We start from the raw sequence: 45184 nt of genomic DNA on the forward strand, positions 1-45184 counted from the left end.
TCACGCAGTCACCGACGCTCTCATCGCTCTGACCGTCGCGGAGGCGATGGACGTCGAACCGGCCGCAGCCGTGCGAAAGCTGGAGTCGGTCCAACCGGGCGCCATGCGTTCCGAGCTCAGGTCCATGGGCGAGATCGAGCTGGTGGTGGATTGCTACAACGCCAGCCCGCAGAGTCTGGAGGCGGCCCTGGACCTGCTCCATCAGCGGAGTCGAATCCGTGCCCCGCGCAGTTCGGTGGCCTTCCTGGGCACGATGCTCGAACTCGGAGCCAAGAGCCCGGCACTCCACCGAGCCGCTCTCAAGGGTGCGCTCGACCGCGGGATCGACCTCATCGTGGCCACCGGCGAGTTCGCCGACGCGGCCCGGGCTCTCGAAGCAAACAGTGGACGGGTCATCCTCGCCGACGACTGGAGCGACGCCTATCCCGCGCTTCGCGAACGCCTGCAAGGCGACGAGATCATCCTCCTCAAGGCGTCACGGGGCGTGGCGCTCGAGGGTGTGATACCGCTCCTGGCGACGGATTTCTCAGGCGCCGACGCGGAGGAAGCCGGGCCTGCCGACACGGAAGCCGGCTACAACCGCGGGGGAGGGATCTGAGATGCTCTATCACCTCTTCCCCGAGCTGGTGGAGCTGCATTCGGGCTTCAACGTGATTCGCTACATCACCTTCCGCTCGGCGGCGGCGGGCATTACGGCCCTGCTGATCACCTGGATCGTCGGGCCTGCGATCATCGGAACGCTCAGGCGCAAGAGGTGGGGGCAGGTGATCCGTCAGGTCGGTCCTCACACGCACTTTGGAAAGCAGGGCACACCGACCATGGGCGGGCTGATCATGATTTCGGCCGCCACGGTATCGACGCTGCTCTGGGCCGAACTGACCAACCCCTACGTTCTGATCGCGCTCGCGAGCTTCCTCGTCTGCGGGGCGCTAGGGTTCGTGGACGACTACCTCAAGATCTCACGCGGTAACGCCGACGGGCTGGTCGACAAGGTGAAGCTCTTCGCTCCGGCCGGAGTGGGCATGGCGGTCGGGATCTTCCTCATCGCGTCTCCGCTCTCGTCCCACGAGCCGACCGTGACGGCGCTGCCCTTCTTCTCGGATCTCCAGTTCGCCTTCGCCCCGCTCTTCTTCGTTCTCTTCACTTCCTTCGTGGTGGCCGGAAGTTCGAACGCCGTAAACCTCAGCGACGGATTGGACGGACTCGCCGCAGGCCTGGTCGCCATCGCCGCGACGACCTTCGCGTTCTACGCCTACCTGGCGGGCCGAGTCGACACCTCCGCGTACCTCGGCCTCTTCCACCTGCCCGGAGCGGGTGAACTCACCGTCTTCGTCGCCGCGCTGATCGGCACTTGCATCGGATTCCTCTGGTTCAACTCGCATCCCGCGAGCGTGTTCATGGGCGACACCGGGTCGCTTGCGCTAGGTGGTGCGTTGGGAGTGTTGGCGATCCTTGTCAAGACCGAATTCCTGCTCGTGATCGCGGGAGGCGTCTTTGTGGCCGAGGCTCTTTCCGTTATCGCCCAGAAAAGCTTCTTCAAGTTTACGCGGTGGCGCACCGGGGAGCCGAGGAGGCTGTTGCGCATGGCGCCGCTCCATCACCACTTCGAGAAGCTGGGGTGGAAGGAGTCCAAGGTGGTCGTTCGTTTCTGGGTCGCCGGATTGCTCTGCGCCATTGGGGCGCTGGCGGCGCTCAAGATACGGTGATGAACGATGAACGCCTCGAACTTCGCTCCGGATCGCTCGAAGGCGCCAGGGTCTCGGTCCTTGGTCTCGGCAGAAGCGGTATGGCCGCGGCGGAGCTCGCTCTCGCCAAGGGAGGAACGGTTTACGCCTCGGACGCGAATACCGAGGTCGCCGCTCCGGCCCGCCTTAGGGCGCTCGAGCACGAAGGTGTCCGCATCGACCTCGGAAGCCACGATCCGGCCCGGATCGCGGAGAGCGATCTCATCGTTGCCAGCCCCGGGATCCCGCCACGCGCTCCCGTGTTCCGGGAGCTCGCGGCTCGCGGCCGGCGCTGGATATCGGAGCCCGAGCTCGCCGTTCGCTTCCATGGAGGCTCGCTGATGGCCGTGACCGGAACGAACGGGAAGACGACCACCGCGATGCTCGCGGCCCGGCTGCTCGAGGAGGCCGGAACGGGCGTGGCTCTGGGGGGCAACGTGGGTGCCGGCCTGGCTCCGGCCGCGTCCCGCCTGGCTCTCGATCCCGACCCGGCCGAGTGGTGGGTCCTAGAGCTCTCCTCTTTCCAGCTCGCCGGTATAGAACGTCTCCGGCCGGACGTGGCGGTCGTCACCAACCTCGCGCCCGATCATCTGGACCGTTATCCGGACACGGCCAGCTATTACGCCGACAAGGCGCGGCTGGCGAAGAACGCGGATTCCGACACCTCTTGGGTCTTTCCGCTCAACGACGAGCAGGTGACCCGCACCTTCGCCTCGGCGGCCGGAACCCATTACCGCTTCGACGCCTCCGGTGGTGCCGCGACCGCGCGGTCGGGAGCGGTCCACGGGGTCCTGGCCGACGGATCCCTATGCGTGTCGGAAGGTGTTCTCGCGCGGGCCGGTCGGCTCTCGCGCCAAGGCCGACGCGGCGGCGTCGGAGACGACCGCGCCGGCGACGCGTGGGTGAGGATCCTCCCGCGCGAGCGTTTCCCCCTTCTGGGTCGCCACAACGTCGGCAACGCCCTGGCGGCGCTCGTCGCGGCCTCGCTGGCGGGAGCGGACGAGGCGGCGCTGGCGCGCGGCCTCAGGTCGGCGCCCGGTCTCCCGCACCGGCTGGAAGCGGTGGCCGAACGTGAGGGCGTCCTTTGGGTCAACGACTCCAAGGCCACCAATCTGGCGGCGGCGCGGGGCGCCATCACCTCCCTCGACCGCCCTATCGTCCTCATCTGCGGCGGCAAGGACAAGGGCGAGGATCTCTCCGACCTGGTCCGCAGAGGGGATACGGTGCGGGCTGTGATCGCGATGGGCGAGGCGGGGCCGAGGCTGGCCCGCGAGCTCGCACTGGCACAACTTCACGTCGCAAGCGACCTGGCCACCGCCGTAGCTCGGGCTCGAGACACCGCCTGTAGGGGCGATTGCGTGCTGCTCTCGCCGGCGTGCTCGAGCTTCGACGAGTTCGACGACTATGCCGCCCGCGGAAATGCGTTCCGCGAGCTGGTGGAGGCCGGACCATGATGAGGCCTGCGCGCAGGGACCGGAAGCCTGCGAACGGAGCGGCTCGCGCCGGGCGTTTCCGCTCGAGGGGCCGTCGAAGCGCCCTGGTCGGGCAGGGACCCATCCACGTGCCGGTGCGCACCGGGTCGGCGACGACCGCGTCACCTGCGCCTTCGGGTTCGGGCTGGGAGGTGGGAGCGCTGGTGACCCTGACCCTGCTTCTTCTCGGTTTCGGGCTCGTGTCGCTCTACAGCGGTAGCTCGGTTCTCGCCATGGAGCGAGGGCTCCCTGCCGACCATTTCTTCGTTTCCCAGACCGCCGGTGCGCTGGTCGGCATTTCCTTCCTCGCCGTTTGCGCCTTCGTTCCTCCGCGGTTCTGGCGAGCGGCCGCGATTCCCGCCCTCCTGCTCACCCTGATCGCGCTTCTGATAGTCGTTCTGCCCCAGACGCACGCCATCGCTCCCGAGATCAAGGGGGCCCGCCGCTGGCTCAGGATCGGCCCCGTCACCGGCCAGCCCTCCGAGCTCGCGAAGCTCGTGATCGTGATCTGGACCGCTTCGGCGGTGACCAGGCGAGCTTCCAGGCTGAATTCGTTGGCAAGAGGGATCCTGCCGCTCCTGATCGTCTGGGGAGTGGTCGCGTCGCTGATCGTGCTCGAACGCGACCTCTCGACTGCGGTTCTGGTGATCGGTCTCGGGCTCGCGGTCGCATTCGCCGCCGGAGTCCGCCTGAAGCACTGCGTCGGCATGGCGATCGTCACTATTCCCATTCTTCTGCATCAGCTGAACGTCGGATTCCGCAAGCAACGGATCACGGCCTTTGTCGACCCGACCGCCGATCCTTCCGGTAGCAGCTACCAGGTAAACCAGTCCCTGCTCGCCATGGGCTCGGGCGGGTTCGGGGGCGTGGGTTTCGGGGAGGGTAGGCAGAAGTTCGGATTTCTTCCCGAGCCTCACAACGACTTCGCGGTCGCGCTAATCGGCGAGGAGTGGGGTTTCCTCGGGGTACTGGGCGTGACCCTCGCCTTCCTGGGGCTGACGGTGACGGGCTTCAAGGTTGCCGGGAAGGCGCGCACCTCCTTCGAACGGCTGATGGTCATTGGGTTCACGACCATGATCGCGGTACATGCGTTTCTGCACATGGCGGTCTCTCTGGCGCTGGTTCCGACCACCGGGCTTTCCATGCCGTTCATCTCGTACGGACGCTCGAACCTCGTGGCCATGCTCATCGCGGTCGGCATCATTGTCGCGGTCGCTCGCCGGTCCCGCGCCGCCCCGATCGACCGGGAAGGGCGCCCTTCGCCGGCAAGGCGAGCGCAGCAGGCACGGCCACTCTTGTCGCGGGGAGGCCATGCATAGCAGCCTGTGGAGGAACTCGCGCGAGCGCCGAGAGCGCCGGCCGGTGGTGGTTTTCGCCGGAGGAGGTTCGGGCGGCCATCTCTATCCCGCCCTGGCCATAGCCGACGCGCTCCGCAGCGACCGCCCGGAAGTGAAGGCCGTGTTCATGGGTGCGCGACGGGGGATCGAGGCGCGCATTCTGCCCCAGAGGGGTGAGCTCCACCACCTTTTCAAGGTGCGCTCCTTCGACCGATCCCGTCGGTACGGCTTTTTCGCCGCCATCGCCCTTCTCAAGCTGGCGACGACCCGGGCCCTGCTGCACTTCCACCGTCTGCGCCCATGCGCGGTCGTGGCCACCGGGGGCTTCGCGGCCGCACCGGCGAGCCTGGCCGCGATCATGCTGGGCGTACCTCTCGTCGTCCAAGAGCAGAACGCGTACCCCGGCCTGGTTCTGCGCGTCCTCTCCCGCTGGGCCGCGCAGGTGCACATCGCCTTCCCGGAGGCCCGCAAGCACATGCCGCGCCGAGCCCGGGAGCGTTCGACCGTGAGCGGGAACCCGGTCCGTCCACCCAATGCCGATGCCAGGGCCGAGGTCAGGAACGCCCTCGGGGTCGCCGAAGACACGCGCCTCGTGGTCGTCACCGGCGGAAGCCAGGGAGCTCGAGCCATCAATTCCGCGATGCTGGACTGGGCTCGGGGCGAGGCGAAGAACGAAGATTCCGCAGCGAAGGGTGGGAACGAAGGCCCCGTCGTGCTCTGGGCGTACGGCCGCGCACATCGCGAAACTCTCGCGGGCGAGATCTCAGCGGCGGGCGCCGGGTGGTTGAAAGCGGTCTCCTATATCGAAGATTTGCCCTCCACGTTCGCGGCCGCCGACCTCGCCGTCGGACGTGCCGGAGCGATGACCACGGCGGAGATCTGCAACGCCGCGCTGCCCGCCATCCTGGTGCCGCTCCCGACCGCAGCCGCGAATCACCAGGCCATCAACGCCCGCGCTCTCGCCGATGCCGGCGCGGTCCGCGTGATCGAGGAGACCGAGCTCTCGGCGGCCTCGCTCGCAGCGGCCGTCCATTCGCTGCTCCGGGACGAAGAACGTCTCGCAAAGATGTCCAGCGCGGCTCGCGTTCGCGCACGTCCCGAAGCTTCGCGCCGGATCGCATGTGCAGTCGCCCGGTTTCTGCCCCCCACCGAGGGAATCTGAACCATGAAGCTTCCGTGGAGCACCCCCCGAGTTTCTCCCCCCGACCTGATGGAGCTCGTCGGATCGAGCGGCTCCCGGGTCCATTTCATGGGCGTCGGCGGCGAAGGCATGAGCCCTCTCGCCGAATTCATGGCGCGGAAAGGGATCTGCGTGAGCGGTTGCGACCTCGTCGACGGCCCGGCCCTGGCGGCTCTCCGTGAAAAAGGTGTGGATGTGAGCGTGGGCCACGACCCGGCTCACCTGGAGGGCGTGTGCGCTTTGGTGGTGTCCTCCGCGATACCGCCCTCCCAGAAAGAGCTCGCGAGGGCCGGCAGGCGGGACATACCGGTTCTGAAGCGGGCGCAGGCGCTCGGCTCGATAGTCAACAGCGGAGAACTCGTCGCCGTGTCGGGGACCCACGGCAAGACGACGACGACCGCCCTTACGGCGCACGTCTGCGCCGAGCTGGGGCACGATCCGACCGCGTTCGTCGGCGGCTGGGTGCCGGCCTGGTCGGGCAACCTGCGTCTGGGCGGGAGCGATCTTTTCGTCGTGGAGGCCGACGAGTACGATCGTTCCTTCCACGAACTCACGCCCGATGTGGCGGTCGTGACCAACGTCGAGGCCGATCATCTGGACACCTACGGAACCGCCCGCGGCGTCAGGCGGGCGTTCGCCACCTTCCTCAGGGGCCTGAAACCGGGCGGAACCGTGATCGTCTGCGCCGACGACCACGGCGCCTCCACTCTTCTCGCGAGGACGGAAGTGAAGGCGATCACCTACGGCCTTGCCGCCGGATCCATGGTGTGGGCGAAAAACGTCTATGCGAGTACCCGGGGCATTCGCTGCACTGTGATGGAAAGGGGGTACCGGGCGGGAGAGCTCGGACTTGGCCTTTCAGGCTATCACAACCTTCGCAACGCGCTCGCGGCCGCTACCGTCGCTCGGCGCCTCGGATCGTCCTGGGACGACATTCTCGAGGCTCTGGCCTGCTTCGAAGGGGTGAAGAGGCGCTTCGAGTTCGTCGGCGAGGTCGGTGGCGCCGTGTTCATCGACGACTACGCCCACCATCCCACCGAGATAAGGGCGACCCTCGGCGCCGCTCGCGCCCGCTTCCCGGACCGACGTCTGGTAGCGGTCTTCCAGCCCCACCTCTACAGCCGAACCCGGGATTTCGCATCGTCCTTCGGCGCCTCGCTCTCCCACGCCGACATGGTCTGGATCACCGGGATCTACCCGGCTCGCGAACCGCCTATTCCCGGCGTCACCGGGGAGATGGTGGCCACGGCGGCCGAAACCGCCGGCCACACCGACGTTCGCTACACGGAGGAGATCGACGAGATGCCCACCCAACTGGCGAACGAGCTCGGATCGGGCGATCTCCTCCTGACTCTGGGAGCGGGTTCGATCGAGAGTCTGGCACGGAAGGTGCTGAAACGCCTGGAAGAGGTGCCGGCCGGCGCTTCAGTCCGGAGGCGACGCCGATTCGCAGGAGTTTATCATGCGTAAATCCCGCACCGCGCTCCTCGTCTTGGCGCTCGCCCTCGCAGGTGCGTGCGTAGCGTTCCGTACTGAAATCCGGCAAGGAGTCCGGCGGGCGGTACCGGTCGGCGAAGTCGAGTTCACCGGCCTCAGGCACCTCAGCTCCATGGAGGCCCTGGCGGCGATGACCATCCCGGCGGAGGCTTCCTACCTGGATCGTGTAGGTGACTGGGTCGACGGTCTGGTCGCTCACCCTCTCGTGCTCTCCGCCGAGGTCAGGCGTTCGTTGCCGCGGAAGATCACCGTGGCGGTCGTGGAGAGGGAGGCGGTGGCCTTGGTGCCCACGCCTCTGCTCGAGCCCGTGGACGGCGAAGGGGTCTTTCTGCCTATCGACCTGGACGAGGTTCGGCTCGATCTGCCCCTGGTCCATGCGCCGGTTGGTGGAGAGGGTGCGTCGGCTCTCTATCGCGAGCTCGCGAGACTCGGGCGCGAGGATAGCGAGTTCTTCTCGATCCTTTCCGAGGTCGAGGCCCTCGACGAGACCGCCTACGGGGCAAGGTTGGTCGCTTCGAACGTCACCTTCCTGATGCCGCATGGCGTGACGACCGATCGAATTGGAATGGGCGCCGCCGCGCTCGCCGACGCTCGATCCAAGGGCAGGGAACCGTCCGCCGTCGACCTGCGTTTCGACGGAGTAGTGGTGGTGAGTGTCACCGGGCAGGACGAGAGCTCCGACAAGGGGAGTCCGCGCAATGCGGAGGAAGATGCGCTCGTCCCCGCCCAGGAAGAGGGGGTGAAATGAAGTCGACGCTCGTCGCGGGTCTCGACGTGGGTTCGGCCGTGACCTGCGCGGTGATCGCCGAAGCCGGCGATTCGGGCCAGGAAGTGCAGGCGCTCGGGGTCGGCCAGGCCCGGACCGAAGGGGTGCGCGGCGACGACGTAACCGAGATCGCCGCGATGACGGAGTCCATCCGGGCCGCGCTCGGCGAGGCCGAGCTGATGGCCGGCCGGACGACCGACGCTGTCTGGGTCGGCATCGGCGGCTCGAACGTGGCTTGCGGCAGCTCGCTCGGCGTCAGCGCCATTGCCCGAGGCGAGGTGACCCAGGACGACATCGACCGCTGCCACGAGGTGGCTCAGGCCGTCGCGTTGCCACCCGACCTCGAATTGCTCCACGTGATTCCGCAGGACTACCGGGTCGACGGGAAGGCCGGCATCGCGCACCCGGCGGGAATGTCGGGCGTCCGCCTCGAGTGCGACGCTTTCGTGGTGACCTCGATCATCACCGGCGCCGACCATCTTCGCAGAGCGGTGAACGACGCGGGCTGCCACATCGACGGCATCGTGCTCGAGCCTCTGGCGGCGGGGCGTGCGATCCTCACCAGGGACGAGAAGGAGCTGGGAGTGGCGGTCGCGGACGTAGGGTCGTCCTCGACGAGCATCGCGGTCTTCAGGGAGAATCGCGTCGAGCACGTCTCGATCCTGCCTTTCGGGGGCGAAGCCCTGACCGGGGATCTCGCTCGCGGACTCTCTCTCTCCTACCCGGAGGCCCGCCGGGCGAAGGAGCAATTCGGTACCGCCATGGCGGACATGGTCGATCCGCGAGAGTCGATCGACATGCCGAGTCCCTCACCCGGTCAGGTCCGATCGGTCGCCCGCGAGATCATCTCGCACATAATCGAACAACGCCTGAGCGAGGTGCTCACCCTGGTCCAGAACGACATAGAAAGCGCCGTATCGCTGGAGGAGCTCTCCGCCGGCGTGGTCTTTTGCGGCGGCACCGCCGGCATACCCGGCATTCTCGAGCTCGCCGAACGGAATTTCACCTGCCCGGTGCGCATCGGCCTTCCCAACGAGGGAATGAGGTCGCATGCCGACGGTGTCGCCAGACCGCGCTTCGCGGTCGCTACCGGACTCGCTCTCTGGGGGAGCGACCTCGCCCGCGCCGGCGGGGACTCTTCCCTCGCATTCAGGTTGCCGCGCCGAGCCATCGACTGGCTCAAGGACTTCTTCTAACGGAGCAATGTCATGAACATGGTTTTCGAGGTCAACGACGACGCGTTGCCGAACGCAAAGATGCTGGTCGTCGGAGTTGGCGGTGCAGGAGGAAACGCCGTCAATCGCATGGTCGAGGAGCACCTGAACGGAGTCGAGTTCATCTCCATGAACACGGACGCCCAGGCCCTCTCCGGCTCAAAGGCGGGCAGCAAGCTCCAGCTCGGTGCCCGGCTCACTCGCGGCCTCGGTGCGGGAGCGAGACCCGAGGTGGGTCGACAGGCCCTCGCGGAGAGCGAGCGGGAAGTTCGCGCCTTGCTCGAAGGCGCCGACCTCGTCTTCGTGACCGCCGGGATGGGAGGTGGAACCGGGACCGGCGCCGCACCCATGGTCGCCGAGATAGCCCGCGAGCTCGGTGCGCTCACCATCGGGATCGTCTCCAAGCCCTTCGGATTCGAAGGGCCGAAGCGGCTGCACTACGCCCGTCGCGGTCTGACGGAGCTGAGAAGGGCCGTCGACACCATGATCGTGGTGGCGAACGAGCGTCTCCTCACGGTTCTGCCCAAGGGAGCTTCGGTGCGCGAGGCGCTCAAGAAAGCGGACGAAGTGCTCTTCAACGCGACCCGAGGCATCAGCGACCTCGTGCACGAGACGGGCGACGTCAACGTCGATTTCGCCGATGTGCGGACCGTCATGCTCGGCAAGGGTCCCGGACTCATGGGCGCGGGCGAGGCCACGGGAGACGATCGCGCCTTGGAGGCGGCCAGAGAGGCGATCTCGTCGCCCCTCCTGGACGATGTCAGCATCAGTGGCGCGACCGACCTTCTGGTGAATGTGAGCGGCGGCCCCGACGTGGCGATGAGCGAGGTGTCTCAGGCCATATCCATGGTGCGCGAGGAGGCCGGCTACGACGCCGAAGTGATCTTCGGCACGGTGACGAACGACAAGCTCGAGGGGCTGATCAGGGTCACCGTCATCGCCACCGGCTTCGAGGGAGCCGACGAAGCGGACATTCTGACTCCGGAGGGGAGAGGCCCCGTCTCGTCGACCGGTCGGGCGCTACGGGCAGGTGCGGCCCCGGCGTCCTTGCGAGGGTCGGCGCCGAGTCCGTGGAACCGACACGATCCCTTGGCCGGTCGGGCGAACCAGGGGCACGGCGGGGGCGCCCGCACCCACCAGACCCCTCGCCAGGGCCTGCCGCCCATGGGTGGACCCGTGGCCGCCCGACGTCAGAGCGCACCGGAACGCGAGCCCGGTGGTATGATAGACCTCGAGATCCCCACCTTCATTCTCCGACAGATGGACTGAGCCTGTGGTGAGTCACCACGAAAAGAAGCTGGTTGCCCGGATCGGCGCGTGCGAACCGTCGACAGCGCAAGAAGGAGCGTCGGCGCACATGGGATCCGCACCCGGCGGACGATCGCAGGTGCGCCAAAACCCCCGTGGCCGAGCGGCGCTCTTATGCCTCGGCTTCGTGCTGGCCGGCTGCGAGGAACAGGCTCCGTACGCGGGCGTCATGGCACCGGTCCTTGCCCGTCCGATCGAGAGCCAGCGGGTACTGACGGTCGACCGAGGAGAGACCTTGGGCGACATTCTGTTGGGCGTGGTGCCGGCCTCGGAGTGGGGCGAAGCCCTCACGGAATTTCGCGATCACGCCGATCCGAGACGCATCCGGGCGGGATCGAAGGTCACGGTGCGCACCGGAGCGGACGAGAACGACGTGCGCGGTCTGGAGGTCGCCCTCAACCCTGACGAGAGCCTGGTTCTGGTGCGGCAACGGCTCGACGGGGAGCGCGCGGAGTGGAGCGGCGAGCTTGTCTCTCACCCGCTCGGCACCGACACGGTGATGGCGAACGGCGTCATCGAGAACGACCTGTGGCGAGCGGTCACGGGCGTGCCCGAGCTCGGATTTCTCAGTCTGTCCGACCGGGCCCGCTTCATCCACGAGCTCGACCAGATCTTCCAGTGGCAGATCGACTTCACCGTCCAGATCCGGCGCGGCGACCGATTCCGTTTCGTCGCCGAGCGCTCGTATCGCCTCGACGGCTCGACTCGTTCGGTGCGGATCCTCTCTGCGGAGATCGTCAACTCGGGGTCCCCTTTCACCGCCGTCTGGTTCGACCCGAACGACGACGGCAGGGGATCGTACTTCGACGTGGAGGGGGAGTCGGTGCGACGCGCCTTCCTGCTCAGACCACTCGAGTACAGACGCATCTCGTCGAGATTCACGCTCTCGCGCTACCACCCCGTCCTGAAGAGGTGGCGCGCTCACAGGGGAGTCGACTACGCCGCCGACCGGGGAACGCCGGTGATGGCGACCGGCAGCGGAGTCGTGGTCTCGGCAGGAGCGCGCGGCGCACTCGGGAAGGCGGTGGTCATCAGGCATCCCTCGGGGTTCCAGACCCGTTACGGGCACTTGTCGGGTTTCGCGCGCGGCGTGACCGCCGGCTCACCGGTCTCGCAGGGCCAGGTGGTCGGTTACGTGGGCATGACCGGTCTCGCCACCGGCTATCACCTTCACTACGAGATGCTAAGGAGCGGGCGCCACGTGGATCCGCTCTCGGTGGACCTTCCGGCCGACGACCCGGTTCCCGACGAGGTCCGTTCGCTCTGGGAGGCTCGGCGCGACGCCAGTATGGAGCTTCTGAGGCTTGTGGACGAGACCGGCACCGAGGAGCCGCCCGGGTCCCAGGTGCCGGGATGAAACCGGGGCGGCTGGAGGATCAGGACAACGCCGACCTTCTTCGAGACGAGGTGACGGCTCCGTGTCTCCGCTGACCGGCCTGTTGCTGGCGTCGTCAGCCGGGCTGGGCGTCGGGTTCGCCTGGCACACCTACATGCGCCGCGAACTGCGCGTTCCGGCCTCTCCCTACCTCGTCTGTCTGCGTTCGCTGGCTCTCGTGACGGTGATCGTCCTTCTTTTCGATCTCCGAATCGGCGGCGGCGCCCGAGTCGAGCGATTCGTCCTTCTCGACGAGAGCCCGAGCATGACCGCCGGAGGCGTTGCCGCCTCTCGCGCCCGGGAACTGGTCGCCGGCTACGAAGAGGACGGCTGGCGCTCGCTCCCTTTTGACGACAGCGAGCTGGCGCCGGCATTGCGCCGGGCGGTCGAACTGGGGGCGGGCGAGATCGTCGTGGTTTCCGACCTGCGCCTCCACGACCGCGTCGAGGCGACCTCGGCGCTTGCCGACCTGCCGGTCACCGTCGAGTTCGAGGCGGTGGACCAGGAGGTGGTCAATGCGGGCGTGCGCGCACTCGAGGTCGGCGATGCGCCGGTTCCCGGGGGAACGGTCGAGGCGACGGTCGAGATCTTCGGTGAAGGAGCCGACTCCGCCGTGGTGGAGCTCCTGGGAGGAGGAACGCCGGCTCTCCAGCGCATCGGCCTGCCGTCGCCGGGCCGCACTCTGCGGATTCCGCTCGAGACCGTCGCTGCCGCGGAGGCCGGCGTGACTCGCTACCGGGCGCGGATCTCGATCGTCGGCGGGGCGACCGGAGCTGCGGCCGACGCCTTCGCAGCCGACGACGAGATCACCGCGGACGGGGCGGTGGGCCACCGCGTCGGGGCGGTAGTGCTCGTCTCCGAGCTTCCGGACTGGGAACCCCGCCACCTGCTCTCCGCCTTCGCCGAGGTCACCGGGCTCCCGGCGGCAGGCTATCTGAGTGCGGGCGACGGTCTCTGGGCGCCTACCGGCACTGCAAGCGAGCGCACCCCCCCGGTGGATTGGAACACGGTGCGGAACGCCCTCGCCGACGCCGCAGTCATCATAGCGCACCAGGTCAGGGACGGCGACGGCGAGCTCGCATCGGAGATAGCGGCAAGCTCGGCTCCCGCGCTCGTCATTCCCCGATCCCCGTCCGCCGCCGGTCTGACGGGAATATCGGTCGGAGCACCGGTGGGCGGCGAGTGGTACGTCCTCTCCCAACTCCCTCCCTCTCCGCTCGCGGCGGAGCTCGTCTCCCTTCCGCCCGGGCTGCCCCCGCTCACGGACCTGCTCATATCCGCAGGTCCGAGCGACGCCCTGCCCGCCCTCGAGGTGACTCGGGCGGCCTCCACCGAGCACGAGACCGCCATCTACCTGGTTTCGCGGGGCGACCGCAGAATGGCGCTGGTCGCGGCGGGAGGGTTCTGGCGCTGGGCCATGCGGCCGGAGGCGCGCGACACCTACCGACAGCTATGGTCGGCGATCGCCGGTTGGCTGCTTTCCGGGCGGGCGGTCGAAGCCGCGGAGGCCGCCGAACCCCATATCCTACCCTCCCCGGAACTGATCCCGACCCCGATGGATCTGCGGAACGCCTTCGAAAACCGACCGCCGACCGCCGACGGAGCAGCTGTCGGCTCGCCCCTCCGCACCGCCGCCTGGCCCTACCTGCTCGTCCTCGGACTGATCTGCACCGAGTGGTACGTCAGACGGAGGAGCGGGCTGCGGTGAGCGCCGGTAAGAAGCAGGCCGGAAGGAGCAACGGGCAGACCGGCTTCTGGCGGCGAGCCGTCCGGCTCCCGCTGCTCGGCAGATTTTCCCCCGAGCGTCCCACCGTGGAGGATTTGGAGGAACTCCTTATCGAAGCCGACTTCGGCGTCCGCGCCGCCGACCGTCTCATCGCCCGACTCGACCGTGGCAAGGGAGACCGGCGTGCCGAGCTTCGCCGTGCCACCGACTCCATCCTGGCCTCCGCCGGACCGGTAACCCTGGCAGCGAGCACATCGGCTCCGACCGTGTACCTGATGGTCGGCGTCAACGGAACCGGCAAGACGACCTCTACCGCGAAGGTCGCACATCACCTGCGGAGCGCGGGGAAGTCGGTTCTAGTCGCCGCCGCCGACACTTTCCGGGCCGGCGCGGTCAAGCAGTTGGCCGTCTGGGCTGAGCGGTCCGGTGCCGAGTTCCTGCGCGGCAAGGAGGGAGGCGATCCGGCTGCGGTGGCCTTCGACGCGGTATCGGCCGCCATCTCCCGCGGTATCGACGTCGCGATCATAGATACCGCCGGGCGACTGCACACGAACGCGTCGCTCATGAGCGAGCTCGGCAAGATCGAGCGGGTCGTGGCTCGTCGGCTTCCCGGAGCGCCCCACGAGACGCTGATCGTTCTCGACGCCACGACCGGGCAGAACGCGCTTTCGCAGCTCGAGGGCTTCGCGTCCACGCTCCCGGTCACAGGCATCGTCCTCACCAGACTGGATTCGTCGGCCAAGGGCGGAATCGTGGTCGCGCTGGCCGAGGAACACCGGGTTCCGGTCAAGCTCGTCGGCACCGGCGAGCAGCTCGGCGACCTGGCGCGCTTCGACCGGGAGAGCTTCCTCGACGGCGTCTTCGGGGCTTGAGCGCACCGAGGCCCTACTCCCGTCTGGAACGGCGGGTGCAGTATTTGAAGGGCGTGGGCCCCAAGCGAGCCGCCGACCTTTCCAAGCTCGGCATCCAGACGGCTCGGGACCTCCTCTATCACGTGCCGCGCCGCCATGTGGACGCCACGGAGGTCACGCGCATCGGCGAACTGGGCGTCGGCGACGAGGCCACGGTGATCGGTACCGTCGCCAGCAAGGGCATCGTTCCCACTCGCTCCGGCCTGCGCATCTTCCAGGCGATCGTTCGTGATCGCACAGGGATGATCACCGCCGCCTGGCCCGGGCAGCCCTACCTGGATCGCAAGATCCGAAAGGGAGACAAACTGCTCATCCTGGGCAAGGTGAAGTTCTTTCACGGCAAACAGCTTCAGTCGAGGGACTTCACGGTGCTGGAAAGGGACCGGCGCTCACGGTTCGGAGGCCCGGGCGGACCCGGGGGGCGGCCGCAGGGAGTCTCGTTCCGGGAAGGGGAATCGGAGGCGGCCGGCCCGGATGCCGACGGTACGATCTTCGTCACCTACCCGACGGGCAAGGACGTTCCGCAGTGGATCCTCAGGGATGCCTTCCGCGCCAATCTCTCCATACTGCTCGAGTGGGCCGACGATGACGAGTTTCTTTCCGCCGCCGAGCGCGCGACCCTCGGACTGCCCGGCCTGTCGCAGGCCCTCCGCTCTCTGCATCGTCCCTCGACCATGGACGAAATCGAGGCGGGCCGCCGTCGTCTGGCCTTCGACGAGCTCTTTTTTCTCCAGATCGTGCAGGCTCGAGCCCGCAGGGAGACGGCTCGGGACCGAGGCGTCAGGCACTCGCGCGACAACAGCAGGATCAAGCCGGTTTTTCAGGCGCTTCCCTTCGAGCTCACCGACGCCCAGACGCGGGTGCTGCGCGAGATCTCGGACGACATGACCTCGCCCCGGCGGATGAACCGGCTTCTCCAGGGCGACGTGGGTTCGGGCAAGACCGTGGTCGCCCTCTTCGCAATGCTCATCGCTGTGGAGAGCGGACGCCAGGGCGCGCTCATGGCCCCCACCGAACTCCTGGCCGAGCAACACGCCCGTTCGCTGCGCAAGCTGCTGGAGCCGACCGGGATCCGGCCGACGCTGCTCACCGGAAGGCTGGGTGCGCCGGCCCGGCGGGAGGCGCTCGTCGAGATCGAAGGCGGCGCCCCCGTGATCGTGGGCACGCACGCCCTTCTCCAGGAGAGCGTCAACTTCTCCGGCCTCGGCCTCGTGGTCGTGGACGAGCAGCATCGCTTCGGGGTGCGCCAGCGGCTCTCGCTCACCCGGCGCGGCGGCGAGGAGCGCCCCGATCTGCTCGTCATGTCGGCCACCCCCATTCCCCGCTCCCTCGCGATGGTCCTGTACGGCGAGCTCGACGTCTCCGTCATAGACGAGCTTCCCAAGGGACGCCGGCCCATCGAGACCCGGCTCGCGAAGCCGCGGGACCGCAAGGAGATCTACCGTTTCATCGACGCTGAGCTGGAGGCCGGGCGTCAGGCGTACATAGTCTACCCGATCGTCGCCCAGTCCGAGGAGCTCGACCTGCGCGCCGCCGAGGACGAGTACGAACGGCTCGCCGACACCGTGTTCGAGCACCGGAAGCTGGCGTTGCTCCACGGCCAGTTGCATTCGTCCGAGAAGGACGACATAATGCGCGACTTCCTCGCGGGCCGCACGCACGTCCTCGTGGCGACCACGGTGATCGAAGTGGGAATAGACGTCGCCAACGCCACGGTGATGGTGATCGAACACGCCGAGCGTTTCGGTCTCTCTCAGCTCCATCAATTGCGCGGACGGGTAGGACGGGGAGCCACGCGGAGCCATTGCATACTCGTGGCCGGGGCGTCGAACGCGGGAGCCCCTCGCGGGGCCGCGTCCAGGCGGCTCGACGTGCTCGTCGACACTCAGGACGGCTTTCGGGTGGCCGAACAGGATCTGGAGATTCGCGGAGAGGGCGATCTCTTCGGAAGCGACCAGCACGGAAGGAGACGAAACTTCCGCTTCGCAGATCTGACCCGGGACCTCGATCTGGTCGAAGCCGCCAGAAGCAGGGCGGGGGAGCTTATCGCGAGGGATCCCGATCTCAGGGCCGCCGCCCACGTCACCCTGCGCCAGGTCCTCGAAGCCCGCTACGGCGAGAAACTCGAGTTGTACCGGACCGGCTGACCGCGTCGAACGCGGGCCGAGCCGGACGACGTTCGTGACGGGCGTGGTTCGCTATCTTACTCACTTGCCGAACACACTTCAGCCGCCATCCAATCAACGTCACCGATGATAGCCACAATAGCCGGCCTCTCCCAGCACGTCGGATCGGAGGTGACCGTGCGGGGCTGGGTCGAAACGACCCGAGGGCACGGCAGGGTGGCCTTTCTCGTCGTCAGGGACGGGACCGGGACCCTGCAGGGCGTCGTTCTCCGAAAGCGAGTGTCTGAGGAGACCTGGAAGACGCATCGCGCCCTCACCCGGGAGTGCGTCGTCTCGCTGACGGGAAGCGTGCGCAAGGACCCCAGGGCGCCGGGCGGCTACGAGCTGGGCGTCACTGAGCTGGTTCAACACTCCGGTTCCGACGAGTACCCGATCCAGCCCAAGGAGCACGGCGTCGACTTCCTTCTCGACCACCGCCATCTCTGGCTCCGCTCCGCCAGGCAGCGGGCCGGGCTCAAGGTGCGCGCCGAGGTCGAACAGGCGATCCACGACTATCTCTACCGCGAGAACTTCGTGCGCATCGACACCCCCATCCTGACGGGGGCGATCGGAGAAGAGGCCGGAACTCTCTTCGAGACCGACTACTTCGGCGAGCGAGCCTTCCTCGCGCAGACCGGCCAGCTCTACGTTGAGGCGGCGTGCCCGGCGTTCGGCAAGGTGTATTGCTTCGGTCCCACCTTCAGGGCCGAGAAATCCAAGACCCGCCGTCATCTGACCGAGTTCTGGATGGTCGAACCCGAGGTCGCCTTCGCCGATTCGGACGACAACATGCGGCTTCAGGAAAGCCTTGTCGCTTACATCGTCGAGCGTACCTTGGAGCGGTGCGCGGAGGAGCTCGAGACCCTGGAGCGCGACACGGAGCTCCTCGAGCGGGTGACGCCGCCGTTTCCGCGCATCGCGTACACCGACGCCGTCGAGCTCCTTAGGGCGGGCGGATCCGAGATCGAATGGGGCTCGGACCTCGGCGCCCGGGAGGAACTGGCGGTGGCCGAGCACTTCGGCGTCCCGGTCTTCGTCCACGACTATCCGGCCCGGGCCAAGGCCTTCTACATGAAGGAGAATCCCACCGACCCGCGCACGGTCCTCTGCAACGACCTGCTCGCCCCCGAGGGCGTCGGCGAGATCATCGGCGGCTCGCAGCGCGAGGACGATCAGGAAAAGCTCCTCAGGCGCATCGACGAGGAGGGACTCCCGAAGGAGGCCTACTCCTGGTACCTCGACCTGCGTCGGTTCGGCACCTTCCCGCACTCCGGCTTCGGCATCGGCGTGGAGCGCACGGTTGCGTGGCTGACCGGGCGGCACCACATTCGAGAGTTGATTCCCTTCCCGCGTCTCTTGAACCGACTCTATCCCTGATCCTATGGCCGGCCTCCCGCTTCACCATCCGCTCCGGCGAGTCGCAGCGTGACGAAGCTGGCGGTGGCGACCGGACCCAGGGGAGCGAGGTTCGGGTGGCTGGTGGTGCTGCCGCTCCTGGTCTCGTGCGGGGATTCACCGCCCTCGGAGCCGCTCAGGGGCGCGATCTTCGGCAAGGTCACTCTGGAGGGGGAGCCGCTGCCGGGAGCGCTGGTGACCCTCGCCAACACGGTGGAGGTCACCTACTCGCAACGCACCGACTCGATGGGCGAATACCGCTTCGGGGAGCTCCCCCTGGGTGCTCACCAGGTCAGGGTGAGCGGGGTCGACGCCTCGATAACCTTCGTCGATCAGGTCAGGAACGTTCAACTGCTCGCGGTCGGACAGGTGGCTGCGGAGGTTGATTTTCACGGGGTATACGTAGGGAGCAGCAGCCAGGACAAGGAAGCCTTGGAGGCGCTCTACCGCACCGCCAGGGGCGGGGCCTGGAATCGTTCCGCCCACTGGCTGTCCAACCGTCCCATCGGTCAGTGGGAAGGAGTCACCACGAACTCGGCGGGCCGCGTCACCCACCTCATCCTGGTGGCGAACAACCTCAGGGGCTCCCTCCCGGCGGCCCTGCGCTCCCTCCAGTCGCTCGAGCACGTGGACTTCGCCGGCAACGACCTCGCAGGGTCCATCCCGTCCGAACTCGGCGAGCTCACTGCTTTGGAACGGCTCTCTCTCCGAGGCAACGCGCTCTCCGGAGCGTTTCCGGAGGAGTTCGCCGACCTGAAGGCACTCGTCCATCTCGATCTCGCCGCCAACGAATTGAGCGGTCCGCTCCCCGCCGGAATCGGCGAGATGTCCGCGCTCCAGGTTATTCAGCTCGGTGGCAACGGATTTTCCGGATCCATCCCTCCGGCGCTGGGTTCGATATCGTCCCTCAGGCACGTGGATCTCTCCGGAAACGAATTCGGAGGGGTGGTACCGGCGGCTCTCGGCGGTCTCTACCGGCTCGAGACCCTCAAGCTCAGCAACAACCGGCTCGGGGGTCCGCTTCCTGCGGAGCTGGGTCGCCTCCACAGCCTCGAATCGCTCAACCTCTCGCAAAACCGGATCACCGGCACCGTGCCGTTCACGCTGGGTCAGCTCCAAGGTCTCCGAAGCCTGCACCTGGGGAACAATCTCTTTACCGGCGAGCTTCCGCCCGAGCTGGGCCGGCTCCGTTTCCTGACCCAGCTCGACCTCTCCGGAAACGATCTCGAAGGACCGCTCCCGCCCTCCTTCGGCGGACTGGCGACGCTGGAGACTCTGCGGCTGGAGGAGAACGGATTCAGCGGTCCGCTTCCCGACTCCATAGGGCGCGCCCGCGCACTCGTCACTCTCGACCTCCGGGAGAACTCATTCTCCGGTAGCCTGCCGGCGACGCTGGGCGATCTCGACGCTCTGCGTTTCCTGAAGCTCTCGGACAACGGGTTTACCGGCGAACTCCCGGTCGAACTGGGCCACATGGAGTCCCTGGAGCGCCTCGATCTGAAAGACAACCGGCTCGACGGCCCGCTCCCGGTCGCGCTCGCTCCCCACCTGAAGGAAATCGACCTCACCGGCAATCCGGTGAGCGGTGCGCTTCCCCCGGAATACGGCGAGATGGCGAAGCTCACCGCCCTGCACCTGGGCGGAACCGAACTCCGCGGCCTGCTTCCCGTCGCGTTGATCGGCCTCGGTCTGGAGGAGTTCAGCTTCTTCGATACCGGACTCTGCCCGCCGCCGCACCGGAGCTTCGAAGAATGGCTCAGGCAGGTCACCTACCTGGCAGAAAATCTTTGCGAACCCGGCTTCCGCGACGAACTCGCCCTGATCGACCTCTTCGAGTCCACCAAAGGCCGAAACTGGAGCGAGGGCCAGGGGAGCGACTCCGATCCCGGCGACTGGGAAGGGGTGGAGTTAAACGCCGAGGGCAGGGTGGTCGCTCTGGAGCTCAGGGATGAGGAGCTCTCCGGGGAACTGCCGCTCTCACTGACCGCGCTCGACGCGTTGGAGCGGATCGACATGGGCCGCAATCGACTTACCGGTCGCATCCCTCGCGAGTTCGTCGCGCTGGAGGAGCTCGAGGTGCTGCGGCTCGACGGCAACCCTCTCCACGGTCCGCTGCCCGCCGAGATGAGTCGGCTCTCGCCCGCGGTCTTCGATTTCTCGAACACCGAGCTCTGCGCTCCGCCCGACGACGACTTCCAGGAGTGGCTGGGAGGGATCACGGAGTCGGCCGGCAGCACGTGCGAGCTACCTGCGGAGGTGAAGCTGGACATCCCCCTCGTCTACGTGACTCAGGGCGTGCAGCGCGCGGGCGGCGACGTTCCGCTGATCGCCGGGAGCAACTCGCTTCTGCGCGTCTTTCTGACCGGCGACCCCGTCAGCTTTCACAGCCCGGTCGTCGAAGCCTCGCTCCATAGGAACGGCGTGGAGTTCCATACGGTTAGGATGTGGCGGGACGGACCGCCCCTCGAACCGGAGATCGACGAGGGGAGATGGAAGGCCTCGTACAATGCGCGCATACACGGCGAACTTCTTCAGCCCGGCACGGGACTCGTCGTCCGTGTCGATCCGGACGGCGAGGTGCCGCTGGCTCCGGGCAGCGTGAGCGTCTACCCGGCCGAAGGCGCGATCGATCTCGGAGTCGTGACCCTGCCGGCCCTGGAGCTGACCGTCGTGCCCGTGATGCGTTCGGGCTGGGACGATTCGGGGGTGCTCGACTGGACGAGGGGGCTCAATCGCGACAGTCCGCAGATCGCGCTCCTGCGCAAGACGCTCCCGGTCGGATCCCTGGTGATCGGAGTGCGCGAGCCGTACGTCACCACCGCCGACCTCGGGACCTTCACGGGCTGGGGAGAGTTCCTGCGCGAGATCGGCCTGCTGCGCGCCGCCGAAGGGAGCAAGGGATATTACTACGGCGCGGTGCGCAAGAACACCGGGTCGTTCATCAGGGGTTTCGCGTTCAGAGGCCTGCCCGTCGCCGTGGGGCTGATAGACGATGCGGTCATGACGCACGAGATCGGCCACTCGATGAATCTCGGCCACGCGCCTTGCGGCGGCGCCAACTCTCCCGACCCAGATTTTCCTCACGCCGGAGGACGCATAGGCGTCTGGGGGACCGACTTCGAAAATGAACGGCTCATCGCCCCGACGTTCGGTCGCGACATCATGGGATACTGCTTCGGCGAAGATCGGAGCTGGCTGAGCGACTATCACTTTGAAAAGGCCCTCGCCTACAGGCTCGAGCAGGAGACGTCGAGCGCCGCCGTCGCCCGGGGAACCGTACCGGACGCCACCGTGCCGTCGCTCGTGGTCTGGGGCACGGCGGAAGGGCCCGACGGGGCGTCTCTCGATCCGGCGCTCCTCATGGACCTGCCCGCTCGGACGGCCGCGGCGGGCGGCTCTCTCTCTCTCGAGGCGGGCGTGGGATCCGGGGAGCACCGAGCCTACGCGGTGACCGGCCTCGATCCGCGCGGCGGCGTTCTCTTCCGCCACGAACTCGAGCTCATGCCCGACGCATACGGCGGCAAGCACTTCATCGCCGTCCTTCCTCTCGAGGCCGGCTGGGCGGGCGCCCTGACCGCTCTCAGGCTGGAAGGCCCTTCGGGAAGCGTGACGATGGAAGGCCGGGAAGGTCCGGCTCTCGCCGCGATCCGGGACGGCGCCGGACGGCTGACGGCGATCGTGCGAGACTGGAGCGGAGACCTGCCTGCAGGAATGGAGGTCGGCTCGGACTCGGGTGTCCGAGTCTCGGTCTCGCGGGGGATTCCCCGGCCGGAGGAACAGGTTTCGGCGCTGCTCGGACTCGGTCGGTGAGGGGCTAGCGGGCCGGACCTTGCGCACAGTCGTCGTCAACCTCGCGGACCGCCGCCCGGTGTGGGCTCTACCCGGTTGGGTGCCCGAGGAGATCCGCGCCGCTCTTCCTCAGGGGTGGCGGCTCGAGATGAGCGAAGAGCCTGCCGACGGGAGCGGGGACGGCGACGCCTCCGCCTCGCGAAGCCTCCTGGAATTGGCCCGAGACTGCGAGATATACCTCGGCTACGGCCTTCCCGCCGAGCTCGTGCGAGCGGCGCCGGCCCTGAGCTGGGCGCACTCGGGAGCCGCCGGCGTGCGAGGCTCGCTCACGCCGGAGCTGAAGGCGAGCGAGATCGTCTTCACCAACTCGGCCGGGATCCACGCCCGACCCATGGCCGAGACTGCGCTCGCCATGCTCCTGCACTTCTTTCGCGGCCTCGATTTCGCTGTGCGCAACCAGGCGATGCGGCGCTGGAGCGCACTCCCCTACCTCAGGGCCGAATCTCCGGTGCGCGAGCTGGGTTCGGCCACCGTGGGCATCGTGGGTTACGGGGGAATCGGGCGGGCCCTCGTCCGCCTGCTGACCGCCTTCGGCTCTTCGGTCCTGGCTGTGCGCAGAAGCGTGAGGGGCCGGCGGGCCGTCGGGGCGGACACGTCGTCCGGCGCGGACGAATCCGACGACGGAGCGACCCGGAACGTCGCCGTCTTCGGCCCGGATGCCTTCCCCGAGCTCCTGGCGGCCAGCGACGCCGTCGTCGTCGCGGTTCCCGATACCGCCGAGACTCGCGGTCTGATCGACGGGGCCGCCCTAGCCGCCATGAAGCCGGGCGCCGTGCTGGTCAACGTCTCCCGGGGCGGCGTGGTCGACGAGCGAGCGCTCGTCGATGCGCTGCGTTCGGGCAGACTGCGCGGCGCCGGGCTCGACGTCTTCGAGCATGAACCGCTCTCGTGCGCGAACCCGCTCTGGGACCTCGACAACGTGATCCTCACTCCGCACGTTTCGGCGGTGACCCGAGGTTTCTGGCGGCGCGAGACCGACCTGATTCTGCACAACCTTCGGCGCTATCTCGCCGGAGCCCCTCTCGGGGAATGGAGGAACGTAGTTGACCCGAAACGCGGATACTGAGACCCCCGGAGCCGAAGTCGAGGGCGGGAGCGTTCTGGAAAAGACGCTCGCCCTGGTCCGCCATCTGCGGGCGCACTGCCCGTGGGACAGGAAGCAGACCGCCGAAAGCCTCGTTCCGCACCTGCTGGAGGAGGCGGCGGAGGTCGCCCAGGCGGTGAGCGAGGGCTCGGACGAGGAGCTCGCCGGAGAGCTTGGGGATCTTCTGCTCAATCTCGCCTTCCAGATCGTTGTCGGTCAGGAGGCGGGTCGGTTTACCTGCGAGGACGTGTTCGGACGGCTCGAGGCGAAGATGATCCGTCGCCATCCGCACGTCTGGGGGGACGAGACTGCGGCCGCCGCCGGTCCGGCAGCCTGGGAGCGACGCAAGGCTACGGAACGATCCGCCGAGGAAAGCGCCCTCGCGGGGATCGCCCAAGGGCTCGATCCGCTCACCAGGTCGTACCGGATGCAGGAGAAGGCTGCGGTGGTCGGGTTCGACTGGGACGACTGGCAGGGGGCGTTCGACAAGTGCGACGAGGAGATGGAGGAGGTGAGGGAGGCCGTGGACGACGGCCCCGCGAGCGCCGTCGAGTCCGAGCTCGGGGACCTGCTGTTCGCGGTGGTGAACCTGGCCCGCCTGCTCGGCGTCCACCCGACCGTCGCGCTGGCACGGGCGAATCGTCGCTTCAGGGAGCGTTTCCAGGCCATGGAGGCCTTGGCCGTCGAGCGGGGGATCGCGATGCCGGAGGCCGGTCTCGTGCTGCTCGATTCGCTGTGGGATGAGGTGAAGCGGGCCCGGAGGAGCGCCGATCAAGCCCGTTAGGCCGGATGCGGCGCCCGCCCGGACTCGGCGGTGGGAAGCAGCCGCATGACGGATCCGAACGCCATTTGCCCGCCTCCCGCCGACGGTCGAGCCTGGGTGGAGGTGGATGCAGACGCCCTGCGGGCCAACGCGGCGAGCCTGGCTGCCAAGGCTGGAACCGGTGTCGCGCTGGTCCCGATGGTCAAAGCCGACGGCTACGGACTGGGGGCGGTCGAGGTCGCTCGCTCGCTCGCCCCCCTGAAACCATGGAAGCTGGGGGTTGCCGCGGTCGCCGAGGGCACGGCCCTGCGCCGAGCCGGGATAGCCGCGCCCATCTTCGTCGCCTCTCCGGCCCTGCCGTCGGAGATCGGGGTCGCGGTCGCATCCGGGTTCGAGCTCGCGATCACCGACCTCGACCAACTGCGCGGGATCCGGGAGCTCCGCGCGGCGCGGAGCGGCGGCGGGGCAGGGAAGCACGGAGCCGACCGAGGCCCTCCGGTTCGGGTCCACCTCGAGATCGACACCGGGATGGGGCGCGCCGGCTTCGATTGGCGTCGAGCCTCCACATGGGCCCCGGAGGTCGCCGGGCTGCTCGGACGCGGCAGGAGCGCCGACGGCGCCGAACCGACGCTAGTCCTGGAAGGGATCTTCTCCCACCTCCACTCCGCCGACGAGTCGGAACCGTCGATCCGCGAACAGCGCATGCGCCTCGAATCGGCTCTGGCCCGACTCGCTCCCCGCCGACCCGCCGCCGTCCACCTCCTCAACTCGGCCGGCGTTCTGCGCGCTCCCGACCTCGCCGCCGACGCCATCCGCCCCGGCATCTTCCTCTACGGAGGCCGGCCGGCGTCCGATCTCGAACTTCCGCGTCCGGTGGCGACCGTCAAGGCGAGAGTGGCGCACGTTAAGGAAGCCGGCCCGGGAGACACCGTGGGCTACGGCGCGACTTACACCGCCCGGCGTCACGAACGTTGGGCGACGCTCGCCATCGGCTACGGCGACGGACTGCCACGGAGGCTAGGCGATCGCGGTTGGGCGGTACTGGGAGGTCGCCCTGCTCCACTGATCGGCCGGACCTCAATGGACGTTACGGTGGTAAGGGTGGATGCCGCGCAAGAGGTGAGAAGGGGCGATGTCGCCACCGTGATCGGTCCGGGGGGCGACGAGGGACTCGCACTCCACGAAGTCGCCACCCTCGCGGACACGATTCCTTACGAGATTTTAACGGGTCTCTCCCCCCGCCTGCCGAGAATATGGAAGGGTGTGCCAATTGACTGAGTCCGCTGATCCCGTGATCGCATTCGAACCGCTTCCTAGGGCCTGCGCGGCGGTCGCGCTGGTCGGACTGGCGATGCTCGGCGGCTGTGACGAAGTGGTGCCTACCTCGCTCGACCCCAACCGCTTTCCCGAGTCGCCGGTCACCGTCGAGCTGCACGTCGACTGGGACGGCTTCGGCTCCGGCTTCCGCACCTACGGCGGCTACGGCTCGCCGGCGGACCTGCCGAACTCGGTGCTGGCGAGCGATTTCCGGGGCGAGCTCGACTCGCACACCATAGTGCGCTGGGGCGCCTACCCGGTGTCGGTATCGGTGCGGGACACGACTGGCACGACCCGACCCGACTCCGCCCTCACCTACATCGGCGGCCGCTTCGTCGTCTACTTCGACACCCTGGCGAGCGTGACCGACGGCCCCGTGGAGGTCGAGCTGGGGGCGACCACGGTGGAATGGGACGACCGCACCTCGAACTGGTGGTCGTCGGTGGATACCAGCGGCAACTCGAGACTCTGGCCGGAACCGGGAGGCGGGCCGGTCGAGCCTCTCGGTATCGCGACCTGGAACCCGGAGGAGGGAGACTCGCTGGCCTTCGAGATCGACTCGGCGAGGATCGCGGAGTGGGCCGACACCGCCGACGTGACCCGGGGCGCCCGGCTGCGTCTGATCACGCCGGGGGCGAGACTCGACGTGAGGGGTACCGGACTTCGCCTCCACACTCGTCCTTCGCTCCACCCCGACTCCACCTTCTATCTCCACGTCGTCCAGGAAGACCTGACCTTCGTCTACGATCCCTATCCGACGGCGCCGGAGGAAGGAGGCCGTATTGGAGGCGTTCCCGCCTGGCGCACGGTGTTCGAGGTCGGGTCGCTCACATCGCTCACCGGGCCGCCGGAGCTCTGCGCGGCAGTCGGCTGTCCGGCGTCCTTCGAGCCCTCCCAGATCAACTATGCCGCCATCGTTCTCCACGCCAAGGCGGTCGCCGCCGCCTTCAGACCGAGCGACTCCGTCACCGTGGACGCCCGCCCCGTACTTGCAAGCGCTTCGCTCCCCAAGTCTCCGCTCGGTCCCTCGCTCACGGGGCTGCTCGGCGAGAAGGTGGCACCCGAGGCATTCCAGCCCGAAGGTCGGAATGCGGAGATCGAAATACCCGTCACGTCCTTCGTTCGAGACGTGGTGCGCGGTGTGGACGGTCGAGGCGATCCGGTAACCGGAACCCTCGCCCTCCTGGCGCGGGTCGAACCGGCGTCGCTTCCCTACGCCGCCTTCCACGGACCCGAAGGCGAGCATCCGCCCTACCTCAAAGTGGTGATCTCGGTCAGCAGATCGGGGAGCGGATCGTGAGTCCGGCGGTCCGCCCGCTTGCGGCCGTGCTGCTGGCGGCGCTCCTGATTCCCGCCTCAGCCCTTGGCGCCCAGTCGATCTACTCCGCCGCAGGACTGGGGCTGCCCAGCGAACCCCTCGACGGCAGAGCTCGCGCCTTGGGCAGCTTCGGCATCGGACTCACCGGCAGCTCGCTCCAGGTCAACGATCCGGCGGCAGCCGGCCGGATCGGCGTCCCCCGAGCGACCATAGTCGCGCAGCCGTCGTGGGTCGAGTACGAGCGCGGTACCGACGCGGGCCGGTTTCGCGGCAACCGGTTCCCTGCCGTTGCGGTCGGCTACCCCCTCGCCAGCGGGCTCGCGACCCTCAGCTTCAGCACCACTTTCGAGCAGCGCTTCTCCGCAGAACGGGTCATCCAGGTCGAGCTCATCAGCGGAACGCGACAGGCGCAGGAGACCTTCGATCAGGAGGGCGCCCTCTCGCACGTCCAAATGGGCTATGCCCGCTCGTTCCTGGACGGTTCGCTCTCGCTCGGGGCGCTTGTGGGTCGCAACGTGGGCTCGCTGGGCTCGCTCCTGACCCGGGACTTCACCGCATACGACTCCCTCTCGACCATCGGCACCTACCGGAGGGAATCGCGATGGTCGTACTCCGGCTGGACGGGCACCCTGGGCGCGGCGGCCGACGTCGTCCCGATCCTTCGCCTGGCCGTGAGCGCGACTTGGTCGCAGGATCTGCGCGCCGCCGCCCAGGAAGGCACGACGGAGTCGGACCGCTACTGGGGCGTGCCGGCACGTTACCGGGGCGGCTTCTCCCTGGCCCTTTCGAGCGGGCTCCAACTCGCCGGGAGCGCGGTGTACGCGGACTGGTCGCAGAGCTCCACCGATCTGGCCGAAGACGTGACCGCGAGCAGCTCGTTCGGCTACGGGATCGGCATCGAGCTCACCCGGGGACGACTCTTCGGGCGCGGGACTCCGCTGCGGCTCGGGTACCGTTCGAGCCGGCTGCCGTTCGCCTTCACCGAGTACGGGAACGGCGGCGGACCCCGAGGGCCGGACTCCGAGGCCGCCGTCGAGACCGTGTTCGCCGGCGGAATCGGCTTCCCCCTCGCAGGCAGCGAAGAGCTGACCCTGGCGAGCGCGGACCTGGCGGTCGAGAGGGGACGGCGGCAGGACTTCATCCTCTCCGAGAGCTTCTGGCGCGTAACCGTGTCTCTGTCGGTGTCCGGCTTCTGACCGATGGCGCGAACGATCGGCGGACCGTCTCCTCGGCGAGGATCGGATCTTCCCCGGGCTTATGTGGAGACCTACGGTTGCCAGATGAACATCGCCGACGGCGAGCTCATGCAGGGGATCCTCGACGGAGCCGGGTACCGTATCGCTTCGTCGCCTGAAGAGGCCGACGTCATCCTGGTCAACACCTGCGCCATCCGAGAGAACGCCGAGCGGCGGGTGATCGGCAGGGTAGGACAGCTCTCCGGGCTGAAGCGCGCGAAGCCCGATCTGGTCCTCGGTGTCACCGGTTGCATGGCGCAGCGCATGGGCGAGGAGCTGCTCGCCAAGGCGTCCGCGGTCGATCTCGTGATGGGACCCGACGGCTATCGCTCCCTGCCGGAGAAGCTGGCCGCTCTGCGGGAGGGAGGGAGCCCCGAGGGCGAGCCCGCCGGCGCCTCGTCCGCCGGGACCGCATCCGGCGACTCCTGCTCCTCCGGCTTCCGGACCGCCGTCCCCGGCAACGGCCGTCGCCGCGGCCTGCAGCTGGCGGTGCTCGATCTCGATCTCGACGAGAACTACGCCGGCCTCGAGACGAGAAGGAGCGAAGGTCCGTCCGCCTGGGTTCCCATCCAGCGGGGATGCAACCACCGATGCACGTTCTGCATCGTTCCCTACGTGCGCGGCTCGGAAAAGAACCGCGATCCCGCCGAGATCATCGCCGAGATCAGGCGGCTTGCCGCCGCCGGAGTCAGCGAGGTCACGCTTCTGGGCCAGACGGTGAACTCCTACGGTCGGGGAGAATGGGGATTCCCGCGCCTTCTCCGCAGCGTCGCGCGCATAGACGGGATCCGGCGGGTGCGCTTCACCTCGCCCCACCCGAACGATCTCTCGGAAGAGCTGGTCGAGGTGATGGCCACCGAGCCGAGCGTATGCGAGCAGCTCCACCTGCCCGTCCAGTCGGGATCGGATCGGGTGCTCAGGCGCATGCTCCGCCGATATACCGTCGAGAGCTTCATGGCGAAGGTCGAGCTCGCCCGGTCGGCCATCGACGACCTGGCTCTCTCCACCGACGTAATCGTCGCCTTCCCGGACGAGACCGAAGAGGAGTTCGAGGCCACGCTCGATCTCATGCGCGACGTCCGCTTCGACGACGCCTTCACCTACAAATATTCGCCGCGCCCGGGGACTCCGGCCACGCGCCTTCCCGCAGGCCAGTTCATCGGTCCTGAGATCGGGTCCAGGCGCTTGAGCGAGCTGATCGACGTCACCCGCGAGATCCAGGCCGAGATCAACCGCGACGAGGTGGGCCGAGTGGAGGAGGTGCTCGTGGAGCGCGAGGCCAGATACCCAGGCCAGCTCCTCGGTCGGACGCGGAGGAACAAGGTAGTGGCCTTCGCGTCCGACCGTCTTCGACCCGGCGACTACGCCCGGGTGAAGCTCGATTCCACGACCGGCGCGACCTTCGCCGGGCATGAGAGCCCCTTTGCTGACGAACTGCTCGCTCACGCGGCCGGATGAGCGCGCGCACGTGGAGCGCTCTCGCCATCGCCCTCATCGGCGCAGGCGCCTTCGCCTTCGCCACGCTCAACACCGACCGAGGAGTCGCCATCGACCTCGGTTTCATGACGCTGAGACGAGTTCCGGTTTCGGCGGTCGCCTTCGGGGGCTTCGTTGCGGGTCTGCTAGTCATGATCGTCGCGGGGATACACTCCGACCTGAAAGTGCGGCGCATCCTGCGCACCCGGCTCGCCGAAGAGGCGGACCAGGAGCGCGTGACCATGGTCGATCACACCCAGCGCGACCTCTTCGCCGGAGAAGACCGTAGGGGCGAGGAGGTGCTCTGACAGCGGCGCTTCGCCGCTTTCGGCGCTAGTGCAGGTCTCGCAACGAGCTCTAGCTGGGGGAGCGTGTTGGGAACGGTCCGCTCCTGTTCGCCGCGCACGGCCGGCGATCCTGAAGCTGCAACTCATGTAGAGAGGAAGTCCAACGAAACATCGGCTGGCGTTACCGCTGGGAACGATGCCGCCGGTCGCCCACGTCGCACTGGCCTTTGCGATCGGCATCGCCTTCTCGGACATCGGCGCGCTCAAATCCGCCGCGCCGCTCCTGCTCGCCGCTGTTCTGCTGACGCCCATCCGGCCATTGCGACGCGTGGGTCCGGGTTCCATGCTCTGGCTTCTCATAGTCCTAGCGGGCCTGCTCTCCGGGACGTGGGCGCGGGCTTCGCCTCCATGCGGCGGTGGGAGCGAAACCGTGGTCGGTCGGCTGTTGGCGATGCCGGGGGAGGGATCGACGTCCTTCTTCGTGGAGCGAGTCGGGAACGGAGCGGGACACGGTACCGGACCCGGTTCTGCGGACGAGTCGCGGACCCGAGGGGCCACCGCCTGCGAGATCCGGGTCTACTTCGGCGAGGCCGCCCTCGGCGACCTCGCCCGCCTGGATGTGAGCGCCGGCGAACCGGTCGTGCTCGGCGGCGAGTGGCGGGAGGGGCGCGCGGGTCCCTGGTTCAGGGCGGGCGCGGCGGCCGCCGCGCCTGCGGGTTCGGGCCGGTCGGCTTCGCCGCGCTGGGCCCTCGTGCGCTGGCGCGCCTCGCTCACCGACCGGCTCGGAGAGCTCTTCGGTGAGCGAGGCGGTCTCGCGTCGGCGCTGGTGCTCGCAAGGCGGGAAGGGCTCGATCCGGCCCTGCGCCAAGCGTTCGCCGATGCCGGACTCGCCCACCTGCTCGCCATCTCCGGTTTCCACACCGGACTAGTCTACGGCATCCTCCGGGTCCTCCTCGGCCTGATCGGCCTCGGCCGCCGTCGAGCCCGGATCGCCGCCGCTCTCGCCACCTGGGCCTACGTCGGCTTCATAGGCTTCCCCGACGCCGCCTCGCGCGCTGCGGTGATCGTCACCTTTCTGGCTCTGGCTCACTCGCTCGGCAGGCCGCAGGCGCGCTGGGGCGGCCTCGGCGGCGCGGCGCTCATACTGCTCCTCCTCGACCCGACCCGGCTCTGGAGCGCGGGCTTCCAGCTCTCCTTCGCCGGCGCCGCCGGCCTCCTCGCCTGGACCCGCCCGCTCGAGAACCTCTTCGAACGCTGGAGCAGCGGCCGCTTCCGCCTCCCACGCTCGGCGGTCTCGGCATTTTCGGCCAGCCTGGCAGCCACGGCGGCGACCACCCCCATCGTGGTATGGCACTTCGAGCAGGTCGCCCTGCTCGGCGTGCCCAACACATTGGCCTTGACGCCCCTGGTCGCGATAGGCGTTCCGGGTATCCTCTTCTCGCTTGCCCTCGACATCTTGTCGCCGGAAGCCGCTCAGGTCTTCGCCGGCGGGGTCGAACTCATGCTCCTCGCCCTCCAGCGAGCGGTCGAGGCGACCAGCTCCCTCTCCTGGGCAAGCGCGTGGACACCGGCGGCCACCGTCTCGGCCAGCGCGACCGGCGTCGCCGCCGGGGCGCTGCTGGCTCGCCTGATTCGGGCACGATCTCGAACCCGGCGCATCCTCCTCGCCTTCTGGACGCTGGTCGGCCTCCTCGTCTGGCCGCTGACACTCGCCTGGAGCGGAAGGGGGACGCTCAGCATGCACTTCCTCGATGTCGGCCAGGGCGACGCCGTGGCCGTCCGCACCCCAGGGAAACGCTGGCTGCTCTTCGACACCGGACCGCCCAAGCGCGACGAAAACCGTCCGCACGCGGTGATCCGACAGCTTCGCGAACTCGGTGCGCGTCGTCTGGACGCGCTCATCCTGACCCACCCCGATCTCGATCACATCGGGGGCGCGGCCGAGCTGCTTCGCGACGTCGACGTGGTCGAAGTGCTGGACCCCGCCCTTCCCGCTGCGCGTCCTGCCTACATCGAGCTTCTGGAGATCGCCGAAGCCCGGGGGATACCTTGGCGACAAGCCCTCAAAGGCGAGAGCTGGAGCATGGACGGAGTGGATTTCCACGTCCTCTGGCCCGACCCCGACTCCGAATTCGTGGACGCCAACACCTCCTCCGTCGTCGTGCTCGCGAGCTTCGGCGAACTCGATCTTCTCCTCACCGGAGACGCGCCCGACGAGGTCGAGCTCGACATCCTGCCCGACATACTCGCGCGAACTCGCACCCTCGAGATCCTCAAGGTCGGCCACCACGGCAGCCGGACCTCGACGGCCCCCGACCTCGCGCGCCGGCTACCGCCCCAAGTCGCCGTCGTCTCGCTCGGACGCTACAATCGCTTCGGGCACCCCGACCCCGGCGTCGTGAGGCGTCTGGAGGCGGAAGGAGCTCGGATCTACCGAACCGATCGCGACGGAAGCGTGACGGTGATCGGCAGGGACGACGGCAGCTTCCGGGTGAGGATCGGGCGTTGAGCCCGCGCAGCCGTCGCCGCCGACATGCCCTCGTCGCCCGAGCGGGCGCTTCCCTCACTTCGACGCCATGAACAATTCTTCCCCAAAGGGGTGCGAAGGACGTCCCCCACCGCAGCCCACTTGGAATTCCTGACCCAGGTACTCGCCATCGCCGCCAAGGACCTCTCCATCGAGCGGCGGAGCCGGGAGCGCGTCCTCGCCGCGGCAGCCTTCTCGGCGCTCGTCGTCCTCCTTTTCGCCCTGGCCTTCGACAGGACCGGGGCCGGAAGCAGGGAGCTGGCCGCGCCGGTAATCTGGATGACGCTCGTCTTCGGCGGCCTCCTCGCGGTGGCCCGCACCTTCCATCTGGAGCGCGAGGACGACGCCCTGACCGGACTCCTCCAGAGTCCGGCTCCCCGGGACGCCATCTACCTCGGCAAGACGCTCGCCAACGCCGTAGTGGTCTTCCCGCTCACGACGCTCGTGCTGGTGGCGTTCGCACTGCTCTTCGGCACGGGATTCCCAACGCCTCCCGCCTTCGGACTGACGCTCGTCGCGCTCTCGCTCGGCGCTCTGGCATTCGTCGCGCACGGCACCCTGCTCGCGGTGATTTCGACGGGGGCGAGATCGGGGGACGCGCTCCTTCTCGTTCTAGTGCTCCCGCTCGCCGTGCCGGTTGTAATTTTCGGGGTGGACGCGGTGTCCGCGTCCCTGGCCGGCCGACTCGCGGAGGCGGTGCCGGCGATCCGCTGGCTCGGGGGGTTCGCTCTGGTGTCGCTTTTTTCGGGGGCCGTGCTCTTCCGTTACCTGGTTGAGGAGTAACGACATGCGCAGGATCAGGAAGTGAAAGGGCTGACCCGGTCCGCCGGGGCACTGACCCTTTTGGGGATGGCCGGGCTCGGGCTCACCTACGCGCTCGCCTTCTTCTGGGTCTCCACGGATCTGGACCAGGGCGTGGTCCAGCGCATCTTCTATATTCATGTGCCTGCGGCATGGACCGCGTTTCTGGCCTTCGGCCTCGCGGCCGTCCTGAGCGGAGTCTACCTCTGGCTTCGAGACCCGCGCATCGACCGCGCCGCCTTCACGGCCGTCGAGGGAGGGATGATATTCGCGACCGTCATGCTCGTCAGCGGCCCGCTATGGGCGAAGATCGCCTGGGGCACCTACTGGACCTGGGAACCTCGGCTGACCTTCACCCTCATCCTCTGGTTCATCTTCCTCGGCTACCTCCTCGTGCGACGCTCGACGGCGAATCCTGAAAAAGGCATGCGCTACGCCGCGGTCATCGCCATCATCGGTGCGCTGGACATTCCGTTCATCCATGTGAGCGTGCAGGTGTTCCGCTCGCTCCACCCGCAGGCGGTGGTGATGCAGAGCGACGGACGCCCGGACCTGCCCTCCGACATGCTGACGCTGCTGGGCGTGTCGCTGCTCGCCTTCACCTTTCTCTTCCTCGGACTCTGGATCGCCAACTACGTCGCCGTCACGCGAGCGAGCGCGACGACGAATTCGACGCCGGACTGAGCGCCCGCGACTGCCCCGAACCCTCGCCACCATGAACGAATACTGGCACGTCTTCCTAGCCTTCAGCCTTCCCCTCCTCGGACTGGCTCTGTGGATGGGCATCCTTTCGCGTCGACTCTCCCGGACCGACCGGGACTGACGCTTTTCCGGCATGTTTCAAAGGCTCTGGGAACCGCCCTTGTTTCCCACGGCCCCGTATGCTAGTTTGCCATCGGTAAAGCTTGACGTTAGAATCAGGCATTGAAGCGCGGACGCCGCTTCCCGGGATTCCGGCCTCGGCCGCCGGCCAAACTTCATCAACCGAGAAATCGCAGCACATGATCATCCAAACATCTCGCAGCGTACTGGTCGCCGCAGCGGCGGTCGCGATGTTCGTCGCCGTCTCCACGGACTGCCCCCTGAACGCTCAGACCACGACCCAGCCGAGCACCCTGCGGTACGGATCCGGGCTGCTGGACGTCCCGGTATCGAGCGTCCTCCCGCACCTCACCATCACGGGGACGTGGTCCGGTTTCTTCACCAGCCACGACCGAAGCGCGATCATCGATCCGGCCGCACAGGTGGTCGGATGGGAGGAGCCCGTCGAATCCCGGTACTACAGCGACGGCTCGATCACCCTCGGTCTCTACGACAGAGCCGAGATCGGCGCGACCGTCCACTCGTTGGCCGATGAGAGCGACGGAGGAGATGTCTGGGGTCTTTTCGGACGCGTGAGCCTGATCCAGCCGGAGAACCAGGGCGTCGGGCTCGCCGTCGGAGGGCGCTTCGTTCGGGCTCCGGACTTCGGCGACGACAACAACTATCAGCCCACCCGCCTGGGCATCTCGGACAGGCGACTGCGGGATTCGTACCTCGGCTACACCGACGAGGTTCAGAACGAGGCGTCGCTGTACGCGGTCACGACGGCCTATTTCCGCGGCCCGGCCATCCGGGGGCTGCCCGAGCACGACTTCACCCTCACCGCCGGATACGGCACCGGCATGTTCCAGGGCGGCGACTTCCTGGAGTTCTATCGCTTCGCCGATTCCGACGGGTGGTTCGTAGGGTCAGCCCTTCACGTCGAAGTGGCCGACGGCAAGCTGCTCGCGCTGATGTCGGAATACAACGGTTTCGATATCAATTTCGGTGCCCAGATGGATCTGGGCGGCCTGCGGGTAGGGGCCCACATGCTCGGTGCCAACTACGTCGAACGTCCGGCCCGAGGCTACTTCTCCGTCTACCGCTCCCCCAAGTGGGGGATGATGGGGTCGATCGCCTTCACGCCCTTCGACGACGCCAGGGTCACGGCCAAGCCCAAGTTGATGATGCGTCCCGTGCCCGACACGTTCATGATTCCCGCACCGCCGCCCGACACGGTAGTGGTGACGAGGGAGGTCGCGCCACCGATGCCCGACGGAACTCCGGTCTCGGTCTGTCTGGCGTCGGGCCGGAGCGTCCGGATTCACGTCTCGCCGCAGGGCGACACCCTGGTCGGCTCTATGCGGATCCCGATGTCCGACCTCGGTCCCGGCATCGTCTTCGAGGGCGACTACGCCGCCGGCGCCCAGTGGTTCGTGGACGACGAGGCGATCACCTTCGAGGATCGAGAGTACCAGCGCTCCGGCAACGAGGTCTCGCTCGACTGCGGCGACATCATGCGCGTGGGCGAGCACATGGGAGTGGCGGTCTTCGCCATGCGCGATCAGGAAAGGCCCTTCCAGATGCTCTACGTTCCGGTCCGACCGGGCGTGTGGCAGGGTTACGAGACCGACCTGCAGGGCACGAGGGGCAAGTAGACGAACCGCGCGACCCGACCCGAAGTGGAGGCCCGTCCGGCAGTCGAAGCCGGGCGGGCTTCTCCCGTTAGGGCGGAGGACGCGATGTCCCATCAGGACATTCAATTGTCCCGCGCTTCCTTGTATCGTCTCTCCACGCGGTCCGCAGGTCGTCGTGCGACGACGAGGTGGTTCGCCCGCTCAGGGCCGGGCTGTCCGGATATGGGTCGTTCGGTTTATATTCGGTAGCGTAACCGACACCAGGCCCGCACACCACCCACCGGGCCGCGGAGAAAGGAGAGAGAAGTGGCAGCGAGGAAAACCACAAACAGGCCGGTCCCTCAACGACAGGCGAAGGACCGGCAGCGGGCGCTCGACACCGCCCTCACACAGATAGAACGCGCCCACGGCAGGGGCGCCATTATGCGGATGGGAGAGGGGGCCGAAATGGTCTCCGTACAGACCATCGGCACCGGTTCGCTATCGCTCGACGCCGCCATCGGCATCGGCGGTCTTCCCAAGGGCCGGATCAGCGAGATCTACGGACCCGAGTCGTCGGGCAAGACCACCATCTGCCTGCACGTCGTCGCCAACGCACAAGAAGATGGAGGAGTCGCCGCGATTATCGATGCCGAGCACGCGCTCGACGTCGGCTACGCGAAGCGTCTGGGCGTGAATATCGACAACCTGCTGGTCGCTCAACCCGACACCGGCGAGCAGGCCCTCGAGATCGCGGAGGTGCTCATCCGCAGCGGGGCTGTCGACGTGGTCGTCATCGATTCGGTGGCGGCGCTCGTACCCAGGGCGGAGATCGAGGGCGAGATGGGCGATTCGCACGTGGGCCTCCAGGCCCGGCTGATGAGCCAGGCGCTCCGCAAGCTCACCGGCGCGGTCAGCCGTTCCAACACCGCCATCATCTTCACAAACCAGATCCGAGAGAAGGTGGGGGTGATGTTCGGGAGCCCGGAGACCACTTCCGGTGGACGGGCGCTCAAATTCTACGCTTCGGTGCGACTCGACATCCGGCGCATCGGCGCCATCAAGGACGGCCAGGACGTGGTCGGCAACCGTACTCGGGTGAAGGTTGTGAAGAACAAGTGCGCTCCGCCCTTCCGGCAGGCCGAATTCGACATCATCTACAACGAGGGCGTGAGCCATCTCGGCCTGCTGGTGGATCTGGGCGTCGAGCACGAAATCGTCCGGAAATCAGGCTCCTGGTATTCCTACGGCGAGCTTCGGCTAGGGCAGGGGAAGGAGAATACGAAGGGTTTCCTCGCGGAGAACGCCGACGTGCTCGAAGAGATCGAGGCCCGAGTGAGGGCCGCCCTGGGTCTCTCCCCGCCGCAGGCGCCGGAAACCGAGCGCGGGGACGCCTAGTTGTCGTCCATGTGCAAGCTCTCTCAAGCGGCGCGTCCACGCGTCATCGTCGCCGGCACGGATTCGCCCGCAGGCAGATACCTGCCGTGAAGAGCGCCGCCGCAGCTGCCGTGCGCTCCGCCTTCCTGGAATACTTCGTCGAGCGCGGTCACACCGCGCGCCCGTCGTCGTCGCTCGTCCCCGCCGACGACCCGACCCTCATCTTCACGAACGCGGGCATGGTCCAGTTCAAGGGGATCTTCCTCGGTGAAGAGAAGGTCGCGTTCGATCGAGCCGTCACCTCTCAGCGCTGCGTTCGCGCCGGGGGTAAGCACAACGATCTGGAGGAGGTGGGACGGACGGCCCGGCATCACACCTTCTTCGAGATGCTCGGCAACTTTTCGTTCGGGGACTACTTCAAGCGGGAGGCGGTGGGCTACGCCTGGGAGCTGGTCACCGAGGTCTACGGTCTCGATCCGGACCGGCTCTATGCGACCGTGCACCACACCGACGACGAGGCGGCGGACTATTGGTCGAGCCAGGCCGGCATCCCTCCGGAGCGCGTGCATCGGCTGGGCGACAAGGACAATTTCTGGCAGATGGCCGACACCGGGCCCTGCGGCCCCTGCTCCGAGCTGCACTACGACCTGCGCGGCAGCAGCGCCCCTCCGCCCTCGAGCACGGAGGAGTTCGTCACGCTCAACGACGCCGGGACGATTCTCGAACTCTGGAATCTGGTCTTCATGCAGTACGACCGGAGCCGGACGGGCGAGCTCGCGCCTCTGCCGGCGCAGTCGGTCGATACCGGCGCCGGACTGGAACGATTCGCGGCGGTCCTCCAAGGTGCGGACTCGAATTTCCACACCGATCTCTTCGCTCCGCTGCTCGCCCGCATCAGCGATCTCGTGGGTCGCGGCTACCGGAAGACGGACCCGGAGAGCGCGAGCTTTCGGGTAATCGCTGACCATGCTCGCGCCGTGGCGTTCCTGCTTGCCGACGGCGTCGTCTTCCGGAACGAGGGCAGGGGTTACGTGCTCAGGCGCATCCTCAGGAGGGCGGTACGCCACGCCTGGCTCCTCGGTCGTCGCGAGGCCACGCTCGCACCGGTGGTGGGCAGGGTGGTGGACACCATGGCCGAAGCCTTTCCGGAGCTCGACGGACGCCGGGGCGAGCTGGTGCGAGCCACCGAGCTGGAGGAGGAACGCTTCCTCGCTACCATCGAAGGCGGGATCGGAAGGCTCTCCGACCTGATGGCCGGGTCGTCGGGCACGATTTCCGGCTCCGACGCCTTCAAGCTCTACGACACCTACGGTTTCCCCATCGACTTGACGCGCATCATGGCGGCCGAGGGTGGTTACGGCGTCGACGAGGCGGGCTTCCGGGTCGCGCTCGAAGCTCAGCGGGAGCGGTCGCGATTGAGCCGGGCGAGTGCGGCGGACGCCGTCCGCCACGACTGGTCGCCGGCTCTCGACCGCGTGGACTCCGAGGCTCAAAGCTTCGTTGGCTACGAGGTCACCGAAGCCGATACCGAGGTGGTCGCCGCGAGCCTCTCCGAGGACCGCGTCTCGCTGATTCTGGCTGCCAACCCCTTCTATCGCGAGGCGGGCGGCCAGGTATCGGATACCGGCGTCGTGGCCGCCGGCGAAGAATGGAAGCTGCGGGTGGACTCGGTCACCGACGCCAACGGGGTGAGCGCGGTCTCGGGTGCGTTCTCGGGTCCGGACCCCGCTACCGTCGACCTGGTGGGGGCCGGAGTGCGGGTCCGGGTGGATCCCGATCGTCGCCTCGACATCAAACGCAACCATACCGCCACCCACCTGCTTCACGCCGCGCTCCGCGAGACGTTGGGGGAGCATGTCGCCCAGAAGGGATCGCTCGTGGCTCCGGACCGGCTTCGCTTCGATTTCTCTCACCCGGCGCCGCTCGCCGCAGAGGAACTCGCGTTGATCGAGCATGCCGTCAACGAGCGCATCTGGGCCGGCAACCCCGTCGAGACCGAGCTCCGCCCCCTCCACGAAGCCAGAGCCTCCGGCGCCATGGCGCTTTTCGGCGAAAAGTACGGCGAAGTGGTGCGCGTTGTCGAGATTCGGGGGGTGAGCATCGAGCTCTGCGGCGGCACCCATGTGGCCAATACCGGAGAGATCGGCCTCTTCCGCATCGTATCCGAGTCGGGCGTGGGCGCCGGACTGCGTCGGATCGAGGCGTTGACCGGACGAGGCGCCTTCGCCTTTCTGAGCGAACGGGAGGCGGCGTTGCTCTCGGTCTCGGAGGCTCTGCGCACATCTCCCGCGAATCTGACCGGGCGCGTCGAGAGTCTTATTCGTGAGCGGAAGGAACTTGGAGAGCTGCTGGCGGAGCTGCGCGCGAGCGGCGGAGGCGCGCGAGAGGCGGTGAGGAAGGAGCTGGTCACCGGGAACGGCAAGGCGTTCGTCTACGCCGGGGTCGAGCTGCCTTGCCACACGCCGGCCGACGCCCGCTCATGGGGAGACCGCTTCCTAGGCATGATCGGGTCCGGCATCGCGGTTCTAGCCGCCGAGCTTCCCGGGGGCAGGCGTTCGCTCTTCACGTTCGTTTCGGGAGATTTGGTGGGAGAAGGGCTTCACGCTGGAGAAGTGGTCCGCGAGGTCGCCGCCCTGACCGGTGGACGAGGAGGTGGCAGACCGCACATGGCGCAAGGCGGAGTCGGCGATCCCGATCAGGTTGGGGATGCCCTGAGAGCGGGCGAGAAGATCGTGCTCGCCAAGCTCGAGGCCGGGGCGGGCGAATGAGAACGACCGAGGCCCGAGCGTGGCTGAACCGGTACGCGGAACCGACGCCCGTCGATCTCGAAACCTGGCTCGACCGGGTGGAGGCCGCAGGCAAGCGGGACGATGCCGATTCCGGCCTGACCGCGTCCGACGGTGCGGGCACGCCTGAACGCGCCGGCGACGAAACGTGCGCGACCACCGCCCTAACCGTATGCGCGAGCTCCGCTCTGGCTTCGGCGATGTCCACGCCCGGACGGCACCGACCGGTCGCCTTCGATCTTCTGGCGGGCGGCGCCTTTGTGGGGTACGCCTGCGAATCGGCGCTACGTCGAGACAGCGAGCCGGTGCCGAAGCTCTGGGACATCGTCAGGTGGATGGCCGCGACCCGAGCCGAGGAGGAGGAGTGATCGACCTGACCGGCAAGAAAGCCCTGGTCACCGGGGGATCCCGCGGCCTTGGCAGAGAGATCGCCCTCATGCTCGCCGAGGCCGGGGCTTCGGTCGGAATCACCTACCGGAAGCGAACGGTCGACGCCGAGGCCACGCTGGGCGACCTCGGCGCTTGCGGCCCGGCCCCTTGGGCCTTCAAGGGTGATCTGGCGGAACGGGGCGAGACCGAACGGGTCGTGCGCGAGTTCGCCGATGCCTGCGGCGGTCTCGACATTCTCGTCGCCAATCACGGCGTCTGGCCGCCGGCGTCGGTGCCGGTCGGCGAGATGGCCGACGAGCAGTGGGAGCGCACGCTCGCGGTCAATCTGAGCTCGGTTTTCAGGCTCTGCCGGTCGGCGGTGCGAATTCTGGAAGACGACGGTCGCATCGTCCTGATCGGCAGCACCGCAGGTCAGCGCGGAGAGGCGTTCCATGCCGACTACGCGGCGAGCAAGGGCGCCATGTCGGCGTTCGTCAAGTCGCTCTGCGTCGAGCTCGGTCCCAGGGGCATTACGGTCAATTGCGCCGCGCCAGGCTGGATCGACACCGAGATGGCGGCTCCGGCGATGCGCGACGGAGGTCGCGAATCCATCGCCGCTCAGATTCCTATCGGTCGCGTCGCCGGCGCCCGCGACGTGGCGGGGCCGGTGCTCTTCCTCTGTTCCGAACTCGCCGGACACGTGACCGGCGAAGTCATGAACATCAACGGCGGATCGGTTCTAGCTGGATGACGCCGGACCTGCGACCGCCGAGGCCACCGGAGGAGCTCAAGGAGATCGCGCGGACCTTGGAACGAGCCGGACACGAGACCTGGGTGGTGGGGGGCGTCCTGAGGGATTGGATCATCGGGTTGAAGGGGGGCGACTGGGATCTGGCCACGGGGGCGCGGCCCGGGATGGTGCGTTCGCTCTTCCGGCGCACCGTGCCGGTGGGTTTGGATCACGGCACGGTAGGCGTGTTCTGGGGCGGAGGCAGGACCCTCTACCAGGTCACGACCTTCCGGAAGGACGTGGAGACCGACGGTCGCCGGGCGGTAGTCCGCTTCGCGGAGCGGGTCGAGGACGATCTCGCTCGACGCGACTTCACCATCAACGCGCTGGCCTGGCACCCCCTCAGAGACGAGTGGCTCGACCTTCACGGAGGCAGGCGAGACCTGGAGGCGGGGGTCTTGCGCGCTGTAGGCGTCGCGGAGGCCCGGTTCGGAGAGGATTTCCTGCGCATTCTCCGAGGTCTGCGTTTCGCCGGGCGGCTCGACCTCGGCATCGAGCCCCGGACCTGGAAGGCGATGTGCGCGACGGTGGAAAACCTCGTCCGCCTTTCTGCGGAACGGGTGCGCGAGGAGCTCGTCAAGGTTCTCTCGGATACCCGACCGGGCGTGGCGCTGAGACTCTACGCCGACAGCGGCGCACTTGGAGCGCTCTACCCGGAGATCGCGGCTTTCCCGGCACCGGTCTGGGAGGCGACTCTCGAAGCGGTCGACTATCTGCCCCCGACGAAGCCCTACCTGAGACTCGCAGCGCTCCTCCGCTCCTGCGGTCTCGTCGCGGTCGAAGGACTGGCGGAGCGGCTCAAGCTGTCGCGGGTCGAGGGCCGCATGCTCGTGTCCGTGGTGAAGGCGCTGCCGGTGCCCGCTCTCGCCGCATCCGACGCCGAGCTCCGGCGCTGGCTTTCCGAACACGGACGCGATGCGCTCGGGCCGGCGATCCAGCTCGAAATTGCGCACGCGGCGACCCGGGGCAAGGAGCTGCCGCGAACTCCCGACGGCGAGTCGGGCCCGGAGGCGGCGGATAACGACGGGCCGGATGTCCGGGCGCTGATCGGAGCGCTCAGGAGGATGCGGATCCTGCTGGACCGCGGCGATCCGCTTGGAGTTTCCGATCTCGCGATCACGGGCGACGATCTTTTACGCATGGGGATCGAACCCGGACCGCTTCTGGGCCGAACCCTCCGCCGGCTTCTGGAGGAAGTCATCGAAGATCCCGACATGAATCGGACCACGGTGCTGGAGACCCGAGCCCGCACCTGGGCAGCCCGTGGATAAGGGTGCTCGCGGCGACGGCGCGAAGCTGGTCCACGTGGACGGCCGGCAAGTCCCGAACTCGCGGGAGAGGGCCGTGCTCGTCGAAGTTCCCGACCGGAAGCTCTCTCCTCTCCTCGCCGACCGTCAGCTCGCCGAACTTCGCGGTCTGGCGTCGGCGGCCGGCGTCGAGGTGGCGGGCAGCCTCACTCAGCGCATCGTCAAACAGAACCCGAGATACCTCGTCGGTTCGGGCAAGGCCCTCGAGCTCGCGGCTCTGGTACGAGAGAAGCAGGCCGACCTCGTGATCTTCGATGAAGAGCTCACTCCCGCCCAGGCCAAGGAGCTCCACGATCTGACCGGGGTCCGGGTTCTCGACCGCTCCGAGCTCATCCTCGACATCTTCGCGACCCGAGCTCGATCCCGGGAGGCGCGCCTGCAGGTCGAGCTCGCGCAGTTGCAGTACATGCTTCCCCGCCTGCGCCGCATGTGGCAGCATCTCTCCCGCATCCGGGGCGGCATCGGTCTACGGGGTCCGGGCGAGACCCAGTTGGAGACCGACCGCAGGGCCATCGCCAAGCGGATCGCCGATCTCCGGGCCCGACTCGAAGAGGTGGATCGCTCGCGAGCCGTCCAGCGCAGCGGTCGCAAGGGGTGGTTCCGGGTCGCTCTGGTCGGCTACACCAACGTCGGCAAGTCCACACTTCTGAACACGATCGCCGGGGCCGACGTGAAGGTCGCCGATCAGCTCTTCGCGACGCTCGATCCCGCCACGCGCACGGCCGATCTCGGCGAAGGAAGGAGCGCGCTCGTGACCGATACGGTGGGCTTCGTCCGCAAGCTGCCCCACCACCTGGTGGCGTCCTTCCGCTCGACCCTGGCGGAGGCGCGGCAGGCCGACGCTGTCCTCCACGTCATCGACGCCTCCTGCTCCGAGTGGGAGGAGCGCTACCGGGTCGTGGACGAGGTGCTCGAGGCCATGGGCGTGGCTCGCGGCGGCGGACGCCGGCTGCTCGTCTTCAACAAGGTCGACCGGATCACGCACTCCGAAGAGTCCGTCCTGCGCGACCGGGCCCTCGAGTTGGAGCTGGCGCCTGCGGTATTCGTCTCGTCCCTCACCGGCGAGGCCGTGAATGGCTTGCGCACGGAACTCCTGGCCAGATCCCGCACCGGGCACGAGATCGTCGATCTCCGGGTGCCGGCCTCGGAGGGAGGAGAGGTGGCCGCGCTCTATCGAGAAGGCGAGGTGCTGAGCCGGCGGGACGAAGCCGGCTGGGTGAAGATGCGCGTGCGGCTTCCTCCTCGCGGCCTGGGTCGGGTGAGGTCTCGAGGGCTGGCGGTGGAGTGAGCCCGCGCAAGGGGAACCTGCGGGAGAGACGGAGTTACGTGGACCCGGAGACCGCTGCGAAGCCCGGCCGTCGCCTGCCGCTACCCAATTCGACTTCGGGGGTATCTCTGCGAGACCGCCGGTGTAGTCGGGAGTCGCGCGTCACATCGGAGCCCAAGGAGAAGCAGTGAGGTTATTCGTCAACGTCGATCACGTGGCGACCGTCAGAGAAGCCCGGCGCACCGACGAGCCCGACCCCGTCAGGGCGGCGGTCCTGGCCGAGATCGGAGGCGCGGACGGCATCACGGTGCATCTGCGGGAGGATCGCCGTCACATACAGGACTACGATGTCGAGGTCCTCATGCGCACGGCGGTGAAGCCCGTCAACCTCGAGCTCGCCGTCGAGCCCGGCATGGTCGAGCTCGCCCACTCCTGGCGGCCCGCCAAGGCCACCCTGGTTCCCGAAAAGAGGGAGGAGATCACCACCGAAGGCGGTCTCGACCTGGGCTCCCCCGACCGAATCCGGGCCGTCGAGCGCGCAACCGCTCGCCTGCAAGGGGCGGGCATCCAGGTTTCGCTCTTCATCGATCCCGCCGAGGCCGCCATCCAAGCAAGCGGCGAGGTCGGCGCCCGCGCGGTAGAACTCCATACCGGCGAGTACGCGAACGCCTCCGGAGCCGCGCGGACCGCCGAGCTCGAACGCCTTCGCCGAGCTGCGCGGGCGGCACGCGAGTTCGGATTGATCGTCCACGCCGGCCACGGCCTCACCTACGTGAACGTCGCCCCGGTGGCAGCAATCCGCGAGATCGAGGAGCTCAACATCGGCCACTCGATCGTTTCACGGTCGGTGATGCACGGAATGAAGTCAGCGGTCGAGGACATGAAGTCGATTCTGACTCGGTCGGACTAGGGCGCCCGGACTGCCGTGGAGGCCGACGCACAGACTCGACTGTCGACCGGACGGTCCGTTGCCGGTATCGTCGGGGCGTGTCTCGCTCTGGCCGTCGGCGGGTTCTTCATGTGGTGGGCTCTTCGCCAGGTCGATCCCGCCGAGGTGTGGAACGCGATCCGGGGAGCGCACGGCGGACTCCTCGTCGCAGCCGTCGCGGTGGCCACCTCCGGCTTCTTCCTGCGCGCGCTGCGCTGGCGGGTCCTGCTGGAGCCGGTCTCCACGGGCGTCGGGCTCGGTCCGCTCTTCGCTGCGGTCGCGGTCGGTTTCATGGTCAACAACATCTTCCTGTGGAGGCTGGGCGAGATCGCGCGCGCGTTCGTCCTAGCCAAACGGAGCTCGGTCAGCTTCGCCTCCAGCCTAGGGAGCCTGCTCGCCGAGAGAGTCCTCGACATGCTGACGCTCTTCGTCTTCCTCCTCGTTCCTCTCGCTCTAGCTTCCTTCCCCACCGACGGGGTGCTCGCCACCGGCACGGGGGGCAGGCTCTTCCGGGGCGGACTCGCGGCGCTGGGTCTGGCCGGGCTGGCGACGGCGCTTCTGGTCCTCTTCCCCCGGCTTGTGCGCGGCGTCGTCGAGGTGGGGGTCGGGTTTTTGGGCGGCGGACCGCTGCGGGATAGGGTGACGGGAGCGATCCTGGGTGCGCTCGGCGACTTCCTGGGGGCGATGAGCGGCCTCCGAAGTCCGGGCGTCCTCGCCCGTGCGACCGGATGGAGCTTCGCGATCTGGGGTTGGAGCGCCTACGCCTTCTATCTGGGGATGAAGAGCTTCGGGATCGACACCGGCTGGGTATCCGCGCTCTTCACTCAAGCGACGGTGGGATGGTTCGCGGCCATCCCCGGTCCTCCCGGCTTCGTGGGCAACTTCCACGCGGCGGTCAAGTTCGCGCTAGCCGACACTTGGGGCGCCGACCCCGTAGGAGTGCTCGGGCTCGCCTTCGGCTTGCACTTGGGCGGATGGATCCCGATTACGGTGATCGGTCTGGCGTACGCGGCTCGATTCGGACTCGTGCGCCGCGGAGGGCTGCAAGGCCTGCGTTCGAGTCGGACCGAAGAGGCTCGGGCCGAGACGGGATGCGCGGAGGATTCGCCCGCAGGCGAGCTCTCCGGAGGAGGGTGATATGCATACGCGCACCGTCTCCGTGCTTGCTCCGGCCAAGATCAACCTCACCCTGTACGTGCTCGATGGAAGAGAAGAC

The 45184-nt window shown here is 67.9% G+C and carries 34 protein-coding genes (1 of these 34 only partly in view); all 34 read left to right on the forward strand.

Going from position 1 to position 45184, the window contains the following annotated elements; translation table 11 throughout:
- A protein-coding gene (locus J4G12_02580) for a UDP-N-acetylmuramoyl-tripeptide--D-alanyl-D-alanine ligase (GenBank protein MCE2454691.1) crosses the window boundary here: on the forward strand, positions 1–598 show its 3' end. Its footprint begins 881 nt before the window's first position; the window shows 598 of its 1479 coding nt (coding positions 882–1479); its start codon lies off the left edge, out of view; the stop codon is at positions 596–598.
- Position 599: 1 nt separating this feature from the next.
- On the forward strand, positions 600–1706 hold the full coding sequence (gene mraY, locus J4G12_02585) for a phospho-N-acetylmuramoyl-pentapeptide-transferase (GenBank protein ID MCE2454692.1): 1107 nt from the start codon (positions 600–602) through the stop codon (positions 1704–1706).
- Positions 1706–3178, forward strand: a complete 1473-nt coding sequence (gene murD, locus J4G12_02590) for a UDP-N-acetylmuramoyl-L-alanine--D-glutamate ligase (protein ID MCE2454693.1) — start codon at positions 1706–1708, stop codon at positions 3176–3178. Before mraY ends, murD begins: the two co-directional genes overlap by 1 nt.
- Positions 3175–4515: an FtsW/RodA/SpoVE family cell cycle protein gene (locus J4G12_02595; GenBank protein ID MCE2454694.1), complete on the forward strand. Its 1341-nt coding sequence runs from the start codon at positions 3175–3177 to the stop codon at positions 4513–4515. The genes murD and J4G12_02595 overlap by 4 nt, the downstream gene beginning before the upstream one ends.
- Positions 4508–5695 carry an undecaprenyldiphospho-muramoylpentapeptide beta-N-acetylglucosaminyltransferase gene (gene murG, locus J4G12_02600; protein MCE2454695.1) on the forward strand — a complete coding sequence of 396 codons (1188 nt, stop codon included), beginning with the start codon at positions 4508–4510 and terminating at the stop codon, positions 5693–5695. The genes J4G12_02595 and murG overlap by 8 nt, the downstream gene beginning before the upstream one ends.
- A 3-nt stretch (positions 5696–5698) precedes the next feature.
- The gene (locus J4G12_02605) at positions 5699–7183 is read left to right on the forward strand and encodes a UDP-N-acetylmuramate--L-alanine ligase (GenBank protein MCE2454696.1); all 1485 of its coding nucleotides are present in this window, start codon (positions 5699–5701) and stop codon (positions 7181–7183) included.
- Positions 7176–7958, forward strand: coding sequence for an FtsQ-type POTRA domain-containing protein (locus J4G12_02610; protein ID MCE2454697.1), 783 nt, complete (start codon positions 7176–7178; stop codon positions 7956–7958). The genes J4G12_02605 and J4G12_02610 overlap by 8 nt, the downstream gene beginning before the upstream one ends.
- A complete protein-coding gene (ftsA, locus tag J4G12_02615) occupies positions 7955–9172 on the forward strand; it encodes a cell division protein FtsA (protein MCE2454698.1) in 1218 nt (405 codons plus the stop codon). The genes J4G12_02610 and ftsA overlap by 4 nt, the downstream gene beginning before the upstream one ends.
- 18 nt (positions 9173–9190) lie before the next feature.
- Positions 9191–10459, forward strand: a complete 1269-nt coding sequence (gene ftsZ, locus J4G12_02620) for a cell division protein FtsZ (protein ID MCE2454699.1) — start codon at positions 9191–9193, stop codon at positions 10457–10459.
- Positions 10460–10667: 208 nt separating this feature from the next.
- A complete protein-coding gene (locus tag J4G12_02625; GenBank protein MCE2454700.1) occupies positions 10668–11855 on the forward strand; it encodes a M23 family metallopeptidase in 1188 nt (395 codons plus the stop codon).
- Between the two features lie 61 nt (positions 11856–11916).
- Entirely contained in the window at positions 11917–13581 is a 1665-nt protein-coding gene (locus tag J4G12_02630; protein ID MCE2454701.1) for a hypothetical protein, read from the forward strand.
- Positions 13548–14471, forward strand: a complete 924-nt coding sequence (gene ftsY, locus J4G12_02635; protein ID MCE2454702.1) for a signal recognition particle-docking protein FtsY — start codon at positions 13548–13550, stop codon at positions 14469–14471. The genes J4G12_02630 and ftsY overlap by 34 nt, the downstream gene beginning before the upstream one ends.
- A complete protein-coding gene (gene recG, locus J4G12_02640) occupies positions 14468–16657 on the forward strand; it encodes an ATP-dependent DNA helicase RecG (protein MCE2454703.1) in 2190 nt (729 codons plus the stop codon). The genes ftsY and recG overlap by 4 nt, the downstream gene beginning before the upstream one ends.
- Before the next feature lie 105 nt (positions 16658–16762).
- Entirely contained in the window at positions 16763–18052 is a 1290-nt protein-coding gene (gene asnS / locus J4G12_02645; protein MCE2454704.1) for an asparagine--tRNA ligase, read from the forward strand.
- A 48-nt stretch (positions 18053–18100) separates the two neighbouring features.
- Complete coding sequence (locus J4G12_02650) at positions 18101–21880, forward strand: hypothetical protein (GenBank protein MCE2454705.1); 3780 nt, start codon at positions 18101–18103, stop codon at positions 21878–21880.
- A gap of 19 nt (positions 21881–21899) precedes the next feature.
- Complete coding sequence (locus tag J4G12_02655; protein ID MCE2454706.1) at positions 21900–22985, forward strand: D-2-hydroxyacid dehydrogenase; 1086 nt, start codon at positions 21900–21902, stop codon at positions 22983–22985.
- Positions 22963–23787: a nucleoside triphosphate pyrophosphohydrolase gene (gene mazG / locus J4G12_02660; GenBank protein ID MCE2454707.1), complete on the forward strand. Its 825-nt coding sequence runs from the start codon at positions 22963–22965 to the stop codon at positions 23785–23787. Before J4G12_02655 ends, mazG begins: the two co-directional genes overlap by 23 nt.
- A 45-nt stretch (positions 23788–23832) precedes the next feature.
- Positions 23833–25044 (forward strand): alanine racemase, encoded by a 1212-nt coding sequence (gene alr, locus J4G12_02665; protein ID MCE2454708.1) that lies wholly within the window; start codon positions 23833–23835, stop codon positions 25042–25044.
- Between the two features lie 13 nt (positions 25045–25057).
- Complete coding sequence (locus J4G12_02670; GenBank protein MCE2454709.1) at positions 25058–26383, forward strand: hypothetical protein; 1326 nt, start codon at positions 25058–25060, stop codon at positions 26381–26383.
- The gene (locus J4G12_02675; GenBank protein ID MCE2454710.1) at positions 26380–27597 is read left to right on the forward strand and encodes a hypothetical protein; all 1218 of its coding nucleotides are present in this window, start codon (positions 26380–26382) and stop codon (positions 27595–27597) included. Before J4G12_02670 ends, J4G12_02675 begins: the two co-directional genes overlap by 4 nt.
- Before the next feature lie 3 nt (positions 27598–27600).
- A complete protein-coding gene (locus J4G12_02680; protein ID MCE2454711.1) occupies positions 27601–29094 on the forward strand; it encodes a MiaB/RimO family radical SAM methylthiotransferase in 1494 nt (497 codons plus the stop codon).
- Positions 29091–29420: a hypothetical protein gene (locus J4G12_02685; GenBank protein MCE2454712.1), complete on the forward strand. Its 330-nt coding sequence runs from the start codon at positions 29091–29093 to the stop codon at positions 29418–29420. The genes J4G12_02680 and J4G12_02685 overlap by 4 nt, the downstream gene beginning before the upstream one ends.
- 175 nt (positions 29421–29595) lie before the next feature.
- Positions 29596–31908, forward strand: coding sequence for a DNA internalization-related competence protein ComEC/Rec2 (locus J4G12_02690; protein MCE2454713.1), 2313 nt, complete (start codon positions 29596–29598; stop codon positions 31906–31908).
- Between the two features lie 90 nt (positions 31909–31998).
- Positions 31999–32709, forward strand: a complete 711-nt coding sequence (locus J4G12_02695) for a heme exporter protein CcmB (protein ID MCE2454714.1) — start codon at positions 31999–32001, stop codon at positions 32707–32709.
- A 21-nt stretch (positions 32710–32730) separates the two neighbouring features.
- Positions 32731–33411: a cytochrome c biogenesis protein CcsA gene (gene ccsA, locus J4G12_02700; GenBank protein MCE2454715.1), complete on the forward strand. Its 681-nt coding sequence runs from the start codon at positions 32731–32733 to the stop codon at positions 33409–33411.
- A 317-nt stretch (positions 33412–33728) separates the two neighbouring features.
- On the forward strand, positions 33729–35186 hold the full coding sequence (locus J4G12_02705) for a hypothetical protein (protein ID MCE2454716.1): 1458 nt from the start codon (positions 33729–33731) through the stop codon (positions 35184–35186).
- Between the two features lie 285 nt (positions 35187–35471).
- Entirely contained in the window at positions 35472–36542 is a 1071-nt protein-coding gene (gene recA / locus J4G12_02710; protein MCE2454717.1) for a recombinase RecA, read from the forward strand.
- 86 nt (positions 36543–36628) lie between these two features.
- Positions 36629–39289, forward strand: a complete 2661-nt coding sequence (gene alaS, locus J4G12_02715; protein MCE2454718.1) for an alanine--tRNA ligase — start codon at positions 36629–36631, stop codon at positions 39287–39289.
- Positions 39286–39675 carry a hypothetical protein gene (locus J4G12_02720; GenBank protein MCE2454719.1) on the forward strand — a complete coding sequence of 130 codons (390 nt, stop codon included), beginning with the start codon at positions 39286–39288 and terminating at the stop codon, positions 39673–39675. The genes alaS and J4G12_02720 overlap by 4 nt, the downstream gene beginning before the upstream one ends.
- The gene (locus tag J4G12_02725; protein MCE2454720.1) at positions 39672–40427 is read left to right on the forward strand and encodes an SDR family oxidoreductase; all 756 of its coding nucleotides are present in this window, start codon (positions 39672–39674) and stop codon (positions 40425–40427) included. Before J4G12_02720 ends, J4G12_02725 begins: the two co-directional genes overlap by 4 nt.
- Positions 40424–41737 carry a CCA tRNA nucleotidyltransferase gene (locus J4G12_02730; GenBank protein MCE2454721.1) on the forward strand — a complete coding sequence of 438 codons (1314 nt, stop codon included), beginning with the start codon at positions 40424–40426 and terminating at the stop codon, positions 41735–41737. Before J4G12_02725 ends, J4G12_02730 begins: the two co-directional genes overlap by 4 nt.
- A gap of 73 nt (positions 41738–41810) precedes the next feature.
- A complete protein-coding gene (hflX, locus tag J4G12_02735) occupies positions 41811–43061 on the forward strand; it encodes a GTPase HflX (GenBank protein ID MCE2454722.1) in 1251 nt (416 codons plus the stop codon).
- Positions 43062–43227: 166 nt separating this feature from the next.
- Positions 43228–43950: a pyridoxine 5'-phosphate synthase gene (locus J4G12_02740; protein MCE2454723.1), complete on the forward strand. Its 723-nt coding sequence runs from the start codon at positions 43228–43230 to the stop codon at positions 43948–43950.
- A gap of 15 nt (positions 43951–43965) precedes the next feature.
- On the forward strand, positions 43966–45105 hold the full coding sequence (locus J4G12_02745) for a flippase-like domain-containing protein (GenBank protein ID MCE2454724.1): 1140 nt from the start codon (positions 43966–43968) through the stop codon (positions 45103–45105).
- Positions 45106–45184 lie beyond the last annotated feature (79 nt).

The organism is Gemmatimonadota bacterium, assembly GCA_021295815.1.
Classification (GTDB): Bacteria; Gemmatimonadota; Gemmatimonadetes; order Longimicrobiales; family Gaopeijiaceae; genus JAGWBQ01.

Bases quoted from the DNA above. Each gene is read 5' to 3' on its own strand.
- J4G12_02685 (MCE2454712.1), top strand. From the start codon at position 29,091: ATGAGCGCGCGCACGTGGAGCGCTCTCGCCATCGCCCTCATCGGCGCA.
- murD (MCE2454693.1), top strand. From the start codon at position 1,706: ATGAACGATGAACGCCTCGAACTTCGCTCCGGATCGCTCGAAGGCGCC.
- J4G12_02595 (MCE2454694.1), top strand. From the start codon at position 3,175: ATGATGAGGCCTGCGCGCAGGGACCGGAAGCCTGCGAACGGAGCGGCT.
- mraY (MCE2454692.1), top strand. From the start codon at position 600: ATGCTCTATCACCTCTTCCCCGAGCTGGTGGAGCTGCATTCGGGCTTC.
- J4G12_02690 (MCE2454713.1), top strand. From the start codon at position 29,596: ATGCCGCCGGTCGCCCACGTCGCACTGGCCTTTGCGATCGGCATCGCC.
- asnS (MCE2454704.1), top strand. From the start codon at position 16,763: ATGATAGCCACAATAGCCGGCCTCTCCCAGCACGTCGGATCGGAGGTG.
- J4G12_02625 (MCE2454700.1), top strand. From the start codon at position 10,668: ATGGCACCGGTCCTTGCCCGTCCGATCGAGAGCCAGCGGGTACTGACG.
- murG (MCE2454695.1), top strand. From the start codon at position 4,508: ATGCATAGCAGCCTGTGGAGGAACTCGCGCGAGCGCCGAGAGCGCCGG.
- ftsA (MCE2454698.1), top strand. From the start codon at position 7,955: ATGAAGTCGACGCTCGTCGCGGGTCTCGACGTGGGTTCGGCCGTGACC.
- J4G12_02680 (MCE2454711.1), top strand. From the start codon at position 27,601: ATGGCGCGAACGATCGGCGGACCGTCTCCTCGGCGAGGATCGGATCTT.
- ftsZ (MCE2454699.1), top strand. From the start codon at position 9,191: ATGGTTTTCGAGGTCAACGACGACGCGTTGCCGAACGCAAAGATGCTG.
- J4G12_02730 (MCE2454721.1), top strand. From the start codon at position 40,424: ATGACGCCGGACCTGCGACCGCCGAGGCCACCGGAGGAGCTCAAGGAG.
- J4G12_02705 (MCE2454716.1), top strand. From the start codon at position 33,729: ATGATCATCCAAACATCTCGCAGCGTACTGGTCGCCGCAGCGGCGGTC.
- alr (MCE2454708.1), top strand. From the start codon at position 23,833: ATGACGGATCCGAACGCCATTTGCCCGCCTCCCGCCGACGGTCGAGCC.
- J4G12_02720 (MCE2454719.1), top strand. From the start codon at position 39,286: ATGAGAACGACCGAGGCCCGAGCGTGGCTGAACCGGTACGCGGAACCG.
- J4G12_02610 (MCE2454697.1), top strand. From the start codon at position 7,176: ATGCGTAAATCCCGCACCGCGCTCCTCGTCTTGGCGCTCGCCCTCGCA.
- J4G12_02605 (MCE2454696.1), top strand. From the start codon at position 5,699: ATGAAGCTTCCGTGGAGCACCCCCCGAGTTTCTCCCCCCGACCTGATG.